Below are 57671 nucleotides of genomic sequence, written 5' to 3'. Positions count from 1 at the left end.
GTCCTCTAGGCGAGATTGAACAGTTCAAAGCCGATGTTGAGGGTGGCGCAAACCCTCGAGATATTAAGATTCTACTTGCGAAGGAAATCATCGCACGCTTCCATACTGAAGCGGATGCCGATGCGGCTGAGCAAGAGTTCATCAATCGTTTCCAAAAAGGTGCGATGCCGGATGAAATGCCAGAATTCGAATTCGAAGCAGGCCTTCCAATTGGTAACCTTTTAAAAGAAGCAGCACTGGTTAACTCAACATCGGATGCAATGCGCATGATTCGTCAAGGCGCAGTGAAGATCGATGGCGAGAAAGTGGAAGATACTAAGCTAGTACCAGCTGCGGGCCAAGCGGTTTACCAAGTCGGTAAACGTAAGTTTGCTCGAGTGACACTGAAATAATCGGTGATATTGTAAGCGCATTAGTTAGCTCCCTGCCTGCGCAGGGATGACATCTCTAAGATAGAGGAGATGTCCAATATAGATGACATGCCTAAGGTGGATGGCATGATTGAAATATTAGTGTGTGCTTGATGTGCTTTGAAAACCTCCTTCGGGAGGTTTTTTTGTATGTGTCGGACACCATTTTACATACATAAAAAAACAGACGCTTGCGCGTCTGTTTTTCTGTATTTGCTTACATCACGTCTCTAATTATAGAGACTCAGTAAATGTACGAGCGATAACGTCACGTTGTTGTTCTGGAGTTAGCGAGTTAAAACGTACTGCGTAACCAGAAACACGGATAGTTAGCTGTGGGTAGTTCTCTGGGTTAGCAACAGCGTCTTCTAGAGTTTCACGCTTAAGAACATTTACGTTTAGGTGTTGGCCACCTTCGATGCGAGGTGCAGCTTCGATTGCTACTTCGCGGCTTTCGTATTCGCCTAAGTCGCTAACAGAGATAACTTGGTCAGCTTCAAAACCAGCATTTGCTGCAACGCAACGTGCTTCGTTTTTGTCACCGTCGATCAACCAGATTGAGTTTAGTAGATCGTCATTTGCTGCTTTAGTAATTTGGATACCTTGAATCATCACTATCTCCTAATCCACTTTCAGAGTGGCATTTTTGTGGTGTTAATTTTCAATTCTTGTCGAGCTGGCTTATATATAACCCGTTATGGGCATTCTAGTATTGATTTGGATCAAAATACAACAAAAAACATTAATGAAGTTGTGGTTAATTTTTTGATTGAGGTCAATCAAACCTTTAAAAATGGTGCTTTAAAATGATATTTTAATAATTAAAAATTATTTGAATTTCCATTTTGTAGTAATAAAACAACAAAACCACCGTAAGAAGCTAGCTATCTAGGTAAAATCAATGGCTTCCATAACCAAAACTGAAAGTATAAGATCGCTAAATAACAGTTCAAAAACTGTGAACTCGATCAGGTAGTCAATCATATGAAAAAATTTATTGGTGCACATGTCTCCGCCGCTGGTGGGGTTGATAATGTGCCACAAAGGGCAAATGAAATCGGTGCGAACGCATTTGCTCTTTTTACTAAGAATCAGCGACAGTGGGTGGCAAAACCGTTGACCGACGAGGTTATCCAACGGTTTAAATCGGAATGCCAAAAGTACGGCTTCCGTGCGGAACAAATTCTTCCACATGACTCTTATCTCATTAACTTAGGTGCGCCGGAGTTGGATAAACTTGAAAAGTCTCGAGCTGCTTTTATCGATGAGATGGAGCGGTGCCAACAATTGGGGCTTACACTACTTAACTTTCATCCGGGCAGTCATTTAAAAAAGTTGTCTGAGAGTGATTGTTTAGACCGTATTGCCGAGTCCATTAACTTAGCGCATCAAGAAGTACCGGATGTCATCGCGGTCATTGAAAACACCGCAGGTCAGGGCACTAACCTTGGCTGGTGCTTCGAACACTTAGCTCACATCATTGATAAGGTAGAAGATAAATCGAGGGTCGGCGTATGTCTTGATACCTGTCATACCTTTACAGCTGGCTACGACTTACGAACTAAAGAGGCATGCGAGCACACATTTGCAGAGTTTGACCGAATTGTTGGCATGCACTATTTGCGAGCCATGCACCTTAATGATTCAAAGATCCCGTTGGGAGGTAAGGTTGATAGACATCACTCGCTTGGTAAAGGAGAGATTGGATGGGCGTGCTTTGAGTACATCATGCAAGATCAACGATTTGATTCTATCCCACTGATTTTAGAAACAATAGAGCCCACTATTTGGCCTGATGAGATCCAACAATTGAGACATTTTTCAATAAATTGCTGATTTTTTCGTGTGCTACATGGCATTTTGGCATCTTTCTTTCATACTATGTTACATGCATGTTGCATAAATGTGTGATTCGATAAGGTAGGTGCCATTATGACTCGTCCAGTAACTCCTAGACCAAATGCTACGCGTTCTACTCGCTTTCCGACCCCAAACCGACATATTCATGGTCAAGGTCATTACCGAACACCGCAAATAAAGCATCCTAATCATTGAGCGATGAATAATATAATAAGCACTGCCTCTGGCGAGGAAAAGTGCATGGCGACACGCCAAATTGACAGTAGTGGTGACCCTTCGTTGAGTGATAGACTACCTGAAGTATTTATCTTCAGGGACCCACAATGACAACACTCACATGGCACGACGTTATCGGTAATGAAAAGCAACAAGAGTACTTTCAACAGACCATGGCGTATGTTGAAGCACAGCGTACTCAAGGGAAGGCGATTTTCCCTCCTGCTCAAGATGTATTTAATGCATTTCGATTTACTGAGTTCTCGGATGTGAATGTAGTGATGTTGGGGCAAGATCCCTATCATGGACCCAATCAGGCTCACGGACTTTGTTTTTCCGTTTTACCAGGCGTAAAGACACCACCTTCTTTGGTCAATATGTATAAAGAGCTCGCTCAAGATATTGAGGGTTTTGAGATACCTGCGCACGGTTATCTGAAGAGCTGGGCAGAGCAAGGTGTGTTGATGTTAAACACGGTCTTGACTGTGGAGCAAGGGCAGGCACATTCTCATGCTAAATTAGGTTGGGAGACATTTACTGACCGAGTTATAGAAGCTTTGAATCAGAACGGTGAAGGCATTGTCTTCCTGCTATGGGGTTCGCATGCTCAAAAGAAAGGTAAGATGATAGACCGTAGTAAACATCACGTATTGACTGCACCTCATCCTTCCCCATTGTCTGCACATAGAGGCTTCTTCGGTAGCGGCCACTTTTCTAAAACAAATCAAATACTTCAAAGTATGGGTAAGCGACCTGTTGATTGGCAACCACGACTAGATTAAGCAATCTTAGTCAATTGGTGGTTTTTCGAGCATCCTCAAAACATGATCCTACTTTCTCTTATACACTTACAAAGAGTATGGAAAATTAGGGAGAAGGATCATGATGATCGAAAGGATTAGACGGGAGCATGGTTATATGGTGCGATTGCTCGCGATTTTAAATCGAAAATTGCACTTACTAGAAAAAGAGCAGCCAATTAACTACAGTATCGTCAAAGAGATTGTCGATTACTTAGCCAATCATTCTGAAAAAATACATCACCCCAAAGAAGACATTCTCTATCACTACTTTATCGAAAAATACGGTGCTCAAGAACAAGTAGAGAACCTTGAGACAGACCATCTAGATCTATCAGAGAAGACGCATGCTTTTCTAGATGTTGTCGAGATGATTCTCCAAGACTCAGTGGTGCCTCAAGAAGTATTCATGGGGCGTTTATCGGAGTTCATTCAAGACCAAAAACGCCACCTTGATTTGGAAGAACAATCTGTGCTGCCTTTGATAGAAAAACGGTTTACTACCCAAGATTGGCAAGTAGTAGAAAGCCAATGGACGGTGACCGAAGACGATCCGGTCTTTGGTGATACGATAGCTGACCGTTACAAACAGCTAGCCGCTCGCGTCAGACAAAATGATGTCGAAAGTGTTTAGTTTTGACATTTGAAAATGAAAGAGCAATAAAAAACCCAAGCTGAGCTTGGGTTTTTTCGTATTAGCGAGGTTGACTCATTTGTTCTAAATACTGCAACCAGTCTGCGGTTTGTGTGGTTGGCTTTTCTCTATGCGCTGCTTGAGCAACCTTGGTTGCCTTGGCGTAATCTTTCAGGCCCACATAGGCTCTCACTTGCAGTAACAGTTTCTCTTGTTGATTAATACCAGTGACTTTGTTAAGTGAACTTAGCGCCTGATTGAATGCGCCTTGCTGAAGCTCCAACCTTGCCACCTCTTCATAGTACTTACCATTAAGCCTTGCTGCTGCTAGCCAAGCCGTTTGAGCGTTTGACCACTCACGAGCCATTTGCCAATGCCTTGCCTGCTTGATAATGGTGTCAATATCGCTCTCTTTAACTTGTAAATTGGCAAAGGACTCAGCAGCCTTCTCGGGAATACCTTGCTGAGAATAAAGCTGAGCTTTACTGACCTGAAGATTCTCTGGTAACTCAATACCAGCGCGTTCGGCGGATACTAAGGTTGCCAGTGCCAATTTGTACTGCCTAGTTTGCATATAGAGTGAGCTCAACTGCTGCCACCACATTAGGTTATCCGGCTGTAACGCCAATAACTTTTGTGTCGTTAAAATCGCATTCTTCAAGCGTTTTAATTGCATCTCACCCGTTAATTGCAAACTTAATGGCTGTAATTTAGGGGTATTGTCACGCCTGTGATATTCATTAATTGCCGCCAATAAAGGTTTCCATTGCTGCAATAAGTAATGAGTTCGCGCTTTATTGAGCCATACTCCGGTGATTTGGTCTTTGCTGATGTTGTTTGCTTCAGCGGTTTTGGTCAGCTGATTGAAGTGCACTAACGCCTGTTCAGGTTTATCTTCAGAGAGTAAAAGTTCTGCCAGCATACGTTCCGTTTGCCAACCTTGTTCATCTTCGAATGCCCCCGTATTCACGGCTATTTGTAGCTGTTTAACGGCTTTGTCAGCTTGTTCAGCTTGCCAATAATAGATGCCTAGCATGCGTGCCACATACGCTTTGTCGTAATTGGCACTCGGCTTTAGTCCTTCTAAAAGCTTAATGGCTTCGCTCAGTTTATCCTCTTGCTCCAGCTCATAGGCCTTGGAAACTTGTGTTGCTGTTCGCATACCAAGTTGCGGGGCAGCAGCTACACTAGTGGTCAACAAGAGACTGCTCAGAGCTAGGGTGGAGATAACAAATAGACGCTTTATCATTGATTCAACTTAAACTCTAATTTGACGGTTTGGCCGATGCGCGGAGTCGCTTTGCCATTCACAATCATCGGTTGATATTTCCATTGTTTAAGTGCCACCATCGCCTCACGTTCAAACATTCGTCTTGGTTTGGCTTCTACCACTTGAACATCCGTCGGGCGACCACTTTCATCGATAGTAAAAGACATCACCACATAACCTTCGATATTACGCTGTAATGCACGACGCGGATAGCGAGGCTCCTTACGGTGTAATGGCATGACTTGCTGGTTTTGACCTATATCTGGAACGGTTGGAGCATTGAGCGCCACGCCTGCCACTTGAGTTGAAATGGCGATGTTAGGTAGTTGAGGTGTACTTGGTGTTTGTACACTTGATACTTGTGAGCTTTGTTTTACCACCGCTGCCGAAGGAGGCGTTGAAGGCATTTTGGGTGGCTCAGGGAGCACACGTTGGCGCCTTGCTGTTTCACTATCTGGTTCCACCATAACTAAATCATAACTCAGCCTTGGCTTATCATCGGGCTTAGCTTTAGGCCCAATATCGATCATCCAACTCATAAAAGAGAACAGGGCAAAAGCTAACGCAGCTGCAAGTGGGACACTAGCCAGTAGTCGAACCATTATGGGCTCTCCGTCGCCAACGCAATTTTCGTGACACCTGCTCCTTTAGCGCTGTCCATCACCTCTACCACAGTGCCATTGAAAGCGTGCTTGTCAGCCTGAATTACCATCGAAGCATTAGGTTGTTCTAACAACAGTTTCTCAATTGTTGCTTGCACACGTTCCACGTCCACGCGACGTTTATCAATGTAGATATCGTTAGCGGAAGTAATGGCCACAAAGATCCCTGCATCTTTCTGGCTAACGGCGTGGCTTGCCTGTGGTCGATTAACATCAACACCAGACTCACGAACGAATGAACTGGTGACAATAAAGAAGATCAACATGATAAATACAATATCGAGCATTGACGTCATATCGATATTGGCTTCTTCGGTCTGTTTTCTACGATGACCTAATCTCATTGAGAGTCTCCTGAGTGAGCCGCATTGGAAGACAAGTGACGTTCACTTCTAAGTAACTGTTCAAGTTGAAGTAGGCTTTTGCTACTCCATTTTTGAATACGTGAATAGGCGAGCATGCCTGAGAGTGCGGCGACCATGCCTGCCATAGTCGGAATCGTCGCCATTGAAATACCAGCTGCCATTAAGCGAGGCTGCGCGCTACCTTGAGCGGCCAGGGTATCAAATACTGTGATCATACCGGTGACAGTTCCAAGTAGTCCTAGCATGGGACACAAGCTAAGTAGGCACTTCAGCAAGTTTAAGTTTTGCTTAAGCTTATTCTCTGCTTCACTTAGCATGGCATTGCGCTGTGACTGAGCGTACCAAGAGTAATGATCTTGGCGTGCTACCCATTTCTCAACCCAGCTTTTTTTCTCGGTAGGAAAGACCTTGGCGAAATAGATCACTCGTTCAAAGGCCACTAACCAAAAAATAAACACCACCGCGGCGAGCCACCATAATACTGGCCCACCTTGCGTCATAAACTGGTTCAGATGCTCGCTACCGGGTAGCCAACTGAATAGGTTATGCGGCATACGCTTCCTTATGCTCAACGGTTTGAACTTCGGCTTGCTCTGCAACAAGACCAACACTCTGACGTTCTAGGATATTGCGAATCGTTTCGGCCTTAGAACTCAGTAAGTTGTGAGCAAGAAGTAGTGGCATCGCAGTAATCAGACCGAGTACGGTTGTGACCAATGCCATAGAGATACCACCCGCCATGACACGAGGCTCGGCATTACCAAACTGGGTAATCACTTGGAAGGTTTCGATCATACCGGTAACTGTACCTAACAGACCTAGCATTGGTGCCAGAGCTGCCAATAGCTTAAGCATGCTCAGACCACGTTCAAGGTGCTGCTGCTCATCCATGATGGACTCAAGCAGTCGTAGCTCAAGTGCTTCAACATGAAGCTGTTTCTCGCTGTTGTAGACGCTAAGAACACGACCTAGTGGGTTATCAGTAGGGGTGCTCGGTGATTTTAGTTGTTTGTTGATCTTTTGCTCAGTGGTAATCAGAACAGCTGCTCGATATAGAGCGATGATCATGCCTAGAACAAAGAGCCCTGCAATGATCTTACCGACAATACCACCGTGTTCGAATCGCTCGGCTAAGGTCGGGTTATCCGCCAGCTGCTTGTAGATATCACCACGGCTTGGGTCGATAAGGGCGGCTGTTTGGCCTGTCACAATACCAGCCGCATCTGCTGAGGTGGGAACGTTTTTAGGAAGGCGAGGGAAATCACTGGCCAACTTGCCATCCCAATCAATAGGACCATGGTCCGACAGTAAAGCAAAGTTGCCTAAACGAACCGCATCGAGCTGGGTGATTTCACCGTTACCCGCAACAAAGGGAACTTGGACGTTGGCGTAGGTCGTGCTGGTGGCTATTTGGGCTTGATAAGCACGCCACAGTCCCGTCAGCTCCTGAATGGATGGCAATGTTTTCGCCGCGACGATACCATTGATGTCAGCGATTTGCTTAGCTTGCTCAGTATTGGCGACAGAATGATCGAGTTCCACTTGAAGCTCTTTGGCTGATTGTCTGACTACGCCAAACAGTTCTCCTAAGCTGCCTGTTTCTAAATGCAGCTTCTTTTGTTGCTCTGCTAAGGTACGTTCATTATCAGAAAATGCAGTGCTGAGCGATTCAATGCTTGCGTCCAGTTGAGCTTTACGTTTCTCGAGTTCAGCTTTACGGGCCGCTAGTTGCTGCTCTTGCTTCTTAAACTCAGCTTCACGGTTTGCATTGTGCTGACTCTCTTGTTGCTGAGCAGTTTTGGCTTTTGAAGTTAGACTCTCTGCGGCTAAAGAAGGTTGTGCTAATCCAAGGCTTAGCAGCGCAACCATAAGCGGAAATTTATGCAATGATAACGTACGCATTAGCTAGGATCCTGTGTTTGAGTCGCTGGGGTCAATGATACTGGAAGTTCAACAAGCGATGGAGACGCTTGCTTGTGAGCAATAGCAAAGGCTTTGTCAATCTGTGGGGCTAACGCACTATCAACGGCAACCCAGCGGTTTTGGTTGATATCCCATGACCAATATTGGTTTCTGTCTAGACTGCGAGCGACCAGAGAAAGGCGGCCTAAATAAAGCTGCTCAGCTTCAATGTCGTTGCCAACATGGATAAGGCCTCGGTAACTACCTAGCTTAATGCCGTAGTCCATTTCAATCTGATACGCTTCTAAAATACGACGGTACTTTTCAGCATCACTGACATCAGCTTGAGGCATCAAAGCCTTCAACTCATCAAGTCTCGCTAGACGTGTATCAATTCGAATTGGTTTGTCCTGCTTAATATGTGCTTCAAGCCCTGCAAGCATTTGATACATCAATGGCACAACACCTTGGCGAGTTGCACTGATCTGCTCTAACTGAGTATCAATACTAGCCATCTCTTCTTCTTGATTAGCAACAACGGCTTGCAAGTGCTTTTCGTATACTTCTAAGTTCGCCACTTCTTGCTCAAGCATCGCGATATCAGACTTCAGTTCAAATGCTTTATCGCTACTCTTGTTGATGCGAGTTTGGCTTTGTGCACTTTGCGTGATGGTTTGCGCCTCGACATTTCGAGCACTATTAAGATCGTTGGCGGTCGCGAAGCTGCTTACGGACAGCAGTGGGAGCGAACACAAGGTCAGGCGAAGAGCCGTTTTGTTCATTTCAAGAGCCTTCTGCTTTCTAGTAGAAAGTACCAGTTATTTAGTTGAATTCGGGTTCCAAATGTCTGCTACTGATTTGCGGAGTTAACGCAGTGAATCGAGTCAGAAAGAATGGCATTAAACGAGTCGTGTTACCGTTTTCATGTCTGCATTGGAAGCGCGGTTATTGTATTGCAACTGCGTGGAGAAATACAGCCTAAATGATATTGATATGAGTTATCATTTGTTATCTCTTAATCAATATCTTGTAACGAAATATCATCAGTTTTTGGTAGAGGATAAATACTTCATATAAATCAATATCTTTACTAATGCTATGTTATTTCTTTTGAGGACACCCTTGGCAATAATCACCGTCTGCACGTCGGTAATGCATGCAGCAGGCGCGTCGTTGGACGAAATATTCCCCGTCGATGGAGACATCTAGCCGTCCAAAGCGAGTAAGCGGCAATTCCAGAGCCTGTTGCCAATGCTGAAGTTCATGAGCAAAGGTAGGGTGCAGTTGTTCTTTGGTTAGTAGATTTACGCTAACCATATGATTGAGTCCGCGAAGCAACATTTCCATCACAGTGTCAGCAAGCAGCTTCTCTTGAGTGGCTGGGCTCATTCTGCATACGTCACTGAGTTGTCGCGCTAGATCGGCAATAAGTAATTTTAGCTCTTTGGCGGCAATGGCTAAGCGCTGATGTTGGTCGCCAAGTTGCCAATTGTGTTCAGCAAAATCAAACTGCCCAACAACACCATTATCAAGATTTACCGCTTGTTTCATTGTGCTGATTGGCGGTACGTGTTCGACATAATAAGTAGTGACTAAAGCGATGGTAATTGGCTGCCAAACTAACATGGTCCAAGTACGTGTTTGCCAGTAGACTGCACCAGCTTCGGGATAGTGTTGCTTCCAGTATTGATAAAGCGACTGTACTTCTTGGCGTGATGTTGAATTGGGTTCAATAACGTGTGCTCCCTCTGTCAGTTCAACTAACAGAGGGGAGACTTGTTGTGAGACATGCGTCAACGCCTCAAGGCGTGACGCATGTTGATTAGCGAGTGAGGTTTGCATTAACCATTAAAAACCAAATTTCAACCTAGCAACGATGCGACGTTCGTCATTTGCCCAACAGTTTAATGAGTCATAGCATGTGTATGTTTCGTTATTGAACAAGTTGGTAACCGCAACGGATGCAGATGACCCTTTCATACTGCTTCCTAGTGTGCCTAGGTCATAACCTAAAGATAAGTCGACAACAGTGTATCCCGGAATAGTTCCAGAGTTAGCCGCGTCGAGCTGAGTTTCACCGATGTAGCGCACGCCACCACCAAGAATGGCACCGTCTAGCGCAGTTCCGTAGAAGTTATAGTTAGCCCATAAGTTGGCCATTTGATCTGGTACCCACACCGGTTTTTTACCAATTTGAGTCGGATCGGTATCTTCCGTAATTTCCACATTTTGGTAGGTATAGTTAGCCGCGAGATCTAAACGATCCGTCGCGTACCATTTACTTTCAACTTCGACCCCTTTAGAAACGCTTTCACCGACCTGTATTTGATGCTGCGGTAACGAGCCATTTGGATCTTTGACTAGTGCACCTTTCTTAGTGATATGGAACGCAGCAATATTTAGCATCTTGGTCATGTCGGCAGAGTTGTACTTCACACCCGCTTCCCATTGATGACCTGTGGATGGCTTGAAGGCATTACCGTCTTTATCCGTTCCTGCAACAGGCTCAAAGCTATCTGCGTAGTTGATGTATGGCGATATACCGTTGTCGAACTCGTACAAAGCACCAACACGATATGAGGTGTTATTTTGGTCTAGGGTAGTTGTCGCGCCTGTTGAGTTGGCTGTTGTATCGCTCTTGTAATTGTCAAATCGAACACCAGCGATCATAACAAGGCGGTTAAGACGCATCTGATCTTGTAAGTATAGTCCCAGCTGTTTCGAATCGACTTGGTTGCCGTAATTCGTTGCACTGGCCATCTGCTTTTTGATCTCTTCTTCACTTAGCTGATTATTGTTAGGGTTATAGATATCAATGGTCGATGTGGCAACGTCAAAGTAGTCCACTTTTGAATCTAGCTGCTGATAATCCAAACCAATAAGCAAGTTGTGCATCAAGTTGCCAGTATTAAAATTACCGTTTACCTGTGCATCAGACACCCAACCTTTGGACTTTTCATCGGTTAGATAGGCGTTACGACTCAAGGTTCGACCGTCGGCAGCTAAGCCAGTACCGTAGGTATTGTGCTGTAGAGCCGAGCCATCCATGTAGCGAGTATTTACCAATAAGGTCCAGTCATTACTGAATTCATGATTCAGTTTAACCCCGTAGAGACCAACTTCTTTTTCAAACTTGTTCCAGTTTTGATCGCCGGTGAAGAGATTTTTGCTGAGATCACCGTTTGGATTAGGCAGTACCGTTCCGTAACCTGGCATAGAAGTATAAATGCCCGCTTTAGGGTCATTTTGATAGTAGGCATTAAAGTTAATCAGTGTTTTGTCACTGACGTTCCAATCGACAGAAGGTGCGATTAAGTAACGCTCTTCTTCGGAAGTATCTGCCATACCGTCTCTTTTTAGAGCTTTTCCTAAGAAACGGTAATTAAAGTTGCTATCGCCAATCTGACCGCGAGAATCGATAGTGAACTCTTTGTGAGCGTGAGAACCACCCGCTACGCTAATGTCTGTAGCTCGCTCTTGTGTTGGTCTCTTGGCCACTAAGTTGACCATACCACCAGGAGGCATCGCTCCATAGAGCACGGATGTTGGACCTTTAAATACTTCGATTTGCTCAACAGCGAACGCGTCCACTTGAGGTTGAAGGTTCCATGCATTGTATTGGAGTTGGAGACCGTCGTAATAATTCTGGTAGTTGGTAAAACCGCGTATGTTAAATAGGTCCAGACGACCTACTGCGCCGCCACGCAGCTGAGTATGTACCCCTGGCGTATAACGTAGGGCCTCAGCAACGGAGTTAACGCCGCGCAGATCGAGTGTTTCTCGATCAATGACTGAGATGCTTTGCGGTGTCTCTTCCGGCGTCAATGAAGTTTTAGTGGCAGTATTACGATAAGTCTTACCCAGTACTGTCATTTGCTCGTCGGTTTGAGGTGTTTGACTTGTCTGGTTATCTTCTGCAACTGAAAGTGTAGGCACGGCAATTAGCATGCTTACGGCCACTGCAATTGGGCTAAGTTTTGTTTTTAACATCATAGAAAAAGATTCTTAAAGAGTATGTAAATGTTATTGATAATTACTTTCATTTACAATTCTAAGGATTTTGATTCTGTGATACTTAACAATTTGGTGCAAGTTTTTTCTTGGAAACGATTTGTCGAAAGTACTGCTATAACGATTGAATAGGTAACCAAAACTCCATTTTGGCTTCGTGGCTCTCCAGTTGATAATCTCTTGGATAACACTCTAGCTCAAATCCCTCCAGACCCATGTAACCGGAGCTTGGTAGCCAACTTTGCAGTACCCACTCGAGTGTTTTTGGAAACGTAGCGGCAGGCCCTACGTGGGTAATGACGGCATACATCTGTGCAGGGATGGTAACGTGTTCAAGCTGTGAAATTTGAGAAAATGCTGGGTTATCACTGGCTGCCCAATACACTAGCTGTGAGTTGGGCAATACTCGCACTGTATCGACAATACCGTAATAGAAGTGATTTGGGGCGATCGAATGTTGCAGTGCGATTTGAGTAAAGGTGCCCCAAATATCGAGAACTTGCTGACTAAATTGTGGATTCGCTGCATAGATGGAGTCGATGGGCCCATACACGCCCCAAAACTGAGTTTCTGGTTTACTTTCTATTCTAACGACTTGCGTTGCGGCTTGCGCAAGAGGCAATTCTGGGCTCATTACTAGAGGCAGCCTGATACCATTAAGTTTGCCTACTAGGCGATATTGTCTTGGAGAGATGGCAAAAAGCTGCTTGAAGGCACGGCTAAAGCTCACTTCGGAATTAAAACCAAAATCGAGCGCAATGTCGGTGACCTTTTGGTCACTCTTTAAAAGTTGCTCTGCTGCGCGGCTGAGCTTTTGTTCTCGCACGTACTGGGCAAGGTTGTGATTGGTTTGCTCTTGAAACACACGTTGTAACTGCCAGCGAGACCAGCAGCTTATATCGGCAAGTTCAGTGACCGTAAGCGGTTTATCTAAATTCTGATGAATATAATCAACGATCTTTTCGACGCGATTTAGATGAATAGGTTTTCGCTTTGAGACCATAACCGAAGTCAACGTGGTTAAACATTGCACTATCTTGACATTTTTGTCACCGGAGGTCGAATACAACGCACATTTGAGAAAAAACAAAACCCTCTATAAAGAGGGTTTTGTATGTTATCACTCATGAAGTTTCAGGCTCTTCACAAGCGAAAATTCTTATTGAGATTGAATCAGTGGTGGTTTAGAGATCAACGTCATCAAGTGAGAAGTCGAGTCCGATATCCATATCGTTCAGTTCTTTTTGTAAGCGCTGTCTGTCTTTAATAGCTTCAATTTCTCGCCATTTCCTTTTTACCGGTTTAGAGCGTCCTGCGCGAGCACGTGGAGCACCTAGTTCCGCAATGTCATCCAGTTCAAAGCCTTCCATAAGCTACCTCTACTATTGTTATTCTCCTCACGGAGACCTTTTAGTACCACATTACAAGGCAGACTAACTTTGATTTGTTTCTCATTTGTTTCGCAAGTATGAAGTTTTTATGCCATTTTGAATGCAACCTCACACTTTTTAGTAACGCATTTGTCTAAAAAACAACCGATTGAATCACATTATGAAAAAGAAATTGTTCGATGAGATTGTTAATACCGTGTGCTGAGAAGGGAGTAGATAGCGAATCGTGTGCTACGAGAAAGGTTCTCATTGCATGATAATGTCTAAAAAGTATTCCATTTGGTAAAGCAACGTTCATCCGTTGCTATGTCTAGGCTTACCCCCAAACAAGGGAATGCAAAGGAGATTACTTGCTATGCTTACCTATTGTTAAGAAAACAAGTTGAATTTGATAATGACAAGTAATGAAGTTGCTTTGTAAAGTGTTAACTTTTCGTGATTTTATGGTGAAAAATAACAATAATATACCTCTTGTTGCGTATTGATTTTTACGCGTCATGACTGCAAAATCCGCCCGTCAAAAAATAAGCCGACTTGTGTGTCGTTCCCAATAGGTAAGAAATACAAGCTAAGTTGCAGTGAAAAACAGTGAAATCAACAAAACCACATGGATGGGATAACCACGCAATTTAGGACGCACTTGGATGTGCAGCTCGGTACTCTAACTTTAAGTGAGGTTTAAAGTGACAGACGTTATTAATCTAATGAATGATCTTCTTTGGGGATCGATTCTGGTTTACTTACTCGTAGGTGTGGGGATTTACTTTACAGTGCGCCTAGGGTTTATTCAGTTCCGCCATTTTGGTCACATGTTCAGTGTGCTAAAGAACAGCCGCAAAGCAGACAGCGCTGGTATCTCTTCTTTCCAAGCTCTTTGTACCAGTCTTGCTGCACGTGTTGGTACCGGTAATATGGCTGGGGTTGCCGTTGCACTAACCGCAGGTGGCCCAGGTGCAATCTTCTGGATGTGGCTCATTGCCATGCTAGGTATGGCGACATCATTTGCTGAAAGTACGCTTGCACAGTTATACAAAACCAAAGATGACGACGGCAACTACCGTGGTGGCCCTGCGTACTACATGGAAAAAGGTTTGGGCATGCGCTGGATGGGCGTGTTGTTCTCAATCTTCCTAATTATTGCCTTCGGTTTGGTATTTAATGCCGTACAAGCGAACGCTATTGCGAACGCAATGAACACGGCATTTGGCTTCGACCCTATGATTGTCGGTGTTGCCATAGTACTTATATCTGCGTTCGTTATTTTCGGTGGTGTTCGCAAGATTGCTCGTACTGCTGAACTTATCGTTCCAATTATGGCGCTGGCTTATCTTGCGCTAGCGATTGTTGTAATGGTAATGAACCTTGAGAAAGTGCCAGAAGTTATTGCGTATATCTTCAAGAGTGCCTTCGGTCTACAAGAAGCCGCTGCTGGTGGTCTAGGTTACGCCATTGCACAAGCGATGATTCAAGGTATCAAGCGAGGTCTGTTCTCAAACGAAGCTGGTATGGGTTCTGCGCCTAATGCTGCAGCGTCTGCTACGCCTTATCCGCCACACCCAGCGTCACAAGGTTATGTGCAAATGCTTGGTGTGTTTACCGATACCATCGTAATTTGTAGTGCAACAGTAGCGATTATCCTGATGTCAGGAGAGTACGTGCCTCACGGAGAAGTGACAGGTATTGAACTGACTCAACGTGCATTGAGTTCACAAGTAGGTGAGTGGGGTGGCATTTTTGTTGCTGTAGCGATTTTCTTCTTCGCATTCACATCAATCATTGCTAACTACTCTTACGCAGAAACCAACCTTATCTTCCTAGAGCACAACCACAAAGCGGGTCTTGGCCTGTTCCGTATTATCGTACTAGGTATGGTGATGTTTGGTTCAGTGGCGACGCTGCCAATGGTGTGGGCTTTAGCGGATGTTTCGATGGGCTTGATGGCTATCGTTAACTTGATCGCGATTATCTTACTATCGGGCATCGTGATTAAGCTTGCTAAAGATTACAACAGACAGCTAAAAGCGGGCAAAGTGCCTACATTTGATGCTAACGACTACCCTGAGCTTAAGTCTCAACTTGAGGAAGGTATTTGGTATAGCAAAGAGACAGATAACAAGTAATCACTTTTACCTATCTCAAAAATAGATTAAGCCATGCACTATTTGATTGAAGAAAGTGCATGGCTTTTTTTATACTGGGTAAAACCATTATTAAAAAGAGTATAGTCATGCTTATCGTTGTTTCACCAGCAAAGACCTTAGATTACGAGTCACCACTCGCAACTGAGCGATTCACTCAACCAGAACTTGTCGAGCAGTCTGCGGAGCTTATCGAAGTGTGCCGCAAGCTAACGCCTGCTGATGTATCAGCATTGATGAAAGTCAGCGATAAGATCGCAGGGCTGAATGTGGCTCGATTTGAACAATGGTCTCCGACATTCACTACCGACAATGCTCGTCCAGCCATTCTGGCTTTCAAAGGCGATGTGTACACGGGCTTAGCCGCAGAGACGTTATCTGAAGATGATTTTGACTACGCACAGCAGCACCTGCGTATGTTGTCTGGTCTTTACGGTCTTTTAAAGCCATTAGACTTAATGCAGCCATATCGTCTAGAGATGGGAACCAAGCTAGCTAACGCACGTGGGACCAACCTTTATCAGTTCTGGGGCAATATTATTACAGATAAGCTGAATGAAGCTTTGAATGCTCAAGGTGATAATGTGTTGATCAATCTTGCCTCGAACGAATACTTTAAAGCGGTAAAGCCTAAGCAGTTAGACGGCAAAGTTATTACTCCGGTCTTTAAAGACTGTAAGAACGGTCAATATAAAGTGATCAGTTTCTACGCTAAAAAGGCGCGAGGCATGATGGCTCGTTATATCATTGACAACCGCATTGACTCTATTGAAAAACTCACCGCATTTGATGTGGCGGGTTACTACTTTGTTGAAGAAGAGTCGACGGCAACAGAGTTAGTTTTCAAGCGAGAAGAGCAGTAAGTTTTTTTTCCTGCTTCGCGTGATTACAGGTTACAACAATGAAAAAAGGCTCTAATGTTTCATCATTAGAGCCTTTTAGATTATTGAGAGAAAGTTAACTTACTTCTTCTTGCCATTTTTCTTTTTCACGGCTTTTTTCTTGTCTTCTTTCTTCTTTTTTTTCTTAAACACAGGCTTTTTGTGTGTAGGACGTAAGCCATCAATAAAGCGCTCTTTTATCAGCTCTTTAGTGTAACGACCTACACGATCCATCATTGGCTGGTCGTGAGCTTCCACAATAGAGATTGCTGTACCTTTTTTACCAGCACGTGCAGTACGGCCAATACGGTGCAGATAAACATCAGCACTGCGTGGTAGGTCGTAGTTGATCACGTGTGAAACGTCGGGAAGGTCAATACCACGAGCAGCAACATCAGTTGCCAGTAGGATATTCACGCTACCGTCACGGAAACGGCTGATCGCATTGTTACGGCGATCTTGAGGCATTTCACCTTGAATCCATGAACATGGGATTTGTGCACTGTCTAGTTGCTGACGAAGTTCACCTAAGCGTTCACGGGTCTTTAAAAATACGATAGTGCGCTGAGCTTGTTCAGTGAGTATATGCTTGAGCAATGCCAGTTTGTGCTCAGCATTGTCGGCACGGTGATACCACTGAGTGATTTTTTTACGTTCACGCGTTGATGGCTCTGCAGAAATCTCAGCAGGAGCTTTCAGTAGATCGGCAGTAAAGCCTTCTACACCACGACCTTCCAATGTGGCAGAGAACAGTAACGTTTGCTTGCGCCATCGGCATTCTGCAGACAAGCGGTCTACGGTTGGCCCAAAACCAAGGTCGAGCATACGGTCTGCTTCGTCCAATACCAACCACTCAATCGCGCGGCAATCAAAACGCTCTGATTCGATGTATTCCATCAGACGTCCTGGTGTCGCTACCACGATATCTTGGGTTTGAGCGAGCGTGTCAGCATGAGTGTCGTAAGTCACGCCACCAGTAATGGTCGCAACCTTTAGACGAGTGTGTTTTGCCAGAGCTTTGGTGTGCTCAGCCACTTGCATCGCTAGTTCACGCGTTGGCGTTAAAACTAGAATACGTGCAGGGCCAGCTTTTTTGCGTGGAAAATCCAGCAGATATTGAATCGCTGGAATAGCAAAGGAAGCCGTTTTACCAGTCCCTGTTGGCGCTGAGGCTAAGATGTCTTTGGCATCAAGTGCTTGTGGGATAGCCTGTGCTTGGATCTCTGTAGGGCGGCTATAGCCCATTTCCTCTATCGCTTCTAAAAGGACAGGATCTAAATCTAATTCAGCGAAGGTTCTGATCACTATGGTGTCTCCACAAGACGTAAGTTAGCCCTGAGCAAAAAAACAGCAATCAGGGAAAAAGTAGGGCGGCTATTATACTCAAACAGAGCCAGAGCGCACTTACATTTTAAGGTAAAAGTCTTTGGTTAGGGCAATAAAGTCTTTGGAATAGCCCCCAGTCTCGGAATGAATGATCAAATGCTCTGTATTTAATGAGATTGCCTGTTTACAAAGGGTAAATAGCAGCCGATGACACGACTTTTTTGTTGTCGATTGGATTTGGCAAATTCGGTTTAAATACCAGCCTTTTTGTTGTGCGATATCAATAAACTGTTCGCCCTCTACTTTAGGCAGAACAAAACTGGCTTCGCCCTCATCCGATAACAGATTAAAACAGGCGTCGAGTAATTGATCGTGAGAGAGTGTATCAGTGTGGCGGGCTGTTGCTCGGTGCTGGTTCTTAGATTGCTCACCACTATTAAAATAAGGTGGGTTGCAGATAATGCCACTAAATGACTCAGAAAATGGTGTAGTTAACACATCACTATGAAGAAGAGAGACTCGTGAATGCCAAGGTGAGCGATTGATATTGATTTCCGCATCTTGAATCGCCACTGCATCGATATCGATAGAGGTGATTTGAGCGTTGCTATATCGCTGAGCAATCATTAAGGACAGTAAACCTGTTCCCGTTCCAATATCCAAAATATGTGTTGAATCGCGGTATTGTGCCCACGCTCCTAATAACACTCCGTCGGTGCTCACGGGCATACCGGAATGACCATCGAAGATGGAGAACTGTTTGAACTGAAAGCCTTTGGTTTTTGTTGTGCTAGAAGTCATGGTTTATTTTGTTAATCGTTTGCTTTTGAGTAAATATCACTATTGTTAAATAATTGAGTAGTGATATGTTCTGTCTGTGATCGACTTGTTTTAATTTTTGGCTAGTATAAATAATTGCTTATTTGTTTTAATCTAGAGAATCTAACTGCTTTTTAAAGGTCAAAGCAAATTAATGTAGTGTTTATTTCTATATCTATTGCTTATTGACTAGTGATTCGTCATCATGCCCGCCTTATTTTTACGGTAGAGCAAAGACTCTTCCGGCTAACACACAACATAACAAGTAAGGGCATATCTGTGAAACAGACGTTGAAAACAACAGATATTATAGCAGTCGGCTTTATGCTGTTTGCATTTTTCCTTGGCGCGGGAAACATCATCTTCCCTCCATTGGCAGGTCAATTAGCGGGTGATCATTTATTACCAGCAATGACTGGCTTCCTTCTCACTGCTGTAGGTCTTCCTCTTATTACCATTATTGCCGTTGCAGTGGCTGGGGGCTCATGGGAGCACTTGACTAAGGATCTTCCTAAACGAGCGGCAACATTGATTGCTGTACTCATCTTTATCATTATTGGCCCTGCATTTGCAGCGCCACGTACTGGCTTAGTGGCTTATGAAATGGCCGTTCGTCCATTCTTTGCTGATGCTGCTCAAATGCACTTGACTGTGTTCTCAATCCTGTTCTTTGCTATCGCCATGGCATTTGCTTGGTCTCAAGGCAAGTTGATTGATGTGATTGGTAAAGTGCTAACGCCTGTGCTGTTTGTTGGTTTGATTGTGTTGGCTGGCGCGGTATTCATTGATCCTCAAGGTGAAATGATTGCACCGGTAGGCGATTATCTAACTCAACCTCTGACTAAAGGTTTCCTAGAAGGTTATAACACCATGGATACGTTTGGTTCACTGATGTTCGGTATGTTGATCGTCGATGCGCTTCGCAAGAAAGGCATTACGGAACAAGCGGCAACGACTAAGTATTTAATCAGCTCAGCGCTTATTGCTGCGGCTGGTCTGGCGTTTGTTTATATCTCTCTATTCTACTTAGGCGCGACCAGTGCGACAGTGGCAGCAGGAGCTGACAACGGCGGTGCGATTCTAAGTCAATATGTTCAAGCGCTATTTGGTCCATACGGTCAAATCGTGTTATCAGTAATTGTATTACTGGCTTGTCTAACAACAGCAATTGGCCTGATCTCTGCGTGTTCTGATTACTTCAGCTCACTCACGTCTATCAGCTATCACAAGTGGGTCATCATTATCGGCGTTGCTTGTGCAACCGTGGCGAACATCGGCCTAGCTCAGCTTATTTCACTGTCTGTACCGGTTCTGTTTGCACTTTACCCAGTAGCTATTGCATTGGTTGCCTTGACGTTTGCACGCAAGAAACTAGCAAACCCTAAACTGGCGTATCGTGTGGTGGTACTTGTTGCACTGACCTTCGCACTGATTGATGCTGCAAAAGTATCGGGTATCGATGTATCGTTCTTCAACGTGCTACCACTGTTTAGTGTTGGTATGGGTTGGGTAATGCCAACATTTGCAGCTATTATCTGTATGTGTTTCATTGGTCGAAATGATCAAGAATTCACGCAAGAAACAGCGTAGTTTACTGATTGATTACAAAAATGGCGCTTCTTATGAAGCGCCATTTTTTATGCGTGAGAATGTACAAGGTAGGATTTACAGCAGCGCTTGGTATTCCACTAAGATCTGTTCACACCAAGTTGCAATGCGTTCGTCACTGAGCTCGTATTGAGAGTCTTCATCTAATGCTAAACCAACAAACTGGCTGCCATCTTCCGTTAAGGCTTTTGACGCATCAAATTCGTACCCAACATTAGGCCAGTAGCCAACGAATTTCGCTCCAGTGACCTTTAGTTCATCGTGAAGCATGCCCATTGCATCAAGGTACCATTCGCCATAGCCTTCTTGATCGCCAAGACCGAATAGGGCAACCACTTTTCCTTGCAGTGATACGCCAGAAACTTGATCCCAAATCGCGCCCCAGTCTTCTTGAATTTCACCAAAGTCCCAAGTCGAAATACCAAGAATTAACAGGTCATAGTCGCTCATATTAGAAATAGGCGTATCTTTTACGTTAAAAATGTCGACGATGTCTGGACCTATAATCTCGCGAATTTTCTCCGACGCCATTTCGGTATAGCAGGTTGACGAACCGTAAAACAAACCTATTTTCATCATTCTTTCTTGCTGTCGTTCTATATGATTCGAGATTCTACCCTTAATCTGACCATCTTTGCAGCGCTTATTCATCTTCTATAGGTTTTTTATGGCATTATCGTTTCTTCTCGCATACTCTGTTGAAAGTACTGTATAAACATCCAAGAGGCGGTTGTGAGCGACGTAAATATCCAAGATCAAGGCTTAGTGGAGCAATTTTTAGACTCCATGTGGATGGAGCGAGGGTTGTCTGAGAATACCCTTTCTTCGTATCGCAATGATCTCTTTAAGCTATTGAAATGGATGAATGAGCACAATTACCGACTAGACTTTATTAGCCTGTCGGGATTGCAGGAGTATCAAACGTGGTTAATGGATCAGAATTATCAGCAGAGCTCACGGGCAAGAATGCTCTCTGCTATTCGTCGTTTGTTTCAATACCTTCATCGTGAAAAGCTGCGCTCCGACGACCCAACGGCACTATTGGTGAGCCCTAAGTTACCCAAACGATTACCGAAAGATTTGACGGAAGATCAGGTGACCGCTTTATTGGAAGCGCCAGATCCTAATGACCCCATTGAGCTTCGTGATAAAGCGATGCTGGAGTTGTTGTATGCTACGGGGCTACGTGTGACTGAACTGGTTAGTCTAACCATGGAAAACATCAGTTTGCGTCAAGGCGTGGTACGAGTGATTGGTAAGGGCAATAAAGAGCGCTTGGTGCCAATGGGTGAAAATGCGATTGATTGGATCAGCGAGTTTCTTGAAAAAGGGCGTCCGGCCTTACTCGGAGATAAAACCTCTGACGTCGTATTCCCAAGTAAACGTGCAAGGCAAATGACCCGGCAAACCTTTTGGCACCGTATTAAGTTCTACGCCGTATTGGCAGATATTGATACCGAATTGCTTTCACCGCATGTTCTTCGCCACGCTTTCGCGACGCACTTATTGAACTATGGCGCTGATCTTCGTGTCGTACAGATGTTGTTAGGGCATAGTGACTTATCGACCACACAAATTTATACTCACGTAGCAACAGAACGATTGAAAAATATTCATAGCCAGCATCATCCAAGGGCTTAACTTAACGTTTTTTATACAAAGGTGATTTTAATGAGCGTAATGCGCCGTTTGACTCTACTTACTCTTCCACTTTTTGTAACTGCTTGCGGTGCGGAAGAAACACAAGCAACTCCTCAAAAAGCGGAAACGGTGGCGGTTGCAGCCGTGCAAGCTGATGAGGCTGCTATTAAGGCTCGATTTGCCAAGATTGGTATCGAAGTCGATGAGATTGTTGCTTCAGACATTAATGGTTTGGTAGAAATACGCACTGCTGGAGGCGTTCTGTTTGCTTCGCCAAACGGCGAGCACTTTATTGCTGGGACACTGTACTCTTTGGATGAAAACGGTAACTACAAAGATGTCATTGCTGAGCGTCAGGCTCCAATCAATGCAGAAAAAATCGCGCAGTTTAGCGATAGCATGATTGAGTACAAAGCCAAAGACGAAAAATACGTTGTGACCATCTTTACTGATATTACTTGCGGCTACTGCGTTCGTCTCCACAGTCAAATGCAGGGTTATAACGACCTAGGTATCACAGTACGTTATCTTGCTTATCCACGCCAAGGCGCAACAGGTCCAGTGGCAGAGCAAATGGCGAAAATCTGGTGTTCAGAAGACCCTGCAGCAGCAATGCATGATGCTAAAGTCAACCGTCAAGAGCCTCAGTTTGATGGCGACCTAAAACAGTGCAAAGAAACAATAGCTAAACATTACAACTTAGGGCGTGAGCTAGGCATTAGCGGTACACCTGCTATTTTCCTACCAAACGGTGAAATGGTTGGTGGTTACTTACCACCAGCTGACCTTCTTAAGCGCCTAGAGCAAATCAAATAACTATTAGGATAAGGGCTCGATAATACGAGCCCATTTTTGTTTATGATAGAAATTCAACGTCGTCCTGAAGTCGATATTTCCGCTTTACCTGATTCCATTCCTCCGCTGCTAAGACGCCTGTATTTATCGCGAGGTGTTACCGATGTTGCTCAGCTAGAAAAAACAGCACGCGGCCTTATTTCATACCAACAATTGGCTGGTATCGATGCGGCTGTTGCTTTACTGTTTGAGGCGATTAAGCAACAAAAACGCATCATCGTTGTGGGTGATTTTGATGCCGATGGCGCAACGAGTTCCGCGTTATCAGTTCTAGCTCTGCGAATGCTAGGCAGTCGAAATGTCGATTATTTGGTGCCAAACCGCTTTGAAGATGGCTATGGTTTGAGCCCTGAGGTAGTGGACCAAGCAATCGAAATTGGCGCTGAAGTGATCATGACCGTTGATAATGGTGTGTCTTCGATTTCTGGTGTGCAATACGCTAAAGACAATGGCTTACAAGTGTTGGTCACCGACCACCATTTACCGGGTGCAGAACTTCCCAATGTGGATGCCATGGTGAACCCAAACCTTAATGAATGCGGCTTTCCTTCTAAGGCATTAGCTGGTGTTGGCGTGGCATTTTACCTCATGATGGCGCTTTGCGTGTTCATGCGTAAACAAGGTTGGTTTGCCAAGCAAGGTATGGCGGAACCTAAGCTGATGGAGCTCATTGATTTAGTTGCGCTTGGTACAGTCGCAGACGTAGTGCCATTGGATGAAAATAACCGAATTTTGGTGCATCAAGGTTTGCAGCGTATTCGTGCTGGTAAGGCTCGTCCCGGTATACAAGCGTTAATTGAAATCGCCAAACGCGATGCGCGTAAATTGGTGGCATCAGACTTTGGTTTTGCGTTAGGGCCAAGAATTAATGCCGCAGGACGACTTGATGATATGTCGTTTGGCGTTGAATTGCTGATGTCCGATAACATTCATGCAGCACGACGTATGGCGAGTGAACTTGATGGTTTGAACCAAACTCGTAAAGACATTGAAGAAGGTATGAAGCAAGAGGCGCTGGCGTTTTGTGAGCGTTTGCAAATCAGTGATAAATCCGAGCTTCCTTACGGCTTAGCCCTGTTTCAGCGAGATTGGCACCAAGGCGTTATTGGAATTCTAGCATCTCGAATTAAAGATAAATTTCATCGACCTGTTATTGCGTTTGCTGATGGCGGAGAAGGAACCATCAAAGGCTCTTGCCGTTCCATCCAAGGATTACATATGCGAGACGCTTTGGATCGAATCGATACGCAAAATCCGGGACTTATCTTGAAGTTTGGTGGGCACGCGATGGCGGCCGGTCTGACTATTATGGAGAAAGACTACGAACGTTTCAGTAAGTTGTTCGATGAAGTGGTTCGTGCTGAGTTAGGGGATACCGCACTAAAAGGCATTATTTTGTCTGATGGCGAGTTAACACCTGAAGAGTTTTCTATGCACACGGCGGAGCAGCTTCGTGCCGGTGGACCTTGGGGTCAAGCGTTCCCCGATCCGTTGTTTGATGGTGAATTTAAAGTGCTCCATCAAAAGCTGGTGGGCGAAAAACACCTAAAACTGATGGTTGAGCCAATGCACAAAGGGTTTGGCACTAATATTATGTTGGATGCAATAGCCTTCAACGTAGATTTACGCCGCTGGCCAGATGCTTCAGTGAAAACGGTTACGTTGGCATATAAATTGGACATTAACGAGTTTCGCGGAAACCAATCGTTACAGTTGATGGTAGACCATATAGAACCTCGCTAGAGCTGGATATTTTAGGTCAAGGAAGTTCGATATTTTTCTGTATCTTCGTCACATTTTTGAGTAGAATTCTTCGGTTAAATTCTACTCATAAATGCTGAGCAAATATGTTTGAAATCAATCCAATTAAAAACCGCCTACAGGATGTGACCGAGCGCACTAATATCCTGAGGGGGTATCTTTGACTATGACGCCAAGAAAGAGCGTCTAGAAGAAGTTAATGCAGAACTAGAGCAACCGGATGTATGGAATGAACCTGAGCGTGCTCAAGCGCTAGGTAAAGAGCGTGCATCACTTGAAGCTGTCGTAGAGACTATCGACCAACTTGACCAAGGTGTTGAGGATGTTGATGGCCTTCTAGAGCTTGCGGTTGAAGAAGAAGACCAAGAAACCTTCGACGAAATTGAACCTGAACTTGCTGAACTGGAAGCCAAGTTAGCTAAGCTAGAGTTCCGTCGTATGTTCTCGGGTGACCATGACGCATCAGATTGCTATATCGACTTGCAATCTGGTTCTGGTGGTACGGAAGCACAAGACTGGACCAACATGATGCTGCGCATGTACTTGCGTTGGGCTGAAGCGAAAGGCTTCAAGACCGAAGTGATTGAAGTATCTGAAGGTGAAGTCGCAGGTCTAAAAGGCGCAACAGTAAAGATCTCTGGTGAGTACGCTTATGGCTGGCTTCGTACTGAAACGGGTGTACACCGTTTAGTTCGTAAATCACCTTTTGATTCTAGTGGTCGTCGTCATACTTCATTTGCCTCTGCATTTGTTTATCCTGAGATTGATGACAACATTCAAATCGATATTAACCCTTCTGATCTTCGTATTGACGTATACCGCGCTTCGGGCGCAGGTGGTCAGCACGTCAACACGACAGAATCTGCGGTACGTATTACTCACGTTCCAACCAATATCGTAGTGCAGTGTCAGAATGACCGTTCTCAGCACAAGAACAAAGACCAGGCGATGAAACAGCTTCGTGCAAAACTGTTCGAATTTGAACTTCAAAAGCAAAATGCTGAGAAGCAAGCGAACGAAGATGCGAAATCTGACATCGGCTGGGGTAGCCAAATTCGTTCGTACGTTTTAGATGACTCGCGCATCAAAGACTTACGTACAGGTGTCGAAAATCGTAACACTCAAGCAGTACTTGATGGCGATCTAGACAAGTTTATCGAAGCTAGCCTTAAATCAGGCCTTTAAGCTTTTCACCAATTTAAAACGGGATACATCGAAAATGACTGATGATGTTCAAAATGAAAACCTACAAGAAGAAAACAAGCTGATTGCTGAGCGCCGCGCTAAATTGGAACAAATCCGAAAGAGCTGCAAGGCGAACGGACATCCGAACGATTTCCGTCGTGATGCGCTTGCTGGTGATCTGCAAAAAGAATTTGGTGAAAAGAGCAAGGAAGAGCTGGAAGCACTAAACCATGTAGTGTCAATTGCTGGCCGTATCATGGCGAAACGTGGCCCATTCCTTGTGATTCAAGAAACTTCTGGTCGTATTCAAGCGTATGCTGCAAAAGACGTTCAGAAAGAACTTAAAGAAAAATACCAAGGTCTAGATATCGGTGACATCATCGGTGTGAAAGGCGCGCTTCACAAATCAGGTAAAGGCGATCTTTACGTAAACATGGAAGAGTATGAGTTGCTAACTAAAGCACTTCGTCCACTTCCTGAGAAGTTCCACGGTCTGACTGACCAAGAGATGCGCTACCGTCAGCGTTATGTTGACCTGATCGTAAACGAAGATTCTCGCCAAGCGTTTATTGTACGTTCTAAGCTTGTGTCATCGATTCGTAACTTCATGAGCTCTAAAGGTTACCTAGAAGTTGAAACGCCAATGATGCACGTTATCCCAGGCGGTGCGACGGCTCGCCCATTCATCACGCACCATAATGCACTGGATATCGACATGTACCTACGTGTTGCGCCTGAGCTATACCTTAAGCGTCTAGTGGTTGGCGGTTTTGATCGCGTATTCGAGATCAACCGTAACTTCCGTAACGAAGGTCTTTCTCCTCGTCACAACCCAGAATTCACAATGATGGAATTCTACCAAGCTTACGCAGACTACAAAGATTTGATGGATCTTACTGAAGAAATGCTAAGCACAGTTGCGATGGATGTTCTAGGTTCTACTTCAATGCCTTACGGTGATGAGACGGTAGAATTTGGTGGTAAATATGCTCGTATGAGCATGTTTGATGCGATCAAACACTACAACCCTGAGCATGAGCAAATTCAAGCGCTAACAGAAGAAGACCTAACTAATCGTGAGCTTATGGTTTCTATCGCGAAATCAGTACACGTTGAAGTGGAAACATTCTGGACATGTGGTCAGCTTCTAGAGGAAATCTTTGGTGAAACGGCAGAACCAAAACTGATTCAGCCAACCTTCATCACGGGTTACCCAGCAGATATTTCTCCATTGGCTCGTCGTAGCGATGATAATCCATTCTTCACAGACCGTTTCGAGTTCTTTATCGGTGGCCGTGAAGTAGCTAACGGTTTCTCTGAGCTTAACGATGCAGAAGACCAAGACGCTCGCTTTAAAGCACAAGTTGACGCAAAAGACGCAGGTGATGATGAAGCTATGTATTACGATGCAGACTACATCACAGCTCTAGAGCACGGTCTACCGCCAACAGCAGGTCAAGGTATCGGTATTGACCGTCTGGCAATGCTGTTTACTAACACTCACACGATTCGTGACGTGATTCTGTTCCCAGCAATGCGTCCACAGCAATAAGCTGAAACGGTGACTCATTCTTACAAAGCCTCTCATTGAGAGGCTTTTTTCATGCCATATTTCTAAAAAGGTTTATAGAAAAGTCATAAATCGTGCACTAGTCTTAATTATGAGACAGTAGCGATTGTGTTAATTGCGATAGTTCTATTTGATAGCTATGACGAATTCAATAGAATTAACAAGTTGAATCTAAAAGCAATAATAAGGAATGATGTAATGGGAACCGAGTTTCGGATGGATTCTATCCCCGGCTCTTTAGTCGTAGTGGGTGGAACCTATGAGCCATGGCTATCTGTATTGGAGCAGGCTGGATGGCGATGCACGCAATGTTCCGACTTGCGAAAAGCCGATGCCTTGTTTTCAGAAATAGGCCCTTGTATTGGGATTGTAGACTTAACGAGGGATGATTTTAGCCTTAATGGCATTGCGAAACTTGTAAGTACACACAAGCAAGTTCGTTGGATTGCGTTTATCCGTGAGTCGCAGCTGAGTTCGGATACTATTTGCCAATTTATAGTTAATTTCTGTATTGATTTTTTCACTACGCCTATTCCTGATTCCCGTTTAATGAGCACAATAGGTCACCAGTTAGGAATGCTAAAACTGGAACAAAAAGTGTGGCCTCATAATGGAAATGACAATGACCTTGGTTTGGTTGGTCAGTCATTACCAGTGAGACGGTTGCGTGATCAAATTAGACGTATCGGCCCCACCGATGTCAGTATAATGATTCATGGCGAAGTTGGATCTGGCAAGGAGTCAGTAGCTAAAGCCATTCATCGCTGTTCTGCGCGTTCTCAAAAACCCTTCATCGCCGTCAACTGCCGAGCATTTTCCGACGCGCGTTTTGAAAATGAATTCTTTGGCATGCATGATGCCGACCGAGCATCGCTTTTAGATCAAGCCTCGGGCGGAACCATTGTTCTAAATGACATTTTTACCTTACCTCCCAAACAGCAACTTAACCTGCTTAAGTTTTATCAAGATGGTCAAATAGAGACGGCAAAGGGCATCAAAGAATTTGATGTGCGTATTTTAGCAGCGGATACATCAGATATTGAAAAAGCACTAGGCGATGGGATGTTCAACGAAGAGCTATTCCATTGCATAAATGTTCTTCGTATCAATGTACCAAGCCTTAAAGAGCGTGCGACGGACATTGGTTTGCTGGTCAGTCACCATATCGGTCAGTTTGCTAAAGAGTTTAATTCTCCAGTCAAATCTATCGATGATGATGCTCTGAAAACGCTGACGTATTACCATTGGCCTGGAAATGTGAAAGAGCTGATGAATCAGGTGAAACGTGCGGTGCTGATGACGGAAGAAGAAGTGCTGACTAAAAAGCATTTTGAGCTACCCGGTACTTTCTCTGGTAAGCGTAGCTTGAAGAGTATTCGAGAACGTTCTGAGCGTGATGCGTTGATCTTAGTGCTAGATAGCCATAATGGACAAGTTACACTAGCTGCCAAAGAGTTGGGCATTTCTAGGGCGACGATGTATCGTTTGCTCAATAAGCATAATTTGATTACTGAAGAGACGGTGTAGTCGTTGTTCATGATTAAAAAAGGCGCGGTCGCGCCTTTTTTAGTTTCTGTCGGGATATTTGGTATTACTGTTAATTAAGTGATGTGAATCGAAAGATTACAGAGTCATACAATATCTAGTTGTTTTATTTGGAAATAAAACGAATCACTAACACAAGCTATTTCTACAGTTCAATACATTGGGTATAAGTTATTACAACGGAATATATTGAAACATTCCTTTGTTTTTACATTTCTTGTTACATGTCTGTTGAAATTATCATCAATTTGCATAAGAATTACCCCTGAGCACTACGCTCAACCTTTCAAATTTATTTCGGATTATTAAGTGAGTATGGAGGCACAGAAAATGATGAATCGTATTTCTTTTATCAATATTTGTGCTGGCCGTTTTACTCATGCGGATCGAATCGCGACTGATCTATCTACTGCAATGGCAGCGGATAAACCGTCAATCGATACAGCACACGCTTAATTAGTCCGTAACCTCAAGAGGCTGCGGAAATAGCAGTCAACTGAGGAATCACAATATTTCTCCTTATATCCTGACCGCTATTTCTCTCCTCAAATTATTTTCTAGGAGAAAACTATGCGTACTTCAATTTACTTAACTGTTGCAACTTGGCTTATTAAAGCAGACATCCAAAAAGAAGAGCGTGAGTGGAGACGACGTTACCGTCGCAATGCACACCACTTGCCACTTCACAATGAGCACTTGTTAAAGGACATTGGTTTGGATAGACATGGCCGTCCACTTGGTCAAGTTGCTCCACCTCACATTGTAGCGAAACGTAAAACTCGTCACCTTCGTCGAGAATTACACTCTAGAATCGCTACGTAAAAAAAGGGCAGGTCGCTTATCGCGACCTGCCCATACTGTGTGAAAAACCTATTTAGGGGCATGGGTTAGAATATTTAGCCCCTATTTCTTGAAGTCCATTCAAGAGTTCATCAGAGAGTTCTACATCGATGCTGTTTATGTTGCTTTCTAGCTGCTTAAGATTGGTTGCACCAATAATATTAGAAGCGACAAATGGACGTTGATTAACAAATGCCAATGCCATCTGAGCGGGGTCTAGGTTATGCTCGCGAGCTAGGTCCACATATGCTTGTGTTGCTTCAATGCCTTGTGGAGTAAAGTAACGGACAAATCGCTCAAATAGACTGCAACGCGCTCCCTCTGGACGTTGCCCATTGAGATATTTTCCGCTCAAACAGCCGAAAGCGAGCGGTGAGTAAGCGAGTAATTCCACACCTTCGTGGTGGCTAATTTCAGAAAGGCCGACTTCAAAGCTACGGTTGAGTAGGTTGTAAGGGTTTTGAATCGAGACTATTCTTGGCAAATCATGTTTTTCGGCCAGTTTAAGTAGCGTCATAACTCCCCAAGGCGTTTCATTAGAGACTCCGATATAGCGTATTTTTCCAGCTTTGATGAGTTCGTTTAGTGCCTCTAATGTTTCGATTAGTGTAACTTCTTCATTTCCTTCAGGGTAAGGGTAGTTTAATTGTCCAAAACAATTGGTTTTTCTTTGTGGCCAGTGCAATTGGTATAAATCGATATAATCGGTTTTTAAACGGCTTAAACTATCGTCTACTGCTAAATGTATATTACGTCTATCTAGACTCATATTGTCGCGGATATAAGGAATATTTCGCGGTCCAGCGACTTTAGTCGCTAACACTACTTTTTGTCTTTTATCTGAATGCGAAAGCCAATCGCCAATATATTGTTCAGTTTTTCCTTGAGTCTTAGCACTTGGAGGAACGGGATACATCTCTGCAGTATCAATAAAATTAACACCGCGTTCTAGAGCAAAATCGAGCTGACTGAATGCTTCCTGCTTGGTGTTTTGCTCACCAAACGTCATTGTCCCTAAAGCTATCTTGCTGATTTCTAGCGAAGAGTGCGGGAGGTTATGATATTTCATTGAGCCTTCCTTGTTTGTTGTTGTTTTTATCCACTATACCTCGTTTTGGTAAAAGATCTGCTTGTTTAGTACCTAATGCGATTATTTTTACTAAACTGACTTTTATCAGTAACGCATTATCCACAAAAATAGTAAGGGGGTGGAATATGCAAAAACATCAGCTCGATCGTTGGCTACATGGGTATCACAAAGACACTTATAAACAACCCAAAGTTTTTGTGATTGGTTGTGCTGATATTTCACACTATCTGTTAGCAGTGGAATACAAACATAAATTAGAACCAATTAAACAAGATGATGAGCCAATTCATTTTGAGTCGTTGGACTCGGTGAAAGAGGAGTTGCATCGATTAGGTATCGAAAAAGCGTACCTTAGGTTGCATAACGCTTACGATGAATGTGGCAGTGCAGAAATGAATCGTTATTGTGATATCGAACTAAAACTTCATTAACTGGTTCGAAAATCTTCTGTTTAGACAAAGTACTGTTCAAGTATATGAGCAGTAAAGCGTGCTCTGAGGTAGAAACCTCGGGGCAGGGTACGTATTTTTTGTCCTGACGTACCGTAAGCTTCTGTTTTCACACGGCTATTGGCTGCTTTAGGGCGAATTTGTAACACCTCGCCGGTATGGGCCGTGATCTGATTGATTTGACCTAATGAAATAAGCTCCATCAATTCTTCCCAATCATTTTTCAACATGGTTTCTTCCTCTGGAGATGGGCTCCAGATTAGTGGAGAGCCAACATGTCGCTCTGCAACGGGGATCTCTCGTTCACCCTCAACCGGTAGCCAAAGGACACGAGACAGCTTATTGCGTATATGGCTAGTTTCCCACGTTACTCCATGAATGCCGGTAAGCGGTGCAACACAAACGAAAGTTGATTCTAAGGGCTTGCCGGTATGGCTAATAGGGAGGCTCTTGAGCTCAATACCAATGTCGGGAAAGTCTTGAACTGGCTTACTACCGGCCTTTGCACCTAAGTGCCACTCAAGTAGTTGTCCTACCCAACCTTTATCGCGCTTAAGATTATCTGGTACACACATGCCTGCCTGTGCAGCGAGTTCGCCAAATGTTAATCCTGCGATATCACGAGCGCGTTGTAATAGTTCTGTTTCGGAGGTCGGAGTTGGTTTCATAAATACGTTGCAGGTTAATTTAGGCCCAATAGGGAGCTAACTATTCTATCATGGCGATGAAGAATTTATCGGTATAAAAAAAGATCAGTCTGTTTGAGATTTGATCTATTCATGACTTATCCACAGAAAATTTATTCTCTAAGTTGAATTTGCCATGTGCTGTATGAATAATCAGTATTTTAACGCGGATTAACACTTGATAAATCGAGGTTTGTTTGAAACTCGACAGTTTCAGTGTGGATAAAATAGCCATAGGTTGATCTTTGACCGATCTGAGTGTGTGTATTTATTTGTAGTAAATTAGAGACTTTTACTTGATTGATTTGATTTTAAGTTTATGAAAATTATAAGTTTAATGTTCTCGCGTCGATCTTGGAAAAATTCGGCTTGGTAGAAAAAGAACCAAAAACTCGTAAAGATCATAGATTCTTCACATGGTTATTCACAGAAAAGGTGAATAAATGTGGGCTGGGTCTCATTGTTGTGTTGATAACTAAGGCTTTGCGCGAAACTTATCCAGTATGGCAGCATTTAATGGTAATTGTTCAAATTTACGGGCGACTAAGTTTGCTCAACTTGGGGATATGTGGAAAAATCAGGGTAATGAAAATTTAATTGAGGTTGGCCAGTGATAGATGGCGATGGTTACCGACTTAATGTTGGTATTGTGATTTGTAACAACCATGGTCAGGTCTTCTGGGCTAAGCGATACGGACAACATTCATGGCAGTTTCCTCAGGGCGGCATTGACGATGGTGAATCCCCTGAGCAAGCCATGTATCGAGAACTTTATGAAGAGGTGGGATTAACCAAGAACGACGTCAAAATCGTTGCAGTTAGTCGCCATTGGCTGAGATATAAGTTACCCAAGCGATTAGTACGCTGGGATTCGAAGCCAGTCTGTATTGGGCAAAAACAGAAATGGTTTTTACTGCGTTTAGATTGTGATGAATCTAAGATCAACATGCAGCGTGGTAATACCCCTGAATTTGATGGTTGGCGCTGGGTAAGTTATTGGTATCCAGTCAGGCAAGTGGTTTCTTTTAAACGGGATGTGTATCGACGTGCGATGAAAGAGTTTGCATCATTGGCAATGCCGTTTAAGGAACGTAAATTTAAAGGCAAGAGAAAGCATCGAAGAGGGTAAGTATGCTATCGCAACTAAGGGATATAGTTGAGCACGTTTCAAAGGTTGAAGATGTGCACGCCGCCCTCGAAATTCTTGTTCAACAAACTTGTGCAGCTATGCATACTGAATGCTGCACAATTTATTTGGCAAATAACGATAAACAGCGTTTGGAGTTAATGGCTACACAGGGCCTGACCTTCAAGGGCGACACTATCCATATCGATTTTAACGAAGGTCTAGTCGGCCTCGTAAAACGAACTGCCGAACCGATTAACTTGGCAGAAGCTGCCAAACATCCCGCATTTAAATTCTTCCCAGAACTTGGTGAAGATATCTACCATTCTTTCCTCGGTACACCGATTATTCATCGTAAACAGGTCCTTGGCGTTTTGGTTATCCAGCAAAAAACGTCGCGTCAGTTTAGCGAGATGGAAGAGTCTTTCTTAGTCACACTCGCAGCTCAGATAGCGGTTTTGATAGCACATGCAACTGCGCAAGGGCATGGCTTCTTTGACGATAATAAAACGGCGGTGATTAAAGGGATTGGGGCATCATCGGGAGTAGCTATTGGCCCAATCTGGTGGGACAACACTCAACCTGACTTAAGCAATGTATTTCCAGCTTCCGCGTTGGATATTGCGCGTGAACACGAAACGTTATCGGTCGCCATCGAAAATGCATTGGCTGACTTTAAGCGCATGCGTAAGAAGTTGGATCTTGAATTAAATAAAGATGCACTAGCAATATTTGATCTGTTCACTCACTTACTAAATGATCCTATGCTGCGCAATGATTTAAAAGCGCAGATACAAAAAGGCGATCGAGCAGACTGGGCTTTGCGCCAAGTAGTAGAAAGTTATGCGAACCGTTTTGCCAAGATGTCTGATGTATACATGCGCGAGCGTGCTCAAGATGTCAAAGAACTTGGCCAACGTTTGCTGTTTTTCTTGCACAATACTGAGCAGCCTATTCATGAATTCAACGAGCCTGTTATTCTTGTTGTGCGTGAACTTACTGCGTCCATTCTCGCTTCAGTACCCAAGGAACAGCTACTAGCTGTGGTGTCTCTTGAGGGGGCGGCGAACTCTCATGCGGCTATCTTATCCCGGGCGATGGGAATTCCTGCCGTTATGGGAGTGAACACTAACCCTGAGCTCCTAAGTGGCAAGGTTGGTATTGTGGATGGGTATAGCGGTGAGATTTTCCCTGATCCTAGTAATGAATTACTACTTGAATACCAAGAGTTAGTGACAGAAGAGACTGAGTTGTCTCGAATGGTTGAACAAACCGTTGATCTTGAAGCAAGTACAAATGATGGTAAACGCATCCAAATTATGCTGAATGCTGGCCTTAGCGCTGATACTAGTATTTCTTTGAATAAGAATGTCGATGGTGTGGGGTTATATCGAACCGAAATTTCCTTCTTGCTTCAGCAGCAGTTCCCTTCGGAAGAAGAACAGGTGCATCAGTATCGTTCGGTGCTCGGTGCTTATCCGACGAAGCGTGTTGTGATGCGTACGCTTGATATCGGCGGCGACAAGCCTTTGCCTTATCTGCCTATTGATGAAGACAATCCTTTCTTAGGTTGGCGCGGTATCCGCTTTACTCTCGATCATCCTGATATTTTCTTGATTCAGTTGCGCGCTATGCTTCGTGCGAGCGAGGGATTAGATAACTTAAGCATTCTTTTGCCTATGGTGTCGTCGGTACAAGAACTTGACGGAGCGACGGCGCTTATTGAGCAAGCTTATCAAGAAGTATCCGCAGAACATCCGAAGGTAAAACGCCCGGAAATTGGCGTTATGATCGAAGTACCTTCTATGCTGTATCTCTTACCATTTATGGCACAGAAGGTGGATTTTGTATCGGTTGGAACGAACGACTTAACGCAATATTTATTGGCTGTTGACCGCAACAACGCTCAGGTGGCCGATATTTACGAAACCCTGCATCCTTCCGTATTGGCGGCAATGAAACATATTTTTGAAACTTGTCAGTCGTATCATCTTCCTGTTTGCATTTGTGGTGAGCTGGCGGGTGACCCTATTGGTGCATTGCTGCTGGTGGGGCTTGGTTACGATACTTTAAGTATGAACACGTCGAACGTCGCGAAAGTGAAGTACTTACTCAGACAAACCTCACAGCAGGAGCTTAAATTACTTGCTGACAAAGCATTGATGCAACCGTATGGTGAAACCATTTATAATCAAATGCGTGATTACTTTGAGGATAAAGGACTAGCTGGCTTCATCCGTGCCGGTAAGTCTTAAACCAACCCTTTTGGAATACATGTGAACTACGAACTGATCTTATTACTACTGTGTCTTGGCGCAGTAGTCGGCACTATGTCCGGGTTGCTCGGCATTGGTGGGGGACTTATTGTTGTCCCAGCGCTGGCTTTCATCCTACCTAAATTTGGCATCGCGAGTGATATGGTTATGCATATTGCACTGGCGACTTCCTTAGCCTCTATCATTATTACATCAGGCTCTTCGGCAGTTAACCATCTTAAACTGGGTAACGTTGATTTGTTTGTTATTAAATGGCTTATGCCCGGCGTGGTGATTGGCGGATTTGCGGGCTCCAATGTCGCAGAGTGGATTCCTTCTCACTATCTACCGAAGGTGTTTGCTGTCATTGTACTGCTTCTAGCAATTCAGATGTTTTTGTCTATCAAATCGCAAGTGACGCGTAATCTCCCTAGTCCTTTTATCACAACATGTTGTGGCGCGGGAATCGGTATGGTATCGAGCTTAGCGGGGATTGGTGGGGGATCAATGTCGGTTCCTTTTCTTAGTAAACATGGCGTTGAGATGAGAAAAGCGGTAGGCTCTTCGTCAGTATGTGGTTGCGTGATCGCGATCGCAGGTATGATTGGCTTTATTATGCATGGCGCTAAAGTACAAGGGCTACCGGAATACAGTATCGGCTATGTCTACTTGCCGGCTTTACTGTCCATTGCTGCTACCTCAATGTTAACAACGAAATTTGGTGCAAAATTGGCGACAACTATGCCAACACCGAAACTAAAGAAGATTTTTGCAGTCTTCTTATTATTCGTTGCATTTTCAATGATGTTTTAATCTCAATACTCAAACCTGATAAGTGAGCGTTTTATGTCTCAGGGATATATCCAGTTTCCTAATATCGACCCAGTTCTTGTTGAATTAGGTCCCATTTCTATTCGTTGGTACGGCTTGATGTATCTTGTCGGCTTTGCATTCGCGATGTGGTTAGCTAATCGTAGAGCCGACAAGCCAAACTCAGGATGGACGCGCGAGCAAGTATCAGATCTGTTGTTTGCAGGTTTCTTAGGGGTGGTGCTAGGTGGCCGCATAGGATACGTCCTATTTTATGGTTTTGATGAACTGCTACGTGACCCGCTCTACTTGTTCAAAGTATGGACCGGTGGTATGTCGTTCCATGGTGGCTTGTTAGGCGTTATTACCGCTATGTTCTGGTATGGCAGAAAGAACGGACGCACGTTTTTTAATGTCGCAGACTTCATCGCGCCTCTTGTTCCTTTTGGTCTAGGTATGGGGCGTCTAGGTAACTTTATGAACAGTGAGCTTTGGGGACGAGTGACTGATGTGCCATGGGCGATCATCTTCCCTAATGGTGGACCTTTTCCACGTCACCCGTCTCAACTGTACGAATTTGCCTTAGAGGGTGTTGTACTGTTCCTAATTTTGAATTGGTTTATCAAGAAACCTCGTCCAGAAGGGGCTGTGTCAGGTTTATTCCTTCTGGGTTATGGTACATTTAGATTCTTGGTCGAGTTCGTACGTGAACCTGATGCACAATTAGGACTGTTTGGTGGCTTTATTTCTATGGGCCAAATCTTGTCTTCACCAATGATTATCCTTGGTGCACTAATGATTGCATGGGCATACAAAGTCAACGGACCGAAACTACAAAAAGTATCAAAGTAATAGGAATTGTCGTGAAGCAGTATTTAGACTTATGTCAGCGAATCGTTAACGAAGGCGTTTGGATTGAAAATGAGCGTACGGGTAAACGTTGTTTAACCGTAATCAACGCAGATCTGACCTATGATGTCGCCAACAACGCATTTCCTCTAGTTACTACAAGAAAGAGCTTCTGGAAAGCAGCCGTAGCTGAGCTATTGGGATATATTCGTGGCTACGATAACGCGGAAGACTTTCGCAAGTTAGGAACCAAAACATGGGATGCTAACGCGAACTTAAATGAAGCGTGGCTGAACAATCCTTACCGTAAAGGTGAAGATGATATGGGCCGTGTCTATGGTGTGCAGGGCCGTGCATGGGCTAAGCCAGATGGTGGTCATATAGATCAACTTCGTAAGATTGTGGATGACTTAAGCAAAGGGATCGATGATCGTGGTGAGATCTTAAACTTCTACAACCCAGGCGAGTTTCATATGGGGTGCTTGCGCCCATGCATGTACAGTCATCACTTTTCGTTATTAGGTGATACGCTGTATTTGAACAGTACGCAACGTTCATGTGACGTACCCCTTGGTTTAAACTTCAATATGGTTCAAGTCTATGTGTTCTTAGCGATTATGGCTCAGATTACCGGTAAAAAACCGGGACAAGCATTTCATAAGATCGTTAATGCGCATATTTATGAAGATCAACTGGAGTTGATGCGAGATGTTCAGCTAAAACGTGAACCACTGGCTGCTCCGACGTTCCGTATCAACCCAAAGATTAAGACGCTTGAAGATTTAGAAACCTGGGTGACGCTTGATGACTTTGAAGTAGAAGGTTACGAGTGCCACGAGCCTATTCGCTATCCATTTTCTGTCTGAGAATAAGGCCGAGTATTGCTCGGCCTTATTTTTAACGAGAGCTACCAGTTAATTTTCTCTCTTTCACTAAAGAATCCCGCTGTTGGTCCATCGGCATCTAGCGTTGCTAACCAAATGGCTGTATCTGCACCTTCTTTAGGGGACTTTAATCGAATATGTTCACCATAATCAGGCAGCTCATCCAAATTCATTCCTGAATCAACCCATCCAGGACAGTAAGAATTTACTTTAATTCCAAATGGCTCTAGCTCTTTTGCAAACAATACTGTGTTGGCATTTACGCCAATCTTCGAGGATTGATAGGCTGCGCATACATCGTCTTTAATCGGCGAGGCCATGTCAGAAAGTTGAGCAAGTTGACCTGCTTGACTGGAGACATTGACTATTCTGGCTTGAGAAGACTTTTTGAGGAGTGGTGTTAGAGCACGAGTCAGTAAGAAAGGGCCAATCTGGTTGACCTCAATCACTCGGCGGTAGGTATCCTCATCTATAAGAGAAGGATGTCTACCAAGATCGACTAAGATAGCTGCATTATTAACGAGTACATCAAGACGACCAAACTGCTCTTCTATCTTATTAGCAACCGCAGGAAAGACCGATGACATGGCAAGGTCCAATTTAAGATGGGAGGCGGTATAGCCTTTCTGGCGAAAATCATTAACTAATGCTGAGCAGGATTGAATGTCGGCCATGATGACATGAAAGCCTTGTTCCATTAATAACTCAGAGGTGGCTAAGCCGATACCCTGATAAGCACCGGTGACTAAGGCAATTTTCTGCATGACTGACCTTTTTGTTGACTACATTTAGGCCAGTCTATCGACGGGGCTATCAAAAGGGGAGTAACAAGGGGAATGTTACTCTGTCCCATACGTTATGCTGTCAATGGTAATGCTTAGTCGTAATAGGCATCCTCGATAATTTCTTCTTCAACGATTTCTTCTTCAATAATCTCTTCTTCTACAACGACATCCGTCGCCACTTCACAGGCTCCTTCATCGTATGCACCGTCGATGGTTCCCGCCACTGCGCCAGCACCGCCACCAATAGCTGCTCCAGCAGCAGCGCCGGAACCACCATCTACAATACCGCCAACGACTGCGCCAGTAATCGCCCCGTCGACCGCACCATCAATAGCGCCTTCAGCGGTTTGGTCACAGTAATAGGCATAACTCGGTGAAGATAAGATTAGAGCTAGGGCAAAGAACTTGAGTTTCATGGTTTATTTCTCGATTGATGAGTTTGCCTATTAGCCTAAGTGATTGAATTGGTTATTATAAGTAACATCTCGTCAAACCTTGGTTAGTTTAGAGTGTGTTTATTGTTGAGAGTAATTAACAGAAGGGAACGGATTTTTCTCACTGATAGTATCGTTAATAAATCCAGAGAAGGAGTTATAAGGTACTTGCGAGATAGTAAATAAGTCACTCATACTTGAGCTAAAAGAACCTGTGGAGACGGAACATGCGATTACTAGGGATAGCGTTGAGTCTTATATTAATAGGATGCAGCGGTGCGCCCAACGAAATCAAAGTTGCTGATGAGAAGTTATTGATTGAGTTTAATCAAGCGGTAAAAGAGGCGACACTGTATGTCGGCCAGCCAGCTAGATGGGGTGGAGTGATTGCAAATTTGACCAATTTAACCCCTAACACCAGTGAGCTACAAATTAGTCAATTTGCATTGGACTCAAAAGGTCGTCCTGATGATACTCAACAGGACAGTCAACGATTTGTCGTCAATGTCGATAGGTTCTTAGACCCTGAGGTGTTTACTCAAGGTAAATCAATGACATTTGTTGGTGTTATAGAAGGCATGACTTCAATTACGGTTGGGCAACAGGAGCTTAAGGTTCCGGTATTAAAAGCCTCAAACTACTATCTTTGGACTGAAGATAAACGCATTAAAACTTATTATGTTGGTGACCCATATTATAACTACTATTACGACAGCTATTATTACTGGGATGATATCGACGACGCCGATTTGATCGAGCACTATGATGACTTTGATTATGACTACGGTGATTTCTAGATAGTAAAAGGCCCAGCTACATGTAGCTGGGCCTTTTTAGTAGAGCTTAGCGTCTGGCTGCTTAGTGTCTATGCTGTTAGCGCTAGAATAGTGCCTGGAATAACAACAAAGATAGAAGCGAGGTAACCAGCGACGACTGCTTTGTTCTTGATAGCCATGTCCGAGATATAGTCTGCACCTTTCACTGGCAGTTCTCTCAAGAATGGAATACCGAAGATAAAGACGGTTGCCATGATATTGAATACCAGGTGCACCAGCGCGATTTGCAATGCGAATACTGCGTATTCTCCAGAAACTGCTGTCGCTGCTAATAAGCCAGTGATACACGTACCGATATTAGCACCTAGTGTAAATGGGTAAACATCACGAACTTTCAGCGCACCTGAGCCAACGAGAGGCACCATTAAGCTGGTCGTTGTTGATGAAGATTGCACAAGAATCGTAACGATAGAGCCTGATGCGATACCATGTAGCGGACCACGACCAATAGCGTTTTTCAAAATTTCACGTGCACGGCCAACCATCAAGCTCTTCATTAGCTTACCCATAACAGTAATCGCCACGAAGATAGTTGCAATACCAAGAACAATCAGTAGTACGCCACCTGTTACGCTGCCAAATGAGCTCAATGGCTCCTGAATCGCACTTACTACAGGCTTGGTGATTGGCTTGATGAAGTTCAGGCCTTTCATGCTCATGTCACCTGTTGCTAGCATTGGTGATACAAGCCAGCTAGAGATTTTGTCTAGAATGCCAAACATCATCTCCAATGGAAGGAAGATAGCAACGGCTAGCAGGTTAAAGAAGTCATGGATCGTTGCACTTGCAAAGGCACGCTTAAACTCAGTGTTACAACGAACGTGACCCAAACTTACTAGTGTATTGGTAACCGTAGTACCAATGTTTGCACCCATGATCATAGGGATGGCTGTCGTTACAGGTAAACCACCAGCAACCAAACCAACAATAATCGAAGTGACGGTACTAGAAGACTGAATTAGTGCAGTAGCAACTAGACCAATCATTAACCCAGCTACAGGGTGTGAGGCAAATTCAAATAGTACTTTTGCATGTTCACCTGTTGCCATTTTAAAGCCACTACCCACCATTGAAACAGCAAGTAGCAATAAATAAAGCATGAACGCCAAGTTAGCCCAGCGTAACCAACGCGTCGTATTCGACATTGGAGTCGCAGCTGTTGTTGCTTGGTTCATCATAGTTTTCTCCATTTGGCCGTGTAATTCGTAAGTTGGCCTGTTGTTGAATCTGAGGCGATATTAGATCTCAAATATTACAGAAATATGACGTTTCTATTTCTGTGTTAATTAACTGCGATGTTTGCTTGGTTTTTGTATTTGTTGGTATTTTTTGTTTGTGTAAATTATTGATTTTTAAGTGCTGTTTTCTTTTGGAGAAAAAGAGATTAATTTGCCATCATCAATGAATAAATTCGATTTAGAGCGAGTATTATGATGCTTATATGACAGTGAGGTGGCTAATGTGACAATGTAATCTTCGGAAAAATTATCGAATTTTAATTGTAACGTAAGTTTTATCGAATATTGTCGCTTGAGGAAGATTTTGCTATAAATGAAACACACTCATTTTAGGCGATATCGCATGTCACACCTTAACTATAATCACCTCTATTATTTCTGGATGGTCTGCAAACAGGGTTCAGTTACGAAAGCTGCCGATGCGTTATTTTTAACGCCTCAAACAGTAACAGGGCAGATTAAAGCATTAGAAGAGAGAATGGACGGTAAGCTCACTAAGCGAAATGGACGTAGCGTTGAGCCAACTGAGTTAGGGCAGTTGGTATATAAGTATGCTGACCGCATGTTTGGTTTAAGCTATGAAATGTTGGATATCGTAAACTATAGCCAGCGTTCGAATGTACTGTTCGATGTTGGTGTGGCCGATGCTCTTTCTAAACGTCTGGTCAGTAAAATATTGATGACCACTATCCCGCCAGACAACAGTATTCATCTACGCTGTTTTGAATCCACTCACGAAATGTTGCTGGAACAATTGGCTCAGCATAAATTGGATATGATCCTATCGGACTGTCCTGTGGATTCAAGTCAAAGTCCTGGTTTGTTTAGTAAGAAGTTAGGTGAAAGCCGCATGAGTTTCTTTACGTCGGGCTATATCGATAATGTGAGTTTCCCTGAGATTCTTGAACAAAGACGTTTGCTGATACCCGGTAGTCGTACCTCGATGGGACGTAAAGTACTGCAGTGGTTTGATCAACAGGGTATTCAACCGAATATTCTTGGTGAATTTGATGATGTCGCATTGATGAAAGCCTTCTCAATGTATAAAGAGGATGTCATTTTTCTTGCTCCAAGTATTTACATGTCAGAGATGAGAGACAAACGCCACCTTCAACTGATCGGCGATATTGAAGATCTGAAAGAAGAATATTACGTTATTTTTGCTGAGCGAATGATTCAACATCCGGCGGTAAAGAGCGTTTGTGAGGCAGATTTCACCGATTTGTTAGCGTTTTAAGATTCGTGTTAGGTAACAAATTAGTAAAGAGAAATACACTATTTTAAACAAAGCGCTACTAACAACATTTTTATCCATGTAAAATGTGATGAGATTTATGGATTTATTACGAGAAAGATGGTTAGTGTCTAAGTGATAAAGAAGTAAATAAAGACGGATAAAACATAGAGGTAAAGTATGAACTTGCAGGAGATGGAAAAAAACGCATCACAAGCGGTAGTTCTCCTTAAGGCGATGGCTAATGAGAGACGCCTGCAAATTCTGTGCATGCTCCACAATACAGAGTTATCAGTAGGGGAATTGTGTACTCGATTAGAACTCAGTCAGTCAGCATTGTCACAGCATTTGGCCTGGCTGCGTCGAGATGGCTTAGTGTCGACGAGAAAAGAAGCGCAAACGGTCTACTACACATTAAGTAGTAAAGAAGTTCGTCAGTTGATTGAACTATTACACGGCCTTTATTGCAGCTCAGAATAGTGTGATTTACAGATACAAAAAAACCGGCATTAGCCGGTTTTTTTAACACAATACAAAGTCTAAATTATAGAGCTTTGATTGCAGCAGAGAAGCGTGCCTTGTGACGAGCTGCTTTATTCTTATGAATAAGGCCTTTAGTCGCCATGCGGTCAAGGATTGGAGTAACTTCTGCAAATGCTGAAGTTGCTGCTTCTTTATCGCCAGCTGCGATAGCTGCGATTGTTTTCTTCATGTAAGTGCGCATCATAGAGCGACGGCTAGCGTTGTGCTGACGACGTTTCTCAGCTTGGATAGCGCGCTTCTTAGCAGATTTACTGTTTGCCAAGGGTCTAACTCCCAAAAACTTAGTTCGGTGACAATTTAAGGGCGAGGAATATCCCTCATTTGCGCTTAATTGTCAAATGATTTGTGCAAAAACCCGACGATACAAAACAACTTTTGATATCTGTGGGCTATCGCGGTTAAGATGGCGGGGATTCTAACAGTATTTTTCGACCAATGCTAATACTAATCCTCTCTTCAATAACAAACGCTATTGAATCCGATAAATAGCAGGCATTGGCTAGGTAATTCAGAGGTTATTGTGAGTAAACGCCTTCTTAAGTCAGGCATGATTGTTAGTGCCATGACGCTGGTGTCTCGTGTATTGGGACTCGTTCGAGACGTTGTAGTTGCCAACCTTATGGGGGCAGGTGCAAGCGCAGATGTTTTCTTCTTTGCTAATAAGATTCCTAATTTTCTACGTCGTCTGTTTGCTGAGGGGGCTTTTTCCCAAGCATTTGTTCCGGTGTTAACGGAGTATCACGCATCAGGAGATAAAGATAAAACTCGTGATTTAATAGCGAAAGCGTCAGGTACCTTAGGCGTCATTGTGACAATAGTGACGCTATTAGGTGTTATAGGGTCAAGTGTTGTCACGGCACTATTTGGTTTCGGTTGGTTCTTAGATTGGCTAAATGATGGGCCTGCTGCGCCTAAGTTTGAGCTTGCCAGTTTGATGCTTAAGATTACCTTTCCTTACTTATGGTTCATCACCTTTGTGGCGTTATCTGGGGCTATTCTCAATACCTTAGGTAAGTTTGCTGTTTCTTCTTTTACCCCTGTTTTTCTAAACGTCATGATTATCCTCTGTGCGTGGTTTATTTCTCCAAACCTTGCCCAGCCGGAAATTGGCTTAGCCATTGGCGTATTTTTAGGTGGTTTTGTCCAGTTTGCCTTTCAATTGCCTTTCTTAATAAAAGAGGGCGTATTGGTAAAACCTAAGTGGGGCTGGCGCGATCCTGGCGTAGTGAAAATCAGAACTTTGATGATTCCAGCATTATTTGGTGTGTCGGTTAGCCAGATTAACCTGCTTTTTGACACCTTTATTGCTAGTTTTCTTGCCACGGGGTCGATCAGCTGGCTTTACTATTCCGATAGACTACTTGAGTTCCCTTTGGGCTTGTTTGGAATCGCTATCGCGACGGTTATTCTTCCTGCGCTGTCACGCAAACATGTAGATGCGCATAGTGAAGGATTCGCTAGCACGATGGATTGGGGAGTTCGAATGGTTATCCTGTTAGGTCTTCCAGCCATGTTAGGACTGATGGTGTTAGCCAAGCCGATGTTGATGGTCCTGTTTATGCGTGGTGAGTTTACTCCTCACGACGTTCATCAAGCCTCATTGTCATTGTTAGCTTACGCATCTGGCCTGCTTAACTTTATGTTGATTAAGGTGCTGGCTCCGGGTTACTACTCGCGTCAGGATACCAAAACACCAGTGAAGTATGGCATTGTAGCCATGGTGTCTAATATGGTCTTCAATGCTATTTTTGCTTACTTCTATGGATATGTTGGACTAGCGATGGCAACCGCGTTGTCGGCATTTATCAATATGGCGTTGTTATACCGAGGGCTACACCTACAACGTGTTTACCAGATTAGCCGTCAGACTATCGGCTTTGTGGCACGTTTAGTGGTGGCGGCCGTGGTTATGGTGCTAGTGCTTCGTTGGCAGTTACAAGATATGCAGCAATGGCTGACTTGGGGCTTAACAGAGCGTGTGTATACCTTGATCGGATTGATTTTGATGGGTGCTGTGAGTTATCTAGTTAGTCTATTTGTTCTTGGAGTTCGAGCTCGAGATCTAAAAGCAGCGACAGATTAACAATGATTGGTTATAATCCGTCGGTTTCACACTAGTATTATTTCATTAAGCAGGTGGTTTAGTCGTTTCATGGAACTCATTCGAGGCATACATAACCTAAAAAATCAGCACCATGGCTGTGTGTTAACCATCGGAAACTTCGATGGTGTGCATTTGGGGCACCAACGTGTACTCGATCAGGTGAAGAAGAAAGCATTGCTTTTGGGTTTGCCTGCTGTAGTAATGACTTTTGAACCGCAACCGATGGAATTGTTTGCTAAGGATAAAGCGCCGGCTAGACTGACTCGTCTTCGTGATAAGTTTGAATTGCTTGAAGCAATGCACTTGGATCGTTTGTTGTGCGTTAACTTTAACCGTCGCTTTGCCAGCATGTCACCGGAGTCTTTTATCAAAGACTTGTTGGTGAATAAATTGGGTGTTAAGTTCCTTGTTATCGGTGATGATTTTCGCTTTGGCAAAGGGCGAGAAGGCAACTTCGATATGCTCAAAAAAGCCGGTGAAGAGTTCGGCTTTGAGGTGGTGAATACCGCTAGTTTCTGTGTAGAAGACACACGTGTGAGCAGTACGGCGATTCGCCAAGCACTAGCTAGTGATCATCTTGATGAGAGTGCAGAAATGTTAGGGCGTCATTATACGCTGTCTGGGAGAGTGGCTCACGGTCAAAAATTGGCGCGTGATTTTGGTTTTCCAACTGCTAACATTTCTTTGAAACGCTATGTGTCACCTGTTCGTGGTGTATACGCTGTGCAGGTGTATGGGGTTGATAGTCAACCGTTACCTGGCATTGCTAATGTTGGTAAAAAGCCAACCGTAGCAGGGACTACCCCAGATTTAGAAGTGCATATTTTCGACTTTGAAGGCAACCTTTATGGCAAGCAAATTGAAGTCGCTTTATTGCATAAAATTCGTGATGAGAAAAAGTTCGAGTCACTTGAGCTGCTTAAGCAGCAAATAGAATTGGATGCTGATGTAGCAAGGGTGTGGCTACGTCAGTTTAAGGGTTAGCGGAAGATTCCACCGCTAACATAATGTCTAACTTTCGCCCAATACAACGGAATTAAGAATCGATGAGTGAGTATAAAGATACCCTGAACCTACCTGAAACAGGGTTTCCTATGCGCGGCAATCTGGCAAATCGTGAGCCAGAAATGCTTAAGCGTTGGTATAAAGAAGATCTTTACGGTGAGATCCGTAAAGCTAAGAAAGGCAAAAAATCCTTCGTGCTGCACGATGGACCTCCATACGCGAACGGTGACATTCACATTGGTCACGCACTAAATAAGATTCTTAAAGACATTATTATTAAATCCAAAACACTTTCAGGTTTTGACGCCCCTTATATTCCTGGTTGGGATTGCCACGGTCTACCAATTGAATTAATGGTAGAAAAGAAAGTAGGCAAACCAGGTCAGAAGGTAACGGCTGCTGAATTCCGCGAAAAATGTCGCACTTATGCGGAAGGCCAAGTTGAAGGTCAAAAAGAGAGCTTCAAACGTCTAGGTATTCTTGGTGAGTGGGATAAGCCTTATCGCACAATGGACTTTGATACTGAAGCGAACATTATTCGTGCGCTTGGCAAAATTGCTGATAAAGGTCACCTATTGAAAGGCTTCAAGCCTGTTCACTGGTGTACAGATTGTGGCAGCGCACTAGCAGAAGCAGAAGTAGAATATAAAGATAAAGTTTCTCCTTCTATTGATGTACGTTTTAAAGCGGCTGATGAAAGCGCGCTTATCTCTAAATTCTCATTGAATGAAGGTCATGAAGGTCAAGGTGATATTTCAATCATCATCTGGACAACAACACCTTGGACTCTGCCAGCAAACCGAGCAGTCTGTCTACGTGATGACTTAGAGTACGTATTGATTCAAACAGAAGGCGACAACCCAGAGCGTATTATCGTTGCGTCTGAGTTAGCAAAAGATGTGATGGATCGTGCTGGTATCGAGCACTTCCATAATCTAGGTTTTGCGAAAGGTGCAGATCTTGAGTTATCTCAGTTCAACCACCCATTCTATGACTTTACAGTACCAGCTATTCTTGGTGATCACGTAACTACCGATTCTGGTACTGGTGTGGTGCATACAGCACCTGGCCACGGCCAAGAAGACTTTGCAGTAGGCCAAAAATATGGTCTAGAAGTTGCGAACCCTGTAGGTTCTAACGGTGTTTATCTACCTGACACTGAGCTATTTGCTGGTCAGCATGTATTTAAAGCTAACGACGCTGTGGTAAAAGTACTTAAAGAAAAAGGTGCGCTACTGCATCACCATGCTTACGAGCACAGCTACCCACACTGCTGGCGTCATAAAACGCCAATCATCTTCCGAGCAACACCACAATGGTTCGTATCAATGGACCAAGCTGGCCTTCGTGCTAAAGCACTAGAGTCAATTAAAGGTGTTGAGTGGATGCCTGAGTGGGGCCAAAGCCGTATCGAAGGTATGATTGAAGGTCGCCCTGAGTGGTGTATCTCTCGTCAGCGTACATGGGGTGTGCCAATTGCTTTGTTTGTTCACAAAGAAACTGCTGAGCTTCATCCGAATTCGCTAGAGCTTATCGAAAAAGTAGCTCAGCTTGTTGAACAAAAAGGCATTCAAGCTTGGTGGGATGTTGAGCCTGCTGAACTATTAGGTGATGAAGCCGACAACTACGAGAAAGTGCTTGATACCCTAGACGTATGGTTCGACTCAGGTGTGACACACTACTCTGTTGTGGATGCACGTGAAGAATATAACGGCAATAGTGCTGACCTATATCTAGAAGGTTCTGACCAACACCGTGGCTGGTTCCAATCGTCGCTAATTACGTCTATTGCGATGAAAGACGAAGCACCATACAAGCAAGTGCTGACTCATGGCTTTGTGGTTGATGGTCACGGCCGTAAGATGTCGAAATCTATCGGCAACGTTGTAGCTCCAAAAGATGTTACCAACAAACTGGGTGCGGATATCCTTCGTCTGTGGGTAGCTTCAACAGACTACACTGGTGAAGTGGCGGTTTCTGATGAAATCCTTAAGCGTTCCGCTGATGCTTATCGTCGTATTCGTAACACAGCCCGTTTCTTCCTAGCGAACCTAAATGGCTTCAACCCAGAAACGGATCTTGTTCCTGCTGATGAAATGGTAGCGCTTGACCGTTGGGCGGTTGGTCGTGCGCTAGCTGCACAAGAAGAGATTGTAAAAGCTTACGGTGAGTACAACACACACGCCGTAACACAGCGTTTAATGCAGTTCTGCTCTATCGAAATGGGCTCTTTCTATCTTGATGTGATCAAAGACCGTCAATATACAGCGAAACTTGGTGGTCACGCACAGCGTAGCTGTCAAACTGCTCTTTACTACATCGTAGAAGCACTGGTTCGTTGGATGGCGCCAATCATGTCGTTCACAGCAGACGAAATCTGGAATGAAATGCCGGGTCAACGTGACAAGTTTGTGTTTGCAGGTGAGTGGTTCGATGGCCTATTTGGCCTTGCTGAAGGCGAAGAGCTAAGCAACGAATTCTGGACTGAAATCCAGTCAGTTCGTAACGCGGTGAACAAGCAACTTGAATCTGCACGTGCAGAAAAGATCATCGGTGGTGCACTGCAAGCAGAAGTCACTCTATATGCAGACGATACGCTGACGGCAACCATCAACAAGCTTGAAGATGAGCTTCGTTTTGTGCTTCTTACTTCAGCAGCAACAGTTAAGCCGCTATCAGAGAAAACTGACGCTGCGAAAGAGACGGAAGTTGAAGGTCTGTTTGTTGAAGTTAAGGCAACGGAAAACGAGAAATGTGACCGTTGTTGGCACCACACTCCAGATGTAGGCACGATCGAAGGTCACGAGAAGATTTGTGGTCGCTGTGTTTCGAACATCGCAGGTGAAGGTGAAGTTCGTAAGTTTGCTTAATTGACAGTAAGTCAACGGAACTTTTAACTAATATGACAGCCCCAGTTTTTACTGGGGCTATTTTTAGCTAGTACTTTTCTTATGCTTGTTTAAGCATGACAATTTAAGGATTGGAATGAGCGAAACAACAATTACCTTTAAGCAATCGGGTGTGCGCTGGCTTTGGTTAGCCATTGTCATTTTTATTGCCGACATTAGCATCAAGCTGGTTGTTATGGACAACATGGGATATGGCTGGGCAAATCGCATTGAAATCCTGCCATTTTTCAATTTACTGTACGTTCACAACTATGGTGCTGCGTTTAGCTTTCTAAGCGAACAAGCGGGATGGCAACGTTGGCTGTTCACTGGTATTGCGTTTATTGTTACGGGGCTATTAACCTATTGGATGAGCAAGCTCCCAGCGAAAGAAAAGTGGAACAATATTGCGTATGCCATGATCATTGGCGGGGCGGTTGGTAATGTTTTTGACCGTGTTGTACATGGTTTTGTTGTTGATTACCTAGACTTTTACTGGGGAACATACCATTGGCCAGCTTTCAATTTAGCTGATATGGCTATCTGTATCGGTGCCGGTATGATTATCATCGATAGCTTTCGCAACAAAGAGGCTAAGTAATAATTGCCAATAACCTTAAGCGCTGTGCGTTGATATGCACGGCGCTTTTTTATATAACAATAGCGATAACGAAACGACAAATAACAAAGAGCAATACTAAGACTCTTTGAGAGCAAAGGAAGCAGTAACGTGAGTAAAATTTCCCAAGATAGTGCGGTCACTCTACATTTTACCATTAAATTGAAGGATGGCTCAGTCGCAGATAGCACCCATAATATGGGCAAGCCCGCTAAATTTATTATTGGTGATGGAAGTTTAAGTGAGAACTTTGAAAGTTGCCTGATCGGTTTATCAGTAAACGAGAACAAAGCTATCGAGTTGAAAGCAGAAGACGCTTTTGGTATGCCGAATCCAGACAATATTCATCATATGGACAGAGCGAAGTTTGTGGGTGACTCTGAGGTGGAAGTCGGTACAATAATGGCCTTCTCTGGTCCTGATGGTATGGAAATTCCAGGTATTATTACCGATATTGCAGGTGATTCTGTAACGGTTGATTTTAATCACCCGTTGGCCGGACAAGACGTGACATTTGAAGTGGAAATTCTCGAAGTAGAATAGCAAGCAGAGTAAGTAGAAGCGGTTGATCAATGAGTAATGAAATGAAAATTAAATTAGCTAACCCACGAGGCTTTTGCGCCGGCGTAGACAGAGCAATCAGTATTGTGGAGCGTGCTTTAGAAATGTATCAGCCGCCAATTTATGTTCGTCATGAAGTGGTTCATAACCGATTTGTGGTAGAAGGTCTAAAACAGCGTGGTGCGATTTTCGTGGAAGAGCTCAGCGAAGTGCCAGACGATAACATTGTTATATTTTCTGCTCATGGCGTCTCCCAAGCGGTTCGTAAAGAAGCTAAGCAACGTGCTCTCACTGTGTTTGATGCGACGTGTCCTCTGGTAACGAAAGTTCATATGGAAGTAGCGCGCGCCAGTCGTAAAAGTATGGAAGTTGTTCTTATTGGTCATGCTGGTCATCCAGAAGTGGAAGGCACAATGGGTCAATACTCTAGTGAGACAGGTGGCATGTACCTTGTTGAGCGACCAGAAGATGTTCTTACACTTAAGGTAAACGATCCAACCAACCTTCATTATGTAAGCCAAACGACCTTATCTGTGGATGAAACGGCCGATGTGATTGAAAAGTTGCGTGAAGTGTTCCCTGAGATTCAAGGGCCTCGCAAAGATGATATTTGCTACGCGACACAAAACCGTCAAGATGCAGTCCGAGAGCTAGCACAAGCCGTGGATGTGATGGTTGTTGTTGGTTCAACAAACTCATCGAACTCGACTCGTCTTAAAGAACTTGCGGAAAAGCTAGGGACTCCGGCTTATCTCACTGATACTCCAGACTTGATTGAGGCGTCTTGGTTTGAAAGTAAGGGGTTAGTGGGCGTAACGGCGGGCGCTTCAGCTCCTGAAGAGCTCGTGAATCAGATCATTGATAAAATTAAAGACTTGGGTGCTGATGATGTTGAAGAAGTATTAGGCAGAGAAGAAAACATGTTCTTTGAAGTCCCTAGAGAGCTGCAAATCAAGCAGGTTGATTAATAAAAAAACGCCGCATCATAATGCGGCGTTTTTTTATTAATTATTGACATTACCATGGCGGCTTTCTAAAGCATTGCGTAAAGATTACGAAAGGTAAAAAATCGTTTCAACTACGATAATCACCTTTACTCATTGACGAATTTTGATATCCTAGCGCCGCTATCGAATCGATAGTTTTTTCGGAGATAACTATGAACAATACCGACCATCCTCCTAGTATCAAGGGAGAAAAGTAACAACTCGTCGGTAATTACGATCTTCGTACCTACCTTCGAGGTAGGGCTCCTTTCCTTTTAATAACTTATCGTTATTTTTCTCCTTTCTGCTATTTCGTTAAGACGTCTGCACATTCGCGTGTAAGGCTATTATTTTGACGTTTGATGGTCGTTACCAACGCTAATCGGGAGATTCGCCATGACGGTAATGAACAATACTTATATTGAGAATGCACCACTGTTTTCAGAAGAAGAAATTAGTGCAGCTACTCAAGCATTTTTGAAATACGACACACCACAGCAATTGAACCTATTGACCGTGATGCCAATAGACGAAGCCGTTGGCGTGTTGCAACACTGTGCTTTAGGGCAGGTGCAATATTTAATCGAACAACTCGACTTACAAGGCCATGATAGACGAGCCAGGCATTTTGCTCACCAACTGGGACTGATTCACTCTGAAGCAGAGACCACTGGTGGTTATCTGACAACAGGTGTTATGGAACACGTAAAGCAACGCATTGGTTGGATCATTACGTTGGCACTGTTAGGGATTGTCTCGGGTCTTATTATAGCTCAGTACGAAGATACGCTTAGCCAGCTAGTACTGCTAGCGGTCTATATGCCTGTAATAGCCGCAGCTGGTGGTAACACTGGTACTCAAGCGGCGACATTGGTGATCCGCGCTCTAGCAACAGGAGAGCTAAGAAAGCGTCAGTGGCTAGAGGTACTTTGGAAAGAAAGCCGAGTCGCAGTCTGTCTTGCTGCGGCGGTTGCTTTAGTTATGGTTGGCCGAATTCTCGTCTTCGGTGATGTGAACTCAGCCGGTGGCTTTGACATTCATTTAATTGCCATGGCCATTGCAGTAGCGTTGTTTATTCAGGTAACGGTATCAACGACCCTAGGTGGTGTGCTGCCTATTATTGCTCGAGTCTTTAAACTAGACCCAGCAGTACTGGTGAGCCCAGTACTGGCTTCGATTGTTGATATTTCAGGGATGTGGATTTACTTCACTGTTGTGAATCACTTCTTAGGTTTATCTTAAATCTGTCTAAAGAGTCACTTAAGTAAAGCGCAGCTACGGCTGCGCTTTGTTTTTTGAACGTCCCAAAGAGTAGCTATAGTCTACTACTTGACGATAGTAGCTCTGCTCAAACTGCGTTAACGGTGAAATAGTGGGAGTTTTAGTTTTTGGTTTTTGAGGGTGATAGTCGGTGACAAACTGCACAAATAGACTCTCTGGTTTCCCCTTATCATCAAGGCCATATCCCATCATATTGTAAGTTCCGAATAACGACCCACTTTTGGCGATAAGCGCGCCTTTGATAGGAGCCTTTCTCATACTAGAGCGATATTTCAATGTACCATTGTTACCGGAAACGGGCATAAGCTTGATGAGTTTTAACGTGCTGTCATTATCATAGATGTAGCGCAATACTTGCTGCATTTGGTTGGCAGTAAGGCGATTATTGCGTGAAAGCCCAGAGCCATCTTCAAGCACGGCAGATTGAATGTCGATACCTGCTTTAGTCTTCAAAATCTCTTTAATTGCCGCTGTTCCGTTATTAAATGAGCCCGCTTGCCCATAATAGCGAGCGCCGAGTGTTTTGGTGATATTGTCGGCATAGAGGTTGTTGGAGTCCTGAAGCATCACTGCCAATAACTCAGGAAGAGGTTTTGAGCGTTGGATAAATAGTGGCTGCTCATTCGCTATCTCAGGATTACCCATCTTTATTTCACCTTTAAGATTCATTCCTAAACGCTTGAGCTCTGTTTTGATGACTTCTGAGGTAAATAAATCGGGTGAGGCGACAGCAAATTTAAGTGGTAAGGGCGAGCTCCTATTGACCACACAGCCATCAATTGAGTAATGATTTTGTCCATCAAATTGAAGTTCGAGGTCGCAGTGAGCTTGTTCTTGATCTTGTTTAGAAAGACTAACGGCAGAAGTAGAGACAGTAATAGGCTGATGAGCAGGAACATTTACCCGCGTAGTGCCATCTTTATTGGTATAAAGTGCACCTTGGACACAGTTGCCATCTAAGGTGATCGCTGAAGATGGGGCACTATAACAGACACCAAGAATATCCCATGGCCACCCTACAGCTCTTTCGTATCCACTGAACACTGTATCATCAAGCCATATCGTATCGATGTTCTTGCCGACACTTGATTTAGCTTCTTTTAGCATCGTTCTTAGTGCTTCGCGACTAAAAGTTGGATCGCCTGTATAGCGAATAATTAAGGTGTTTTTAGAGTGTGATAACACTGTTTCAAAACGAAAATTATCGGGTAGCGCCAGCTTTGCTGCGAGCGCAGTGACCACTTTAAGCGTGCTAGCGGGAGGAAAAAACTGGTCGGCATCTAGTGAGATGAGCGTTTCTGTTGGTGAATGTAATGGCGCCAAAAGTAATGCGTTGCGGCTACCATCTGGTAAGTACTGAGTCGCGTCGACACCAGTAGCGAAAGAAGAAAAAGGTAGCATCATTAATGCAGTGAGCAAGCATTTGGATTTCATAAGTCGGTTCGTTAAGTTGGGCTTATTTTTAATGTAGGCTAACAACCTATTAAGTCGAGATAAAGTGATAAATTATCAAAGAAATCTATGAAGTTTTTATCTCAAGATAGACAGTGAAATACGATATGCATTTGTTGACAATATAAGTCTCAACTTAGTTGAGTTGACCTTGCGTATGCTAAGAGACCTAAGCTATATTGTCTTGCTGACCAGTAAGCTTTCGAACTTAAGGCAGAATAGAGCCAGTGTTCACTTCGAAACACACAGATAGTCGTCGCAATTGTGAATTTTAAGATGACTGATTGTTTCTAGCATCAATGAACGAATGTGTGAATTTCAGTGATTTGTATACGCACTTTGATTACACTAGGCTTAATCCAGTTATTTTTTTAAATTGTACTCAGGCTTGCCTGAGTAGGGTTTTATTGTCCAAAGTCTGCTTTGGAAAAGAGGTTGTTAAAATGGAAAAGGTTCCAATGACTGTACGTGGCGAACAAAAGCTACGTGAAGATTTAGATCGTCTACTTAAGCTTCGCCCACAAATTTCTGAAGCTATCGCTGAAGCTCGGGAGCTAGGTGACCTAAAAGAAAATGCTGAGTACCATGCTGCGCGTGAAGAGCAAGGCATTTGTGAAGCTCAAATTCGTGATATTGAATATAAACTCTCTGTAGCTCAAGTTATTGATGTGACGAAGCTAGATAACTCCGGCAAGATCATCTTCGGCTCTACAGTGACTTTGATTGATATCGATACTGACGCTGAACAGACTTACCAAATTGTTGGTGATGACGAGGCTGATATTAAGTCGGGCCGTATTTCAGTGAGTTCCCCAATTGCACGTGGACTGATTGGCAAAATGGAAGGCGATGAAGTGACTATCGTGACTCCAGGCGGTCAAAAAGATTTTGAAATCGATAAAGTTGCTTATATTTAAGCTGATTTCGCAGAGAAAAAGTCGCCAAGGGCGGCTTTTTTTGTAGATGAGATACGAGTTCAGGATGTAAGAAAAATGAAAAGGCCGCTGTTGCGACCTTCTCCACTTTGAAACAAAATGTTTCAATCAAATCAAACGGTGAGCAAATTATTTGCGTGGCAGTTCGATTTTCTTTTGCTCTGACTGACGGTAAAGAACAAGCGTCTTACCGATAACCTGAACTTTTTCAGCTTTAGTTTCGCGCACAATAGCGTCGATAATCAGTAGCTTAGTTTCACGGTCTTCTGATGCTACTTTCACTTTAATCAGTTCGTGGTGGTCAAGAGCGATTTCTACTTCCGCTAGAACAGCCTCTGTTAGTCCATTTGCGCCTAGAAGCACGACAGGTTTAAGTGCGTGTGCTAGGCCTTTTAGGTGCTGCTTTTGTTTGGTGCTTAGGTTCATAACGCGGCCAAATTTATTTACTATTAGGGTTGAAAAGTCGTATTTTAACGCCATCTAATGACGAAGACTATACTTTATTCTGAGGGCGTGCCCTTATTGAGTTGGAATTTGAATGAGTAAGCAAAAACATTCGGCCAGTTCTGGTCGTTGGTTGAAAGAGCATTTTGATGATAAATATGCGAATGAAGCCAGAAGAAAAGGTTACCGCTCTCGTGCTATCTTTAAGATTGAAGAGATTCAAAATAAAGATAAGCTACTGAAACCTGGGATGACAGTGGTTGACTTAGGCGCTGCTCCCGGTGGCTGGTCTCAATACGCCGCAAAGGTTTTAGGTGATGAAGGGCAGGTAATTGCTTGTGATTTATTGCCGATGGATCCAATATCAGGTGTAAGCTTTCTTCAAGGGGACTTTCGAGAAGAAGCAGTTCTAAATGCACTACTCGAAAGAATCCAACCGGATATGGTCGACGTAGTAATGTCTGATATGGCTCCTAACATGGCAGGAAACTTATCTGTCGATCAGCCTAGAGCAATGTATCTTGTTGAACTAGCATTAGATATGTGTCATCAAACTTTGGCACCAGGCGGCAGTTTCGTAGTGAAAGTGTTCCAAGGTGAAGGATTTGATGAGTACGTCAAACAGGTGCGCGATGCCTTCAAAGTAGTGAAGATTCGCAAACCAGACTCATCTAGAGCTCGCTCTCGTGAGGTGTTTATTGTAGCTAATGGTTTCAAAGGCTGAACATTAGTTTACAAAGACAAAATTAACAATGTAGCTACAGCCGAAAAACTGTAGTACCCTACCTTTAATTACAATTAGTTATCGAGAGGCTGACACCTTGAGTGACATGGCAAAGAATTTAATTTTGTGGTTAGTCATCGCCGTTGTGTTGATGTCGGTATTCCAAAGCTTTGGACCAGGCGAAAGCAACGGTCGAGCGGTAGATTACACCACGTTCGTACAGGAAGTTGGCAATGGCCAGATTCAAGAAGCTCAATTTAAAGACAGCGAGATAACCTTTACTCGCCGTGGCGGTGGCAGTCGCTTTGTGACTTACATGCCAGTTTATGATCAAAAGCTACTTGATGACCTAATTAACCAAAACGTAAAAGTTTCAGGGACACCACCAGAAGAACAAAGCCTGTTGGGCACTATCTTTATCTCATGGTTCCCAATGATTCTTCTTATTGGTGTTTGGATTTTCTTCATGCGTCAAATGCAAGGCGGCGGTGGTAAAGGTGCCATGTCGTTTGGTAAGAGCAAAGCTCGTATGATGAGTGAAGAGCAGATCAAAACCACGTTTGCTGATGTTGCGGGTTGTGATGAAGCAAAAGAAGACGTAAAAGAGCTGGTAGATTACCTACGTGATCCAAGCCGATTCCAGAAATTGGGCGGTAAGATCCCAACTGGTGTTCTAATGGTTGGTCCTCCAGGTACTGGTAAAACGTTGCTTGCTAAAGCTATTGCTGGTGAAGCAAAAGTACCGTTCTTCACTATCTCTGGTTCAGATTTCGTTGAAATGTTCGTTGGTGTGGGTGCATCTCGTGTACGTGACATGTTCGAGCAAGCGAAGAAAGCTGCACCTTGTATTATCTTCATCGATGAGATCGATGCGGTAGGTCGTCAGCGTGGCGCTGGTGTTGGTGGTGGTCACGATGAACGTGAACAAACATTGAACCAAATGCTAGTAGAAATGGATGGCTTTGAAGGTAACGAAGGTATCATCGTTATCGCAGCAACTAACCGTCCTGACGTACTTGACCCAGCACTACTTCGCCCTGGTCGTTTTGACCGTCAAGTTGTGGTTGGTCTACCAGATGTACGTGGTCGTGAGCAGATTCTTAAAGTTCATATGCGCAAAGTACCTCTAGCGTCAGACGTAGAGCCATCTTTGATTGCACGTGGTACTCCGGGCTTCTCTGGTGCAGACCTTGCAAACCTAGTTAACGAAGCGGCACTATTTGCGGCGCGCGGTAACAAGCGCAATGTATCTATGGTCGAGTTCGAATTAGCGAAAGATAAGATCATGATGGGTGCAGAGCGCCGCTCTATGGTACTTTCGGAAGAAACCAAAGAGTCGACGGCATACCACGAAGCGGGTCACGCGATCGTTGGTCGTTTGGTTCCTGAACACGATCCAGTGTATAAGGTTTCCATCATTCCACGTGGTCGAGCACTGGGTGTGACTATGTATCTGCCAGAGCAAGATCGTGTGAGTATGTCTCGCCAACACCTAGAGTCTATGATCTCAAGCCTATACGGCGGTCGTCTTGCTGAAGAGCTTATTTACGGTAAAGACAAGGTATCTACAGGTGCATCAAACGATATTGAACGCGCAACAGATATCGCTCGTAAAATGGTTACTCAATGGGGTTTCTCTGAGAAACTTGGGCCTCTTCTGTATGCAGAAGATGAAGGCGAAGTATTCTTGGGTCGCAGTGTAACTCAGACTAAACATATATCTGGTGAAACAGCGAAACTGATTGATGAAGAAGTTCGTTTGA

General features: G+C 43.9%; 56 protein-coding genes (2 of these 56 running past the window's edge). 34 read left to right on the top strand and 22 right to left on the bottom strand.

Features of this window, described 5'->3' with window-relative positions; translation table 11 throughout:
* Positions 1–392: the 3' end of a tyrosine--tRNA ligase gene (tyrS, locus tag OH456_RS15920; protein WP_062456773.1), read on the top strand. Its footprint begins 796 nt before the window's first position; only the last 392 of its 1188 coding nucleotides appear in the window; its start codon lies off the left edge, out of view; the stop codon is at positions 390–392.
* A 252-nt stretch (positions 393–644) separates the two neighbouring features.
* Here tyrS and grcA read toward each other — a convergent pair whose 3' ends face one another.
* Positions 645–1022 (bottom strand): autonomous glycyl radical cofactor GrcA, encoded by a 378-nt coding sequence (gene grcA, locus OH456_RS15915; protein WP_031494358.1) that lies wholly within the window; start codon positions 1020–1022, stop codon positions 645–647.
* Between the two features lie 372 nt (positions 1023–1394).
* Between grcA and nfo the strand changes: the two genes are divergently transcribed.
* The 3 genes from nfo to OH456_RS15900 all read left to right on the top strand — a co-directional run bounded on the left by nfo (position 1395) and on the right by OH456_RS15900 (position 3920).
* Positions 1395–2246, top strand: a complete 852-nt coding sequence (gene nfo, locus OH456_RS15910) for a deoxyribonuclease IV (RefSeq protein WP_270033832.1) — start codon at positions 1395–1397, stop codon at positions 2244–2246.
* 347 nt (positions 2247–2593) lie between these two features.
* Positions 2594–3268 (top strand): uracil-DNA glycosylase, encoded by a 675-nt coding sequence (gene ung, locus OH456_RS15905; protein ID WP_096441801.1) that lies wholly within the window; start codon positions 2594–2596, stop codon positions 3266–3268.
* A gap of 100 nt (positions 3269–3368) precedes the next feature.
* On the top strand, positions 3369–3920 hold the full coding sequence (locus OH456_RS15900) for a hemerythrin domain-containing protein (RefSeq protein WP_006075429.1): 552 nt from the start codon (positions 3369–3371) through the stop codon (positions 3918–3920).
* A gap of 61 nt (positions 3921–3981) precedes the next feature.
* Here the strand turns inward: OH456_RS15900 and OH456_RS15895 are convergent, their stop codons facing one another.
* From OH456_RS15895 to OH456_RS15850, 10 genes are all read right to left on the bottom strand, one after another.
* Positions 3982–5169 (bottom strand): tetratricopeptide repeat protein, encoded by a 1188-nt coding sequence (locus OH456_RS15895; RefSeq protein WP_270033831.1) that lies wholly within the window; start codon positions 5167–5169, stop codon positions 3982–3984.
* Positions 5166–5792, bottom strand: a complete 627-nt coding sequence (locus OH456_RS15890) for an energy transducer TonB (RefSeq protein ID WP_270033829.1) — start codon at positions 5790–5792, stop codon at positions 5166–5168. Before OH456_RS15890 ends, OH456_RS15895 begins: the two co-directional genes overlap by 4 nt.
* Positions 5792–6196, bottom strand: coding sequence for an ExbD/TolR family protein (locus OH456_RS15885; protein WP_006075432.1), 405 nt, complete (start codon positions 6194–6196; stop codon positions 5792–5794). Before OH456_RS15885 ends, OH456_RS15890 begins: the two co-directional genes overlap by 1 nt.
* Positions 6193–6771 carry a MotA/TolQ/ExbB proton channel family protein gene (locus OH456_RS15880; RefSeq protein WP_062456778.1) on the bottom strand — a complete coding sequence of 193 codons (579 nt, stop codon included), beginning with the start codon at positions 6769–6771 and terminating at the stop codon, positions 6193–6195. The genes OH456_RS15885 and OH456_RS15880 overlap by 4 nt, the downstream gene beginning before the upstream one ends.
* Positions 6761–8104: a MotA/TolQ/ExbB proton channel family protein gene (locus OH456_RS15875; protein ID WP_443088638.1), complete on the bottom strand. Its 1344-nt coding sequence runs from the start codon at positions 8102–8104 to the stop codon at positions 6761–6763. Before OH456_RS15875 ends, OH456_RS15880 begins: the two co-directional genes overlap by 11 nt.
* Before the next feature lie 14 nt (positions 8105–8118).
* A complete protein-coding gene (locus tag OH456_RS15870) occupies positions 8119–8901 on the bottom strand; it encodes a DUF3450 domain-containing protein (protein ID WP_088876712.1) in 783 nt (260 codons plus the stop codon).
* Between the two features lie 319 nt (positions 8902–9220).
* Positions 9221–9961 carry a siderophore ferric iron reductase gene (locus OH456_RS15865; protein ID WP_270033828.1) on the bottom strand — a complete coding sequence of 247 codons (741 nt, stop codon included), beginning with the start codon at positions 9959–9961 and terminating at the stop codon, positions 9221–9223.
* Positions 9962–9967: 6 nt separating this feature from the next.
* The gene (locus tag OH456_RS15860; protein ID WP_206379133.1) at positions 9968–12112 is read right to left on the bottom strand and encodes a TonB-dependent siderophore receptor; all 2145 of its coding nucleotides are present in this window, start codon (positions 12110–12112) and stop codon (positions 9968–9970) included.
* Between the two features lie 133 nt (positions 12113–12245).
* Positions 12246–13133 (bottom strand): helix-turn-helix domain-containing protein, encoded by an 888-nt coding sequence (locus OH456_RS15855; protein ID WP_006075439.1) that lies wholly within the window; start codon positions 13131–13133, stop codon positions 12246–12248.
* A gap of 181 nt (positions 13134–13314) precedes the next feature.
* The gene (locus OH456_RS15850) at positions 13315–13500 is read right to left on the bottom strand and encodes a DUF3545 family protein (protein ID WP_006075440.1); all 186 of its coding nucleotides are present in this window, start codon (positions 13498–13500) and stop codon (positions 13315–13317) included.
* A 704-nt stretch (positions 13501–14204) separates the two neighbouring features.
* Here OH456_RS15850 and OH456_RS15845 point away from each other — a divergent pair.
* Together OH456_RS15845 and yaaA are read left to right on the top strand one after the other, a co-directional pair.
* A complete protein-coding gene (locus OH456_RS15845) occupies positions 14205–15641 on the top strand; it encodes an alanine/glycine:cation symporter family protein (protein WP_038225549.1) in 1437 nt (478 codons plus the stop codon).
* Positions 15642–15748: 107 nt separating this feature from the next.
* Positions 15749–16522: a peroxide stress protein YaaA gene (gene yaaA, locus OH456_RS15840; protein WP_038225586.1), complete on the top strand. Its 774-nt coding sequence runs from the start codon at positions 15749–15751 to the stop codon at positions 16520–16522.
* Positions 16523–16621: 99 nt separating this feature from the next.
* Here the strand turns inward: yaaA and srmB are convergent, their stop codons facing one another.
* The gene (gene srmB, locus OH456_RS15835) at positions 16622–17845 is read right to left on the bottom strand and encodes an ATP-dependent RNA helicase SrmB (protein ID WP_006075412.1); all 1224 of its coding nucleotides are present in this window, start codon (positions 17843–17845) and stop codon (positions 16622–16624) included.
* A gap of 99 nt (positions 17846–17944) precedes the next feature.
* Positions 17945–18667, bottom strand: coding sequence for a tRNA1(Val) (adenine(37)-N6)-methyltransferase (locus OH456_RS15830; protein ID WP_096441789.1), 723 nt, complete (start codon positions 18665–18667; stop codon positions 17945–17947).
* 297 nt (positions 18668–18964) lie between these two features.
* Between OH456_RS15830 and brnQ the strand changes: the two genes are divergently transcribed.
* Entirely contained in the window at positions 18965–20275 is a 1311-nt protein-coding gene (gene brnQ / locus OH456_RS15825; protein ID WP_006075410.1) for a branched-chain amino acid transport system II carrier protein, read from the top strand.
* A 75-nt stretch (positions 20276–20350) separates the two neighbouring features.
* Here the strand turns inward: brnQ and fldB are convergent, their stop codons facing one another.
* The gene (fldB, locus tag OH456_RS15820) at positions 20351–20869 is read right to left on the bottom strand and encodes a flavodoxin FldB (RefSeq protein ID WP_171391544.1); all 519 of its coding nucleotides are present in this window, start codon (positions 20867–20869) and stop codon (positions 20351–20353) included.
* A gap of 156 nt (positions 20870–21025) precedes the next feature.
* Here fldB and xerD point away from each other — a divergent pair, with 156 nt between their 5' ends.
* From xerD to OH456_RS15780, 8 genes are all read left to right on the top strand, one after another.
* Entirely contained in the window at positions 21026–21934 is a 909-nt protein-coding gene (gene xerD / locus OH456_RS15815; RefSeq protein WP_443088637.1) for a site-specific tyrosine recombinase XerD, read from the top strand.
* Positions 21935–21964: 30 nt separating this feature from the next.
* Positions 21965–22750 carry a bifunctional protein-disulfide isomerase/oxidoreductase DsbC gene (dsbC, locus tag OH456_RS15810; protein ID WP_062456797.1) on the top strand — a complete coding sequence of 262 codons (786 nt, stop codon included), beginning with the start codon at positions 21965–21967 and terminating at the stop codon, positions 22748–22750.
* 42 nt (positions 22751–22792) lie between these two features.
* Positions 22793–24532 carry a single-stranded-DNA-specific exonuclease RecJ gene (gene recJ, locus OH456_RS15805; protein WP_124940652.1) on the top strand — a complete coding sequence of 580 codons (1740 nt, stop codon included), beginning with the start codon at positions 22793–22795 and terminating at the stop codon, positions 24530–24532.
* Positions 24533–24636: 104 nt separating this feature from the next.
* Positions 24637–25735, top strand: a protein-coding gene (prfB, locus tag OH456_RS15800; protein ID WP_096441785.1) for a peptide chain release factor 2 whose coding sequence is annotated in 2 segments (ribosomal slippage) — positions 24637–24711 and positions 24713–25735 — 1098 coding nt in all. Because the reading frame shifts where the segments join, the coding sequence is not laid out codon by codon here.
* A 34-nt stretch (positions 25736–25769) separates the two neighbouring features.
* Entirely contained in the window at positions 25770–27287 is a 1518-nt protein-coding gene (gene lysS / locus OH456_RS15795) for a lysine--tRNA ligase (protein ID WP_006075403.1), read from the top strand.
* A 216-nt stretch (positions 27288–27503) separates the two neighbouring features.
* A complete protein-coding gene (locus OH456_RS15790; protein ID WP_006075402.1) occupies positions 27504–28832 on the top strand; it encodes a sigma-54-dependent transcriptional regulator in 1329 nt (442 codons plus the stop codon).
* 348 nt (positions 28833–29180) lie between these two features.
* Positions 29181–29306, top strand: a complete 126-nt coding sequence (locus OH456_RS15785; protein ID WP_256200709.1) for a hypothetical protein — start codon at positions 29181–29183, stop codon at positions 29304–29306.
* 114 nt (positions 29307–29420) lie between these two features.
* The gene (locus tag OH456_RS15780; protein WP_124940654.1) at positions 29421–29672 is read left to right on the top strand and encodes a DUF1127 domain-containing protein; all 252 of its coding nucleotides are present in this window, start codon (positions 29421–29423) and stop codon (positions 29670–29672) included.
* Between the two features lie 52 nt (positions 29673–29724).
* Here the strand turns inward: OH456_RS15780 and OH456_RS15775 are convergent, their stop codons facing one another.
* Positions 29725–30759, bottom strand: a complete 1035-nt coding sequence (locus OH456_RS15775) for an NADP(H)-dependent aldo-keto reductase (RefSeq protein WP_236109132.1) — start codon at positions 30757–30759, stop codon at positions 29725–29727.
* A 146-nt stretch (positions 30760–30905) separates the two neighbouring features.
* On the opposite strand from OH456_RS15775, the gene OH456_RS15770 reads away from it, so the two are divergent.
* Complete coding sequence (locus OH456_RS15770; RefSeq protein WP_006075661.1) at positions 30906–31211, top strand: DUF6482 family protein; 306 nt, start codon at positions 30906–30908, stop codon at positions 31209–31211.
* Positions 31212–31231: 20 nt separating this feature from the next.
* Here OH456_RS15770 and mutH read toward each other — a convergent pair whose 3' ends face one another.
* Positions 31232–31897: a DNA mismatch repair endonuclease MutH gene (mutH, locus tag OH456_RS15765; RefSeq protein WP_031493629.1), complete on the bottom strand. Its 666-nt coding sequence runs from the start codon at positions 31895–31897 to the stop codon at positions 31232–31234.
* Between the two features lie 628 nt (positions 31898–32525).
* Between mutH and rppH the strand changes: the two genes are divergently transcribed.
* From rppH to OH456_RS15740, 5 genes are read left to right on the top strand one after another with little or no spacing between them, the layout of a single operon-like run.
* Positions 32526–33044, top strand: coding sequence for an RNA pyrophosphohydrolase (gene rppH / locus OH456_RS15760; protein WP_038225527.1), 519 nt, complete (start codon positions 32526–32528; stop codon positions 33042–33044).
* 2 nt (positions 33045–33046) lie between these two features.
* Entirely contained in the window at positions 33047–35296 is a 2250-nt protein-coding gene (gene ptsP / locus OH456_RS15755; protein WP_124940656.1) for a phosphoenolpyruvate--protein phosphotransferase, read from the top strand.
* A 21-nt stretch (positions 35297–35317) separates the two neighbouring features.
* A complete protein-coding gene (locus OH456_RS15750; RefSeq protein WP_006075641.1) occupies positions 35318–36109 on the top strand; it encodes a sulfite exporter TauE/SafE family protein in 792 nt (263 codons plus the stop codon).
* A gap of 33 nt (positions 36110–36142) precedes the next feature.
* Positions 36143–36958, top strand: a complete 816-nt coding sequence (lgt, locus tag OH456_RS15745) for a prolipoprotein diacylglyceryl transferase (protein WP_006075640.1) — start codon at positions 36143–36145, stop codon at positions 36956–36958.
* 11 nt (positions 36959–36969) lie between these two features.
* Positions 36970–37821: a thymidylate synthase gene (locus OH456_RS15740; RefSeq protein WP_270033826.1), complete on the top strand. Its 852-nt coding sequence runs from the start codon at positions 36970–36972 to the stop codon at positions 37819–37821.
* Between the two features lie 41 nt (positions 37822–37862).
* Here the strand turns inward: OH456_RS15740 and OH456_RS15735 are convergent, their stop codons facing one another.
* Positions 37863–38603, bottom strand: a complete 741-nt coding sequence (locus OH456_RS15735) for an SDR family NAD(P)-dependent oxidoreductase (RefSeq protein WP_006075638.1) — start codon at positions 38601–38603, stop codon at positions 37863–37865.
* Between the two features lie 113 nt (positions 38604–38716).
* Positions 38717–39040: a hypothetical protein gene (locus OH456_RS15730; protein ID WP_006075637.1), complete on the bottom strand. Its 324-nt coding sequence runs from the start codon at positions 39038–39040 to the stop codon at positions 38717–38719.
* A gap of 245 nt (positions 39041–39285) precedes the next feature.
* Here OH456_RS15730 and OH456_RS15725 point away from each other — a divergent pair, with 245 nt between their 5' ends.
* Positions 39286–39855, top strand: coding sequence for a Slp family lipoprotein (locus OH456_RS15725; RefSeq protein ID WP_270033824.1), 570 nt, complete (start codon positions 39286–39288; stop codon positions 39853–39855).
* 68 nt (positions 39856–39923) lie between these two features.
* On the opposite strand, the gene OH456_RS15720 is transcribed toward OH456_RS15725, so the two are convergent.
* Positions 39924–41069 carry a Na/Pi symporter gene (locus OH456_RS15720; protein ID WP_031493676.1) on the bottom strand — a complete coding sequence of 382 codons (1146 nt, stop codon included), beginning with the start codon at positions 41067–41069 and terminating at the stop codon, positions 39924–39926.
* Between the two features lie 406 nt (positions 41070–41475).
* On the opposite strand from OH456_RS15720, the gene nhaR reads away from it, so the two are divergent.
* Together nhaR and OH456_RS15710 are read left to right on the top strand one after the other, a co-directional pair.
* Positions 41476–42369: a transcriptional activator NhaR gene (nhaR, locus tag OH456_RS15715; protein WP_006075376.1), complete on the top strand. Its 894-nt coding sequence runs from the start codon at positions 41476–41478 to the stop codon at positions 42367–42369.
* 177 nt (positions 42370–42546) lie between these two features.
* Positions 42547–42846, top strand: a complete 300-nt coding sequence (locus OH456_RS15710) for an ArsR/SmtB family transcription factor (RefSeq protein WP_006075375.1) — start codon at positions 42547–42549, stop codon at positions 42844–42846.
* A 64-nt stretch (positions 42847–42910) separates the two neighbouring features.
* On the opposite strand, the gene rpsT is transcribed toward OH456_RS15710, so the two are convergent.
* Positions 42911–43171 carry a 30S ribosomal protein S20 gene (rpsT, locus tag OH456_RS15705; protein ID WP_031493675.1) on the bottom strand — a complete coding sequence of 87 codons (261 nt, stop codon included), beginning with the start codon at positions 43169–43171 and terminating at the stop codon, positions 42911–42913.
* 258 nt (positions 43172–43429) lie between these two features.
* Here rpsT and murJ point away from each other — a divergent pair, with 258 nt between their 5' ends.
* From murJ to OH456_RS15670, 7 genes are all read left to right on the top strand, one after another.
* Positions 43430–44992, top strand: coding sequence for a murein biosynthesis integral membrane protein MurJ (murJ, locus tag OH456_RS15700; protein WP_333482764.1), 1563 nt, complete (start codon positions 43430–43432; stop codon positions 44990–44992).
* A gap of 69 nt (positions 44993–45061) precedes the next feature.
* Positions 45062–45997 carry a bifunctional riboflavin kinase/FAD synthetase gene (ribF, locus tag OH456_RS15695; RefSeq protein WP_270033822.1) on the top strand — a complete coding sequence of 312 codons (936 nt, stop codon included), beginning with the start codon at positions 45062–45064 and terminating at the stop codon, positions 45995–45997.
* 62 nt (positions 45998–46059) lie between these two features.
* Complete coding sequence (gene ileS / locus OH456_RS15690; RefSeq protein ID WP_270033821.1) at positions 46060–48888, top strand: isoleucine--tRNA ligase; 2829 nt, start codon at positions 46060–46062, stop codon at positions 48886–48888.
* Between the two features lie 115 nt (positions 48889–49003).
* Positions 49004–49507 (top strand): signal peptidase II, encoded by a 504-nt coding sequence (gene lspA, locus OH456_RS15685; protein ID WP_031493672.1) that lies wholly within the window; start codon positions 49004–49006, stop codon positions 49505–49507.
* 129 nt (positions 49508–49636) lie between these two features.
* Positions 49637–50068 (top strand): FKBP-type peptidyl-prolyl cis-trans isomerase, encoded by a 432-nt coding sequence (fkpB, locus tag OH456_RS15680; RefSeq protein WP_038225509.1) that lies wholly within the window; start codon positions 49637–49639, stop codon positions 50066–50068.
* A 29-nt stretch (positions 50069–50097) separates the two neighbouring features.
* Positions 50098–51054, top strand: a complete 957-nt coding sequence (ispH, locus tag OH456_RS15675; RefSeq protein WP_081836341.1) for a 4-hydroxy-3-methylbut-2-enyl diphosphate reductase — start codon at positions 50098–50100, stop codon at positions 51052–51054.
* Between the two features lie 414 nt (positions 51055–51468).
* Positions 51469–52314, top strand: a complete 846-nt coding sequence (locus OH456_RS15670) for a magnesium transporter (protein WP_006075367.1) — start codon at positions 51469–51471, stop codon at positions 52312–52314.
* A gap of 33 nt (positions 52315–52347) precedes the next feature.
* Here the strand turns inward: OH456_RS15670 and dacB are convergent, their stop codons facing one another.
* Positions 52348–53787, bottom strand: a complete 1440-nt coding sequence (dacB, locus tag OH456_RS15665) for a serine-type D-Ala-D-Ala carboxypeptidase (RefSeq protein WP_270033819.1) — start codon at positions 53785–53787, stop codon at positions 52348–52350.
* Positions 53788–54248: 461 nt separating this feature from the next.
* Between dacB and greA the strand changes: the two genes are divergently transcribed.
* The gene (greA, locus tag OH456_RS15660; RefSeq protein WP_006075365.1) at positions 54249–54722 is read left to right on the top strand and encodes a transcription elongation factor GreA; all 474 of its coding nucleotides are present in this window, start codon (positions 54249–54251) and stop codon (positions 54720–54722) included.
* A 147-nt stretch (positions 54723–54869) separates the two neighbouring features.
* Here the strand turns inward: greA and yhbY are convergent, their stop codons facing one another.
* Positions 54870–55166 carry a ribosome assembly RNA-binding protein YhbY gene (gene yhbY, locus OH456_RS15655; RefSeq protein ID WP_038225582.1) on the bottom strand — a complete coding sequence of 99 codons (297 nt, stop codon included), beginning with the start codon at positions 55164–55166 and terminating at the stop codon, positions 54870–54872.
* Positions 55167–55278: 112 nt separating this feature from the next.
* Here yhbY and rlmE point away from each other — a divergent pair, with 112 nt between their 5' ends.
* Positions 55279–55908: a 23S rRNA (uridine(2552)-2'-O)-methyltransferase RlmE gene (rlmE, locus tag OH456_RS15650; protein ID WP_038225504.1), complete on the top strand. Its 630-nt coding sequence runs from the start codon at positions 55279–55281 to the stop codon at positions 55906–55908.
* Positions 55909–56014: 106 nt separating this feature from the next.
* A protein-coding gene (ftsH, locus tag OH456_RS15645) for an ATP-dependent zinc metalloprotease FtsH (RefSeq protein ID WP_124940659.1) crosses the window boundary here: on the top strand, positions 56015–57671 show its 5' portion. Its footprint extends 323 nt past the window's final position; only the first 1657 of its 1980 coding nucleotides appear in the window; its start codon is at positions 56015–56017; its stop codon lies off the right edge, out of view.

The sequence above is a fragment of the Vibrio sp. La 4.2.2 genome (assembly GCF_027586995.1).
Lineage (GTDB): Bacteria > Pseudomonadota > Gammaproteobacteria > Enterobacterales > Vibrionaceae > Vibrio > Vibrio mediterranei.
Note: the sequence above shows the minus strand (reverse complement) of the source record. Positions and strands in the feature narration are given on the sequence as shown.

Excerpts from the sequence above, each read along its gene's own strand:
- grcA (WP_031494358.1), bottom strand. The coding sequence starts at position 1,022 with ATGATTCAAGGTATCCAAATTACTAAAGCAGCAAATGACGATCTACTA.
- nfo (WP_270033832.1), top strand. The coding sequence starts at position 1,395 with ATGAAAAAATTTATTGGTGCACATGTCTCCGCCGCTGGTGGGGTTGAT.
- ung (WP_096441801.1), top strand. The coding sequence starts at position 2,594 with ATGACAACACTCACATGGCACGACGTTATCGGTAATGAAAAGCAACAA.
- OH456_RS15900 (WP_006075429.1), top strand. The coding sequence starts at position 3,369 with ATGATGATCGAAAGGATTAGACGGGAGCATGGTTATATGGTGCGATTG.
- OH456_RS15895 (WP_270033831.1), bottom strand. The coding sequence starts at position 5,169 with ATGATAAAGCGTCTATTTGTTATCTCCACCCTAGCTCTGAGCAGTCTC.
- OH456_RS15890 (WP_270033829.1), bottom strand. The coding sequence starts at position 5,792 with ATGGTTCGACTACTGGCTAGTGTCCCACTTGCAGCTGCGTTAGCTTTT.
- OH456_RS15885 (WP_006075432.1), bottom strand. The coding sequence starts at position 6,196 with ATGAGATTAGGTCATCGTAGAAAACAGACCGAAGAAGCCAATATCGAT.
- OH456_RS15880 (WP_062456778.1), bottom strand. The coding sequence starts at position 6,771 with ATGCCGCATAACCTATTCAGTTGGCTACCCGGTAGCGAGCATCTGAAC.
- OH456_RS15870 (WP_088876712.1), bottom strand. The coding sequence starts at position 8,901 with ATGAACAAAACGGCTCTTCGCCTGACCTTGTGTTCGCTCCCACTGCTG.
- OH456_RS15865 (WP_270033828.1), bottom strand. The coding sequence starts at position 9,961 with ATGCAAACCTCACTCGCTAATCAACATGCGTCACGCCTTGAGGCGTTG.
- OH456_RS15860 (WP_206379133.1), bottom strand. The coding sequence starts at position 12,112 with ATGATGTTAAAAACAAAACTTAGCCCAATTGCAGTGGCCGTAAGCATG.
- OH456_RS15855 (WP_006075439.1), bottom strand. The coding sequence starts at position 13,133 with ATGGTCTCAAAGCGAAAACCTATTCATCTAAATCGCGTCGAAAAGATC.
- OH456_RS15850 (WP_006075440.1), bottom strand. The coding sequence starts at position 13,500 with ATGGAAGGCTTTGAACTGGATGACATTGCGGAACTAGGTGCTCCACGT.
- yaaA (WP_038225586.1), top strand. The coding sequence starts at position 15,749 with ATGCTTATCGTTGTTTCACCAGCAAAGACCTTAGATTACGAGTCACCA.
- OH456_RS15830 (WP_096441789.1), bottom strand. The coding sequence starts at position 18,667 with ATGACTTCTAGCACAACAAAAACCAAAGGCTTTCAGTTCAAACAGTTC.
- fldB (WP_171391544.1), bottom strand. The coding sequence starts at position 20,869 with ATGAAAATAGGTTTGTTTTACGGTTCGTCAACCTGCTATACCGAAATG.
- dsbC (WP_062456797.1), top strand. The coding sequence starts at position 21,965 with ATGAGCGTAATGCGCCGTTTGACTCTACTTACTCTTCCACTTTTTGTA.
- recJ (WP_124940652.1), top strand. The coding sequence starts at position 22,793 with ATGATAGAAATTCAACGTCGTCCTGAAGTCGATATTTCCGCTTTACCT.
- lysS (WP_006075403.1), top strand. The coding sequence starts at position 25,770 with ATGACTGATGATGTTCAAAATGAAAACCTACAAGAAGAAAACAAGCTG.
- OH456_RS15790 (WP_006075402.1), top strand. The coding sequence starts at position 27,504 with ATGGGAACCGAGTTTCGGATGGATTCTATCCCCGGCTCTTTAGTCGTA.
- OH456_RS15785 (WP_256200709.1), top strand. The coding sequence starts at position 29,181 with ATGATGAATCGTATTTCTTTTATCAATATTTGTGCTGGCCGTTTTACT.
- OH456_RS15780 (WP_124940654.1), top strand. The coding sequence starts at position 29,421 with ATGCGTACTTCAATTTACTTAACTGTTGCAACTTGGCTTATTAAAGCA.
- OH456_RS15775 (WP_236109132.1), bottom strand. The coding sequence starts at position 30,759 with ATGAAATATCATAACCTCCCGCACTCTTCGCTAGAAATCAGCAAGATA.
- OH456_RS15770 (WP_006075661.1), top strand. The coding sequence starts at position 30,906 with ATGCAAAAACATCAGCTCGATCGTTGGCTACATGGGTATCACAAAGAC.
- mutH (WP_031493629.1), bottom strand. The coding sequence starts at position 31,897 with ATGAAACCAACTCCGACCTCCGAAACAGAACTATTACAACGCGCTCGT.
- ptsP (WP_124940656.1), top strand. The coding sequence starts at position 33,047 with ATGCTATCGCAACTAAGGGATATAGTTGAGCACGTTTCAAAGGTTGAA.
- lgt (WP_006075640.1), top strand. The coding sequence starts at position 36,143 with ATGTCTCAGGGATATATCCAGTTTCCTAATATCGACCCAGTTCTTGTT.
- OH456_RS15735 (WP_006075638.1), bottom strand. The coding sequence starts at position 38,603 with ATGCAGAAAATTGCCTTAGTCACCGGTGCTTATCAGGGTATCGGCTTA.
- OH456_RS15730 (WP_006075637.1), bottom strand. The coding sequence starts at position 39,040 with ATGAAACTCAAGTTCTTTGCCCTAGCTCTAATCTTATCTTCACCGAGT.
- OH456_RS15725 (WP_270033824.1), top strand. The coding sequence starts at position 39,286 with ATGCGATTACTAGGGATAGCGTTGAGTCTTATATTAATAGGATGCAGC.
- OH456_RS15720 (WP_031493676.1), bottom strand. The coding sequence starts at position 41,069 with ATGAACCAAGCAACAACAGCTGCGACTCCAATGTCGAATACGACGCGT.
- nhaR (WP_006075376.1), top strand. The coding sequence starts at position 41,476 with ATGTCACACCTTAACTATAATCACCTCTATTATTTCTGGATGGTCTGC.
- OH456_RS15710 (WP_006075375.1), top strand. The coding sequence starts at position 42,547 with ATGAACTTGCAGGAGATGGAAAAAAACGCATCACAAGCGGTAGTTCTC.
- ribF (WP_270033822.1), top strand. The coding sequence starts at position 45,062 with ATGGAACTCATTCGAGGCATACATAACCTAAAAAATCAGCACCATGGC.
- ileS (WP_270033821.1), top strand. The coding sequence starts at position 46,060 with ATGAGTGAGTATAAAGATACCCTGAACCTACCTGAAACAGGGTTTCCT.
- lspA (WP_031493672.1), top strand. The coding sequence starts at position 49,004 with ATGAGCGAAACAACAATTACCTTTAAGCAATCGGGTGTGCGCTGGCTT.
- ispH (WP_081836341.1), top strand. The coding sequence starts at position 50,098 with ATGAGTAATGAAATGAAAATTAAATTAGCTAACCCACGAGGCTTTTGC.
- OH456_RS15670 (WP_006075367.1), top strand. The coding sequence starts at position 51,469 with ATGACGGTAATGAACAATACTTATATTGAGAATGCACCACTGTTTTCA.
- dacB (WP_270033819.1), bottom strand. The coding sequence starts at position 53,787 with ATGAAATCCAAATGCTTGCTCACTGCATTAATGATGCTACCTTTTTCT.
- greA (WP_006075365.1), top strand. The coding sequence starts at position 54,249 with ATGGAAAAGGTTCCAATGACTGTACGTGGCGAACAAAAGCTACGTGAA.
- yhbY (WP_038225582.1), bottom strand. The coding sequence starts at position 55,166 with ATGAACCTAAGCACCAAACAAAAGCAGCACCTAAAAGGCCTAGCACAC.
- rlmE (WP_038225504.1), top strand. The coding sequence starts at position 55,279 with ATGAGTAAGCAAAAACATTCGGCCAGTTCTGGTCGTTGGTTGAAAGAG.